This window comes from Priestia megaterium, assembly GCF_046599315.1.
Lineage (GTDB): Bacteria > Bacillota > Bacilli > Bacillales > Bacillaceae_H > Priestia > Priestia megaterium_F.
Window position 1 is genome coordinate 1 of the sequence record NZ_JBKIKC010000004.1, and the last position, 57,671, is coordinate 57,671.

Sequence of the window (57,671 nt, forward strand, 5' to 3'; positions counted from 1 at the left end):
AGTTAATAAGTGGTCTAAAGACGTCAGTCGTTTCAGTCTTCTCCAAACTGCTATTTATGTATTTTGGTTATCTGTTCTGTTGCTGATCTATTCTTTTCCCATGGACTGGATTAGCTATAAGCTTTCAACAGCTTACCATATTACAACGCAACCTTTCCAAGGCTGGATGAAGGATCTCTTTACGGATTTTTGGGTAAACTATGCGACTATGTTTTTAGTGATTGCTGTATTATATGCTTTAATTCGTAAGTTTTCAAAAAGATGGTGGCTGTATGCATGGCTAGTATCTATTCCATTTACACTATTTTTGACGTTTATTCAACCAGTGGTTATTGATCCGTTATATAACGATTTTTATCCATTAAAGAATAAAGAGTTAGAGACGAAAATTTTACATTTAGCAGATGAGGCTCATATACCTGCTAAGCATGTGTATGAAGTAAACATGTCTGAAAAAACCAACTCTCTCAATGCATATGTGACGGGAATAGGTTCTAATTCAAGAATTGTGTTATGGGATACCACCCTTAATAAATTAACGGAACGTGAAATTTTGTTTATCATGGCGCACGAAATGGGTCATTATGTAAAGAAACATATTTATGTGGGAATTGCTTCAGCTTTAGTATTATCAATCGTAGGCTTATGGTTAACGAAGCACTTAGCTCGCTTTGTTATTAAGCGATGGGGAAAAGCATTAAAAATTACTTCTCTTAGTGATTTAAATTCATTGCCGCTTATTCTACTTCTTTTTTCTGTTCTTACATTTGCCGTAAGTCCTTTAACAAATATGCAGTCGCGTCATCATGAACTTCAATCTGACACGTACGCGATGGACCTAACGGGAGATAAACAAGCTGCTATTAAAACGTTTCAGGACTTAACAAAATCAGGATTATCTCAGGTGAATCCGCCGTATTTAGTGAAGATTTTCCGATACGGCCACCCAACAATACTAGAAAGAATTTCATTTGTTGAGAAGTATGAAAGAAATGAATAAGTGATATAAGAAAAAGTAAAGGATATATGAAGCCTTTTGTACGTAGGTATTAGTAGAAAAGCCTCCTTGCGAGTAGGAAAAAAATTCTAAAAGGAGGTTTCATTTCCGAAAGTACTGTTATATAATAATGTATGTAAAATAAAAACTGTTTTATAACAATAGGGAGGAATAGTTAGTTTTGATTGAAAAGATAGCAGTCAAAACTCTCAACGTATATTCACCTCAGTGAAGTCTTACTACATGTCCTTCAACAATTTATTTATTTCATCTGCGTTCTTACTAATATTATGATCAACTGCTAATTTATTTCATCATGAAACAGGCATATTCTAACTGCTGCGTTTTATATTTTTATGAATATAGAATTTAAAATTCATTAGGGGGTATAAGAAATGAAAGACATTCGTGTAAAAAACCTTGAAGAGAATTGGAAAAGCGATGAGCGTTGGAAAGGAATTGAACGTCCATATTCTGCAGAAAAAGTTATTGGGCTGAGAGGGTCCATTGATATTGAACATACGCTTGCTAGAAGAGGGGCCGAAAAGTTCTGGAACTTATTAAAAACAGAGCCATACGTCCATGCACTAGGAGCTTTAACGGGAAATCAAGCAGTACAACAGGTAAAAGCAGGGTTAAAAGCAATTTATCTCAGCGGATGGCAAGTAGCTGCAGATGCAAACCTTTCAGGAAATATGTATCCTGATCAAAGTCTATACCCAGCAAACAGCGTGCCGCATGTCGTAAAACGAATCAATCAAGCACTGCAGCGTGCTGATCAAATTCAGCACTTAGAAGGAGAAGGAGATATCGATTACTTTGCTCCAATTGTAGCAGATGCAGAAGCAGGCTTTGGAGGACAGTTAAATGTATTTGAATTAATGAAAGGAATGATCGAGTCAGGAGCATCTGCGGTACACTTTGAAGACCAATTATCATCTGAGAAAAAGTGTGGTCATCTGGGCGGCAAGGTCCTGCTGCCAACTCAGACGGCTGTAAAAAATTTAATTGCTGCTCGTTTAGCTGCCGATGTAATGGGGGTTCCGACGCTTCTGATTGCTCGTACGGATGCTGACGCCGCGGATTTAATTACAAGTGATGTTGATCCTGTAGATCGTCAGTTTATTACGGGTGAACGCACGGCTGAAGGATTTTATCGTACGAGAGCTGGAATCGATCAAGCTATTGCTCGAGGCTTAGCATATGCGCCATATGCTGACCTAGTATGGTGCGAGACATCTGAACCAAACCTAGAACAAGCACAAAGATTTGCAGATGCTATTCATGAAAAATTCCCAGGTAAAATGCTTGCTTATAACTGTTCACCATCTTTCAACTGGAAGAAAAAGTTAGATAAGAAAACGATTGAAAAATTCCAAAGAGAAATTGCAAAAATGGGCTACAAATTCCAGTTCGTTACGCTTGCTGGATTCCACGCTTTAAATCACAGCATGTTTGAGCTGGCACGAGGATATAAAGCAAGAGGAATGGCGGCTTATTCAGAGTTACAAGAAAGAGAGTTTGCTAGTGAGGTAAATGGATATACAGCTACGAGACATCAGCGTGAAGTAGGAACTGGTTATTTTGATGAAGTAGCACAAGTAGTTTCTGGTGGAACTTCATCTACAACAGCTTTAAAAGGTTCGACAGAAGAAGAGCAGTTTCAGGCGCATAAATAAAAAAATCTATGAGTGGAACGTTTGATTAATTCCGCTCATAGGAAAAATCCTAACAAAAAAGATTCTTACAGATGTAAGAATCTTTTTTATGTAGTAAATACGATTTAACAGACAGCTGTTCTTCCTGAGAAGAAAGTATCTGCCTGTTAAACGTACATATAAATTAAGTTCTTGAAATATTAAGTAGATGTTTGAAGCAGGGATTGGTACTGTGCTGATAACTCATAAAAAGCAATTTCATCACGTTGATCTAATGCCGTGTTAATGTTTGTTTCTAACAGTTCTTTTTGACGCTTAAAAAGCGATTCATCAATTACCATTTCGATATAAACATCCAACATACTCACAGTATCAATTACTTTTTTCTTGCGAGCGAGGGACTTCATCATTTCCGTGTACGATTTTTCATTGTTCATACCTCATCACCTCTGCACCCTTTTTATTATTATATAGATTAAAAGAAGAAAAAACAACTAATTTTCTAAATTTTTAGATTTTTATTTTTAGAAATGATAAAGTAAAAGGGAAACGCTACTTTCGTTTTTATCGATTGACTATTTGGTTTAAAAATGAATGCTTGGGGGCGAAGAAATTGGATCATTTAAAAAAACGTACGGTAACGATAGAGGATTTATATGAATTGAAGTCTGTGTATAATCCTCAGATTTCGCCAGATGGAAAAAGTGTAGTTTATACGATTCGAGAAACGAAAAAAATAGAAAATGCATATGAGACGCAGCTGTTTATGTTAGATCTTGAAACGAAAAAAACAAAGCAATTAACGTACTATAAAGGAAATAATCACTCTCCCGCCTGGTCCCCTGACGGCAAGTGGATTGCTTTTTTATCAGATCGCAGTCAAACTACTCAGCTCTATCTATTAGCAGTGACAGGTGGAGAAGCAGAAGCACTCACAAATCTTGAAAAAGGCGTTAATAACCTAGTATGGTCGCCTTATAGTGACGAAATTATGTTTTCTACAAAAGTAGTAGAAAAAGCTGTAAGAGTCGAACAAAATCATGAACATCCTCAGCCGTACGAAGTGGAGCGTCTGTTGTACAAATCCGATTCTAGCGGTTATTTGAAAGGTGAATATACTCAAGTTGCCGCAGTTAAACTTAAAAGTAAAGAAGTGACGTTTTTAACGGATGGTCCTTATCATCACTCTGTAGGATGCTGGGCCCCTGATGCAAACTCAATTGTATTTTGTAGCAGCCGAGGAGAGAATCCGGATTTATCCTTAACCATGGACGTGTTTATTTTGCATCGTGATAGCGGGAAATTAACATCTATTACAGCGGAAACAGGATATTTTCATCAAGTTTCGTGGTCACCAGATGGGTCATACATAGCCTACATTGGAAATGAACGTACATATGGATCGGCTTCAATGAATGACATATACATTTATCAGATCTCCAATCAAAAAACAGCTTGTATCACTGCTGATATAGACTTAGAAGTAGGAGATATGGTAGCAGGAGATTTTCACTTTGGAAGAAACACAGCGGGAATTATGTGGAGCAGCAATCAAGAATTTTATTTTATCGTAAGTGAAAAGGGTTCTGTAGGCATGTATAAAGGGAATGTGAATGGAAAGTTAGCCCCCGTGCTTATGGATAATGCTCACGTATATGGGATATCTGTTCTTCCCAATTGCGAGGAAGCGATCGTAGCAATCAGTACATTTACGCATCCCGGAGATCTTTATTCTCTAAATTTGAAAACTGAGGAATTAATAAAGCTTACAAACGTTAATGACTCATTTTTAAAGCATATGCAGCTAGCAGAAGCGGAATCTTTTTATGCGACTTCTACGGACGGTTTACACATCCACAGTTGGGCAGTAAAGGCTGTTGCCACCAACCATGTTTCTCCCACAATTTTAGAAATTCACGGAGGTCCGCATCTTATGTATGGTCATACATTTATGTTTGAATTTCAAGTACTTGCATCAAAGGGGTTCAATATCCTTTTTTCTAATCCAAGAGGCGGAAGAGGATATGGTCAATTATTTACAGATGCCGTTCGAGGAGATTACGGAGGAATGGATTATACAGACTTGATGGCAGTGACCGATGAAGCAATTAAGCGCTACTCTTATATTAATAAAGATAAACTTGGTGTAACAGGAGGAAGCTACGGAGGGTTTATGACAAACTGGATTGTAGGAAGTACGAATCGGTTTAAAGCAGCAGTGACGCAACGATCTATTTCAAATTGGACGAGTTTTTACGGTGTTAGTGATATTGGTTATTATTTTACCGAATGGGAATTAAAAGCTGATATTTATGAAAATCCGGAAAAACTTTGGAATCACTCACCGCTTCGTTTAGCAGAGAACGTTAACACACCGTTGTTAATCTTACATAGCGAACAGGATTATAGATGTCCAATTGAACAAGCTGAACAGCTTTATGTAGCACTGAAAAGAAAAAATAAAGAAGTAGAATTTATTCGTTTTCCTCAGTCTAACCATGAACTTTCTAGGAGCGGTAAGCCTAATTTACGAACAGCGAGATTAAAATATTTAACAAGCTGGTTTAAACGTCATTTAAAACAGTCTAAGTAAAAAGCGCACTCTGTTCAACCGAATATGTGCGTGTAAATAAATGCTATATGATAAACGCAAAAGGGCGGGAAAGGTAAAACGTTGTAAAACTTTTGTTTGGAAAAGGAAAGTAGTACAATAAGTGAAAAGCAGCACAGTTGTTTAAATAAGGAGAACATTCGATGGATTTTGAAACATTAAAGCATTATTTGACATTAGACGGCATACTCGAGTTATTAAAACAATATCAATCATTTGGAATCATTCCGGGACTGCTGTTGCCTATCTTAGAAGCGTTTATTCCCATCTTGCCGCTTTTTGCGTTTGTAATGGCTAATGCTGCCGCTTTTGGCTTATGGTTAGGCTTTTTAATTTCATGGGTTGGCAGCTGCGTTGGATCACTGCTGGTCTTTTGGATTTTTAGAAAATATGGACAGGCGAGATTTTTACACTTTATCAGTCGGCATGCACAAATTCGAAAGATTATGATTTGGGTAGAAAGGCACGGTTTCGGACCGTTGTTTATTATGCTTTGCTTTCCTTTTACCCCATCTTCGGCGATTAATGTAGTAGCAGGACTATCACGTGTCAGTATGGCTCAATTTATGCTTGCTGTATTAGCTGGTAAAATGGTGATGATATTTATGATGAGTTTTATTGGGGCCGACTTTGTTTCATTTGTGAAACAGCCTTTAAAAGCTGTACTTGTTTTAGTCATTATTTTTGTCTTATGGCTTGTTGGAAAACAAATTGAACGAAGATTAAATGAAAAATCTAAAGTGAAACAGTATGACAAATAGTTTGTTTATATATAACAAATAGTGATGAAAGACTGCCTTTTAATAGGCGGTCTTTTGTTATACATGCAGCCAAAGAGGGTATTGTAAACCATAGAAAGCTTTTTCTTATAGGAATACAGCAGCATTTTTGAAAGAGTTTTTAACTTTGCCTGGCCAAAGTTATTTGTCTGTTTATTCGGTTGGTAGAAAAATGCACATATGAAGGATATGTTCAGTCATCATCAATTTTTTTGTTTATCAATTATGAAAAATATGCTAAAGTAAAAGAAAAAACTGGGAATAAATTAGACGTCTATTCCTAGTTGCACCTAAGTAATGAACCCTTTGTTTTCTAGAGATATTCATGTTTTTTCTCAACATGTATTATCACCTCATGTATTTCAAAACGTTTTCTTAAAAATTGTATGAATGATTTTTGAGCTTGACTACTAAGATGTAAGTAGAGGGATCATTACTAGAAAAGCACCGAATGATCATTAAGACGTGCTTGGCGTCGTTTTGAGGAGGGGAATGCGCTACTAAGATTCAAGCGACTTGCTGATTAATCGTTGTTAGTAAGCGTCTTATAGCGCGGGTGACATGAGATTAAAAGATAAAGTGGCAATTATTACGGGTGCAGCAAATGGATTAGGGTTCGAAGCTTCTCGAATTTTCGCACAAGAGGGTGCAAAGGTCGCTATGGTTGACTACGATGTAAAAGTAGGAGAAGAACGAGCAGCTCAGCTAAAAGAAGAAGGCGGGGATGTAGCATTCTTTCAAGTAAACGTAGCGGATCGAGACAGTGTAGATGCAATGGTGGAAGAGGTAGTGAAACGCTTCTCTAAAATAGATATTTTAATTAACAACGCTGGTATTACAAGGGATGGAATGTTAACCAAATTATCAGTTGAAAATTTTCAAGCGGTAATTAACGTAAACCTTACAGGCGTTTTTCACTGTACGCAAGCAGTTGTACCGCATATGATTGCTCAGGGTAAAGGGAAAATTATTAGCACATCTTCGGTATCCGGCGTATATGGAAATGTTGGTCAAACAAACTATGCGGCGACAAAAGCTGGCGTAGTGGGAATGACAAAAACGTGGGCCAAAGAGCTGGGGCGAAAAGGAATTAATGTAAACGCTGTAGCTCCTGGATTCATTGAGACGGATATGGTAAAGGCGATGCCAGACAAAATCATTGATCAAATGAAATCCACTATTCCTTTACAAAGATTAGGTCAGCCTTCTGATATTGGTTATGCTTATCTTTATTTAGCATCTGACGAATCCAATTATATTAACGGTACAACACTCCATGTAGATGGTGGAATCATGATGTAAGAGTAGAAAATAATTTACTTTTCTAAAACTTTTCAGGGGTCATCTGACTACTGAAAAGTTTTTTTGTTTCATCCAGCATTTCACATATGTACAAAGTGGAATTTTATCTACAAGTTCAGTAAAATAATAAGGAGAGAGATAGAGAGATTTAGATAATCATTACTATAAAATTTTGATGACTGCGTCACGTGTTTGCGTGACGTTTATCCATTTTGTACTTATAACGAATCAAATCATAGAGAAGAAAAATGAAGGGGTGAGAACGTGGGGCTACAGTTTTTATTAGGACGTTCAGGAAGCGGAAAAACGGAATATCTTTTAAATAGCATGCGCCAAGAGCTGTTAGATGCTCCGCTTGGACATCCACTTATTTATATTGTACCTGAACAGATGACGTTTCAGTCGGAGTATGCGCTTGTTCAAACGCCTGGTTTAGAAGGCATGATGCGTGCTCAAGTTTATAGCTTTACACGTCTTGCATGGCGTATTCTGCAGGAAGTCGGAGGTATCAGTCGCTATCATGTGGATCAAACAGGGATTCATATGATGCTTAAGAAAATTATCGAACATCAAAAAGAAGAGCTTCGATTGTTTGCGAATTCTTCAGAGCAAGCAGGGTTTATTGAAGAATTAGAAAAAATGGTTAAAGAGTTTAAACAGTACACGGTGGATGTACCGTCTCTTGAAGCGATGAAGCAAAAGCTTCAGGCGGAAGACGAGAAGGTCCTTGCCGATAAATTACATGATTTACACCTCATTTACGGAGAATTAGAAAAACAGCTGATGACGAAATATGTAGATGGGGAGGATTATTTGAAGCTACTGAGTGAAAAAGTAGCGTCTTCTGCCTATCTTGCTCAAGCAACGATTTATGTAGATGGATTCCATCACTATACTCCTCAAGAGTTAACGGTATTAGTAGAGCTTATGAAAGTTTGTAGAGAAGTAAAAATAGCGGTTACTTCTGATTATTCATATCAAGATTTTATTCCAAATGACTTGCACTTGTTTCGATTAACGAGCGAAACGTATCAAGAAATAATGGGCCTGGCGGCTGAAAACGGAATAGAGATTCAAGAACCGAACGTATTTAACGAACAAAAGAGGCATCAAAACAGTCCAGAGCTTGCCTATTTAGAACGATTTTATGATGAACGGCCAACACCAGAATTTCAGTCAGAGCCCCAGCACATTCAGCTGCTGCCGGCTGTTAGCCGAAGAGCAGAAGTTGAAGGAATTGCAAGAGAAGTGCTGTCGCTCGTACGTGAGCATGGCTATCGCTATCGTGATATTGCTTTGATTGTTAGAAATTCAGAAGACTATCATGACTTGCTTCAAACCATTTTTCGAGATTACGAAATTCCTTACTTTATTGACCAGAAGCGCGCAATGTTTCACCATCCACTCGTTGAATTTATCCGCTCAGTCTTAGAGGTGGTAGGCGGGTCATGGCGATATGAAACGATCTTCCGAGCAGTGAAAACAGATCTTTTATTTCCTTTATCATCTGATGTGCACCAGCTCCGCGAAGAGATGGATGAATTAGAGAATTACGTACTTGCTTACGGTATTCAAGGATCTAAGTGGACGAGTAAAGAGCCATTTACCTACAGAAAATATCGTTCGCTTGAAGACATGAATCTTGGGAAAACGGACGAAGAACTTGCTTTTGAACAAAAAATAAATGAATTAAAAAATATGATTGTTCCTCCTATTTATTCGCTTCAGCAAAAATTAAAACAAGCGAAAATAGGAAAAGAAAAAGCAGAAGCGCTCTATCGTTTTTTAACCAATCTAGATATTCCACACAAAATAGAAGCGCTGCGTAATCGATGTGAAGAAGAAGGAAAGCTTCAAGAAGCAAGAGAACATGAGCAGGTATGGAAAGCAATTCTTCACTTATTTGATCAGTTTGTTGAAATGATGGGAGAAGAGAAAGTATCGATTTCTTTGTTCGCAAATTTATTTGAGACAGGGCTTGATAGCATGCAGTTTGCACTTGTTCCGCCTGCACTCGATCAAGTGGTTGTTGCAAGCTTCGAGCGTTCGCGTTTATCCCACATCAAAGCAAGCTTTGTGTTAGGTGTAAATGACGGTGTGATTCCAGCTAAACCAAAGAGCGATGGACTGTTATCTGAGAAGGAGAGAGAGCAGCTGCTTGAATCAGGTTTGTTACTGGGTCCAACTGGAAGACAAAAGCTGTTTGACGAACAATTTCTAATTTATTTAGCTCTTTCCAGCTCTTCTGAAAAACTTTATGTTTCGTATCCTCTTGCCAATGAGGAAGGGAAGACACTGCTGCCTTCGCTCGTTATTAATCGAGTAAAAGAGCTATTTCCGTTGCTGCAGGAAAAGCTGTTAATGACGGAACCTACGGATTTAGAAGAAGAAAAGCAAGTTGATTATATAACAAATCCGTTAACAAGCATCGCGCATTTAGCCAGCCAGCTGCAAGGATGGAAACGTCATTATCCGATGAGTTCCGCTTGGTGGGATGTATATAACTTTTATGTAGAAAATCCAAATTGGAAATCATACAGCGAGAGGGTACTAAGCAGCTTATTTTATAAAAATGAAGCAAAAAGGTTAACAAAGAACACGAGTCAGCGTCTGTATGGAAAACATATTCAAGCAAGCGTGTCTAGAATGGAAAAATTTGAAGCCTGTCCATATGCTCATTTTGCTTCTCACGGGCTCAAGCTTAAAGAACGAAAAGTTTTCAAATTAGCGGCTCCTGACATAGGTGAGTTATTTCACGCGGCGTTGAAGATGATTTCAGACGAACTTCGCAGCGGCCAAAAAGAATGGAAGAACTTAACGAGAAAAGACTGTCAGCAGCTTTCTACGGCTGCGGTGCATGAACTTGCTCCGCGCTTACAAAACGAAATTTTGCTGAGCTCTAATCGCCATCACTATTTAACGCATAAGCTGCAGCAAATTATTGAACGAGCATCGCTTGTGTTAAGTGAGCATGCTAAAGTCAGCGGCTTTGTTCCTGTTGGATTGGAATTAGGATTTGGACCTGGTGCGGAGCTGCCTTCTATGCAGTTTACACTGCCAAATGGCCATACGATGGAGCTTATTGGCCGAATTGACAGAGTGGACAAAGCGGAAAGCTCCAAGGGACTTTTACTGCGTATTGTAGACTACAAATCAAGCGATAAAGCATTAAACTTGGTGGAAGTGTATTATGGTTTATCTCTTCAAATTTTAGCTTATTTAGATATAGTCGTGACGTACGCTGAACAGCTTCTTCATGATAATAGAGGAGCATTGCCTGCTGGCGTTCTGTATTTCCACGTTCATAATCCAATGATCAACAGTACTAAAGCATTACAGTCCGATCAAATCGAAGCTGAAATCTTCAAGAAGTTTAAAATGAAAGGACTGCTTTTAGGAGATGAAGAAGCGGTACGGTTAATGGACGAGACGTTAGAATCAGGGCACTCACAAGTTGTATCTGCTGGCATTAAAAAGACAGGGGGCTTTTATTCCAATTCTTCGGTTGCGAGCGAAGAAGACTTTACACATCTCCGTCAATATGTGCGAAGTAAGTTTGTAGAGGCAGGCACAGAGATTACAAATGGAAAAATTGACATTTCGTGATTTGCATGAGGAAATGCAGAATTTGAATTTTACTCGTTTAAAGCCATGTAAAGGAGAAGCGTACGACTCGCAGCTTTTAGATGATTTCGGAGAGCTTCGCAAAAAAGCTAAGACAAGCCTTGAAAAACTTCATGCTGATTTGTTTTCTAGGCCTTTGCATGGCTATATGGCTGATTTTGAAAAAATGAAGCCTGTTATTGAAACGCTAATCTTTTTAGTTCAACGCTTCGGTGAACGATATGAACACATAAAAAAAGAGAAAGGGTTAGTGGACTTTTCTGATTTAGAACATTATTGCTTACAAATCTTGAGTGTAAAAGAAGACGGTGTGCTTAAGCCTTCGTCCATTGCACAAAAATATCGCACTCAGTTTGAAGAGGTGCTTGTTGATGAGTATCAAGATACAAATATGGTTCAAGAAACCCTGATTAAATTAGTGACGAGAGACAATGAAGAACAAGGAAATCTATTTATGGTGGGAGACGTAAAACAATCCATTTATCGCTTTCGTTTAGCGGAGCCATTTTTGTTTTTAACGAAGTATAAGCGATTTACGCAAGATGGACGGCAGTTTGGAAAACGTATTGACTTGAATAAAAACTTCCGCAGTCGTTCCCAAGTGCTTGATGCTACAAACTTTATTTTTAACCAGCTGATGGATGAAGAAGTAGGGGAAATTGTATATGACGATGATGCTTCTTTAAAATTAGGAGCATCGTATCCAAAAGTGGAAGGAATGGAAACGGAGCTTCTGCTAATTGCAAAAGAAAATGCAGAAGAAGGAGTGGAGGAAGAATCAGATTCTTCTCTTGTCGCTTTTTCAGAAGCAGAGCTTGAAACGGCTCAATTAGAGGCAAGAGCAATGGCACGTAAAATCAAAGAGCTCGTTCAAAATCGTTTTCAAATATATGATCGCAAGCTCGATATCATGCGAAACGTGACCTATCGTGACTTTGTTATTTTGCTTCGTTCTATGCCTTGGGCTGCGCAGATCATGGATGAATTTAAGCAAGAAGGCGTTCCAATTTATGCCGATTTATCAACAGGCTATTTTGATGCTACTGAAGTGATGATTATGATGTCTTTATTAAAAGTAGTAGATAACCCGCATCAAGACATTCCATTAGCTTCTGTCCTTCGCTCACCGGTAGTAGGGCTTTCAGACGAAGAGTTAGCTACACTGAGAGCAGAGCAAAAGAAAGGAACGTATTACGATGCGTTAAAAGCGTACTTAGCGGTTTCAAATCATGAAGAACTTCGCGACAAAGTAAAATATTTCTATGAGCAGTTAAAAGCATGGAGAACACAAGCTAGACAAAGCTCTTTGTCAGAGCTAGTATGGCAAATTTATCGCGATACAGGTTTCTATGAATTTGTTGGTGGACTTCCTGGTGGGAAACAGCGTCAAGCCAATTTACGTGCTCTTTACGATCGTGCTCGCCAGTATGAGGCGACTTCATTTAGAGGTCTGTTTCGATTTTTACGTTTTATTGAACGCATGCAGGATCGAGGGAACGATTTAGGAGCTGCTAGAGCGCTAGGAGAACAAGAAGATGTGGTGCGTCTGATGACTATTCACAGCAGTAAAGGTCTTGAATATCCTGTTGTTTTCGTAGCTGGTCTTGCTCGTCAGTTTAACTTGATGGATTTGAATAAAGCGTATTTACTCGATAAAGAACTAGGTTTTGGATCTAAATATATTGATCCGAAACTACGTATTACGTACCCAACTCTTCTTCAACAGACCATGAAGAAAAAAATAAAAAAAGAAAGCATGGCAGAAGAAATGCGGGTATTGTACGTAGCTTTGACACGTGCGAAAGAAAAGCTTATTTTAGTCGGAACAGTAAAAGACGCACCAGAAAAGCTCAGACAGTGGAGCTCCGTTATGGCACACGAAGATTGGACGCTTCCAGCTCACGTGAGAAGAGATGCAAAATGTTATTTAGACTGGATTGGACCTTCTTTAATTCGCCATCGACATGTTAGTCATATGGTTGAAGGAGAAGTCCAGCCGACTGAGATGATTCACCAGCATGCTTCAAGCTGGAAACTTTCAATGTTATTAGCAGGTGATTTAGCTGAACAGCCGCTTGAAGAGCAGCAGCACCATGAGGAGCTTTTGACCGCTCTTCAAAAACATGAGCCAGTTTCAGAGTCGAGCGATTATAAAGACGAAGTGTACAGACGCTTAAACTGGTCGTATGATTATCGTGTAGCTTCCGTTCATCGTTCGAAGCAATCTGTTTCTGAACTAAAAAGGCAGCAGCAGCTGACAGATGCAGGGGGAAGCGATGATCTCGTTCGCGGATCTAAAGTACCTCTTGAAGATCGTCCGCTGTTTCTTCAAGAGAAATCTCTCACAGGAGCTGAAAAAGGAACAGCCACACATGCCGTTATGCAGCAGCTTCCATTAAATAAAGCTTATACGCTTGAAATGGTTCAAGACTTTATTCAATCAATGGTTACCAAAGAATTATTGACCCAAGAACAAGCGGATGCCGTTGATGCAAATGATGTAGCAGAATTTTTAGACAGTGACATTGCACAAGGTATTCGAACGGCTCGCACTGTTTATAGAGAGATGCCTTTTAGTTTAGGTGTCTCTGCTAAAGAAATCTATAGTCATTGGGAGCAGGAAGACGAAACAATTTTAGTGCAAGGTATTATTGATTGTTTGTATGAAACGGAAGAAGGGCTCGTTTTACTTGATTTTAAAACTGATAATATTTCGGAACGTTTTCAAGGGGATTTCGAACGAGCAAAACCGTTTCTAATCGAAAGATACCGCATTCAGTTAGAACTTTATGCAAAGGCCATTGAGCGGATTGTAAAACAACCTGTGCAGCATTGCTATCTGTACTTTTTAGATGGCGGACATGCTGTTGAAATATAAAAAGAGAAGAAGGCCCTGGTCTTCTTCTTTTTCACCAATAAGGAGAGAGTAACATGCGTTTATTACATACAGCGGATTGGCATTTGGGGCGAACGCTAGAAGGTCGAAGCCGTCTAGCTGAGCAAGCACAGTTTTTAGATGAATTGGCAGACATTGTGGAAGAGGAAAAGATAGATGCTATTCTCATGGCGGGAGATGCCTTTGATACGGTCAATCCTCCAGCAGCAGCAGAGCAGCTTTTTTACGAAAGTATGTCTAGATTGAGCAGCAATGGAAAACGTCCGATTATTGTTATTGCAGGCAACCATGATAACCCAGATCGGCTGTCGGCAGCTTCTCCATTAGCTGTTCATCAAAATATTACGCTTCTTGGTTTGCCTACTACCGATGTAGAAAGCATTCACATTCCTACCTCGGATGAGATATTAAAGATTGCGGCTCTTCCTTATCCATCTGAGTCAAGATTAAAGGAACTACTAGCAGAAGAAAATGATGAGCTGGCTCTTCGAAATTCGTATGATGCCAGAGTAAAAGGTATTTTTGATAAAATGAGTGAGCAGTTCACCAAGAATACCGTTAATATTGCCATGAGTCATATTTACGTAGCAGGTGGAAGTTCAACCGATTCAGAACGTCCAATTGAAGTAGGCGGAGCATATACAGTAGCAGCAACTAGTTTACCAGCTAATGCTCAATATGTAGCATTAGGACATTTGCATCGCCCGCAAATGATTAATCGCGCCCACACCCTTGCGAGATATTCTGGTTCACCTCTTGCTTATAGCTTTTCAGAGTCAGGATACACAAAGTCTGTTACTATTTTAGACGCTGGGCTAGGAAAAGAGGTTAAGGTGACTGAAATTCCATTATCTAGCGGAAAGCCTTTGACACGTTGGAAAGCTAAAAATGGATTGGCAGAAGTATATACATGGCTTGATGAGCAAAAAGATACGCAGGCATGGGTCGATTTAGAAGTTCACGTAGAAGATGCGCTTTCTCTAGAAGAAATTCATCGCCTTCGCAAGCTTCATCCAGGATTTATTCATATTCGTCCGGTATTCAAAGCAGAAGAACTAGCACACGAAACACGTTCACAGCGCGAAGTGCCGATCGAAGAACTTTTTACAAAGTTCTATAGCAGGCAAACCGGCGGAGGGGCACCTGATGCTGAATTAGTAAAATTGTTTTTAACCTTGATTAACGACGAAGAAGTATCGGGAAAGGAGGATGAAAAATGAAACCTATTAACTTGACAGTTTCGGGACTTCACAGTTTTAGAGAAAAACAAACTGTCGATTTTGAAGCGCTGTGTTCAGGCGGTGTATTCGGAATATTCGGTCCTACGGGAAGTGGAAAGTCCTCCATTTTAGATGCCATTACATTAGCTTTATACGGGAAAGTAGAGCGTGCAGCAAATAATACACAGGGAATTTTAAATCACGGAGAAAATGAACTCAAAGTAGCCTTTACGTTCGAACTGGAAAATGCTAGTCATAAAAAACGCTATACTGTTGAACGAAGCTTTAAACGGACGGATGAACTGCGTGTGAAATCAGCTTCGAGTCGATTGATTGAAGTAGAAGACGAAACATACGTATTAGCGGATAAAACGAATGATGTAAACCAGCAGGTACAGGAGCTTCTCGGTTTAACAATTGATGATTTTACAAGAGCTGTTGTACTACCACAAGGAAAGTTTGCAGAGTTTTTATCACTAAAAGGGACGGAACGTCGTCAAATGCTTCAGCGTCTTTTTAATCTCGAGCAGTATGGAGATCAGCTTAGTAAGAAGATACGCTATCAAGTTCAACAGCTAAAAACAGATCTAGATAAAATCACGGCAGAACAAACGGGATTAGGTGAAGCTTCTACGGAAAAAGTAAAGGAAGCTGAGCAGCTTGTAAGTGATAGCATTGTCCTTTTGGAAAAACGAGAAAAAGAAGCGGCTGATTTGCAAGAGCGATACGATCAGCAGGCGTCTCTTTGGAAAGCGCAACAGGAAAAAGCACAGCTAGAAGAAAAGCTAGCCTATGCTTCTAAGCAGGAAGAGGAGATTAGACAAAAGCAAAATTTGTTGACGAAAGCCCAGCAGGCCGAGCGTCTTTTTCCTTATTTAGAAACATTTGAACAAGCCGAAAAACAGCAGAAGCTTTATGAAGATAAAGTAGAAAATTTAAAAGTACAAATTGTTCAAAAAAGTGAGGAATATAAGCGTTCGAATAGCTTATATGAGCAGGCCCGCTTGCACAAGAATGAACAGCAGCCCAAGTTAGTTGTTCAAAAAGAACAGCTTCAACAGGCTTCGGATCTTCAAAAACAAATTAAAGAGGGACAGCAAGAAGTAAAAGAAGCGGAAGTCTCTCTTCAGCAAAAGCAACAGGTACTTCAAGCAAAAAACGATGAATTGATGGAAGCGGACAAACGGTATCAGCAAGGTTTGATTCTTCAAAAAGAGTTAAAAGAAGCATTAACAAAAGTAGAGATTCAACCTGATTATCGGCAGGCTGTTCAGCAAGCATTCTACCGTTACCAAGTATGGAATAATGATAAAAAAAACCTAGATGAAAGCCAAAAAACGTATAAAGAAAAAGCTGAACAGCTTCAGCATTTGCGTACGCAAAAGCAAGCACAGCAAGAGAGATATCAGCAAACAATAGAAAGGAGTAAAGGGTTATTTTCAGATATTCAAGGCTTGTATCACACTGTATGTGAGCGGGAAAAAGAGTTTCAGCAGCTTTTTCAACAAGCGGATTGTTTAATGAGTGATCTAAAAAGACGTAAAGAAAAAGAATGGTCACATCGTCTGGCTCATCAATTAGCTGAGCAGCTGACCCAAGGAGATCCTTGTCCAGTTTGTGGCTCTGAGCACCATCCTAACCCCGTGTTAAACCAAAAAGAAGATGTTACAGCAGAATCAACAGATCATTTCGAAAATCAAATCAATCACTTGCGTGAACAGAGATTTAGCTACTCGTCTCTTAAAATGCAGCTTGAACAGCTAGCTAAACCTCTTGTTGAAAAAATACCTGATTTAGCTGGATTTATAAACGAAGTTGTCGAAGTTCCTGCTTTAGGAGAAATGAATACAGATGCCTTTGGCCAGTATGCTAAGAAAATAGAAGTTGAAATTAAATCTCTTGAGCAAGATTATTTACAGGTAAGTGAAAAACAACAAGCAATTCTTAGCCATGTACAAAAGGTACAGCAAAGTCTTGAAAAGGTTGAATTGGAGCTTACTCATTATCAAAAAGAACAAGCTGAATTAGAACGGAAAGTCAATCAGCAAAAACAAGCGTTACAAACAGGAAAAGAAGCGTTTCATCAAGACTATCCTTCCTTTGTATTTGAAGAGATGAAAAAAATTAATGAACAGTTGACTGAAAGGGAAACAGAAGAGCAGACAATAAAGGCTCGAATTGAGAAAAGTAGCGTATTTTTTGAAAATCAACAAAAGAAAATCGAACGCCTAAAAGAAGAAAAATATACGGGCGAAAAAGAATTTACAGAGTTAAAAGCGATGCTGTCTCATAAACAATCCTTTGTTCACTCACAAATTGAACGCTTGCGTACACTTACAGATGAAGAAGATATTGAACAAGCGCTCCAAAAAACAGTTCTTTTACTTGCGGAGTTAGAAACAAACGAACAGCAGGCGTATCAACAGTGGCAGACTGTTCAAAAAGCGTATCAAACGCTGCAAATGGATGAAAAAGCAGCGGGAGAATCTCTAGAAACGGCTCATATTCAGTATAAAAAAGCAGCTGAAAAATGGGAAGAAGCTATAGGGAATTCTTTATTCAGCGGAGGAGAAGAAGTTCAGCAAGCTTTGTTATCCCGTGATGAGATGCAATTGTTGGATGAAACTGTACAGGCTTATTGGGACAATATAAAACAGATAAAGTCATCAATTGAACAGTTAAATATTCAGCTTAATCACCGTTTTATAGAAGAGCATCAATTTGAAGAAACTCAGCAGTTGCTTCATGATATAAAAGCGGCTGTGAAAGAAGCCGTTCAGCTCAAGGGAGCAGCTGAGCAAACGTTAAAAAGTGTGAAAGAACGACATGAGCGATTTTTAGTGCTTGAACGGGACCGTGAAGAAAAACAAGCGTTATTTGAACAGTATCAAAAGCTTCAAACAGTATTTAAAGGAAATGCTTTCGTGGAGTATATTGCTGAAGAACAGCTGATGTCTGTTAGCCGAGATGCTTCGGAGCGTCTAGGTATATTGACACGTCAGCGTTATGCAATTGAAGTTGATTCCCAAGGCGGCTTTATCATGAGAGATGATGCAAATGGAGGCGTAAAACGTCCGGTTTCAACTTTATCTGGAGGAGAAACATTTTTAACTTCCCTGGCGCTGGCCCTTTCATTATCTGCACAAATTCAGCTAAGAGGAGAATATCCACTGCAGTTTTTCTTTTTAGATGAAGGGTTTGGAACGCTTGATGGAGAGCTTCTTGATACTGTTGTTACAGCGCTTGAAAAACTTCAATCAAATAATTTATCAATTGGGGTCATCAGTCACGTGCAAGAACTTCGGGCTCGGCTGCCAAAACGTTTGATTGTGGAGCCGTCCGAGCCTTCTGGCAAGGGAACTAGTGTCAGAGTAGAAACTTTATAGGGAAGGAAATCTATATGAAGAAAAAAGACAGGCGGATAGGAACATGCGAATTATGCGGAAGGCAGGATGTCTTAACAACCGTACATCATTTAACGCCAAAGGAAATGGGTGGAGCGTTTGAACCAACTGCAAACTTATGTATTCCGTGTCATAAACAAATTCATGCGTTATACACAAATGATGAATTAGCCATTCGTCTTAATACGATTTCTTTATTACAAGCTGATTCTAAAATTAGCTCTTTTATTAAATGGATTCGTAAACAGCCGTCTTCTAAATTACCTAAAACCAAAAAATCAAATAGCCGAAAATCGAAGTGAATGAAAAACCCCTTATCTGCTTTATTAGCAAAGATAAGGGGTTTTTTTAAGCATTTGCCGCTATATTTTGATCGAATAAATCTGGATCTAACGTATTTGTTCCTGAAATGCCGTTATTTGTGTTAACAAAGTTACCTGTATTTAAGGAACCGGAGCCTGCCGCCGTTTTAGCAGAACTTTTTGGAGAAACGTAGAACGTATCTCCAAATGTTACGACACCGCCTCCGACGCTCGTGATACTAACGGGTCCAATTAATGCTGGCATGAGGTTCACACCCTTTTTTCGTGATATTAGTTTAGTATATGAGCAGCTTCTTAAAAGGTTCACTCACTGTTGCTAGCTTCTGAAGCAACTCTCTTTGATGTTTCTGTTTCAGCTTCCTTTGAAGGTTCATCGTTGATCAGTTCACGAATATGCTTGATTCGGGCCTCTGCATAAACATTGCACGTTGATCCAACATGAATAACTGATGAGAATGAACATCCTTTTATATCAATTCTATTAACGCGGATTAAAGGTATTTCATTCCATGTTTGAACAGGAATAGGTTCATAGTCACCATGGGGAATAGACTCATTAAAGACAGCATAATCATCAAAATTTCCTTCTCTGCCGTAGAAAAATGGATATTGTCTCCGGTCAGCTAAAGCTTTATTAAGTAGGTGAATTTCTGTTGAATCTCCAATTTGGCAAAAGGAGCTCGCCGACAAGGAGTTAATTTCTATATAATTAACGGAAGACATGCGTGAAAGCATACGTAATCTCCTTTATGACAATGATAATGGAACATAAGGGCCGATAATCAAAGATTCCGCTGGCGTATCAAATGTTGAGGATAGAGAGATGTAATTTGCATCACCAATTAAAAAAAGAGAGGAAGAAGATACACCTGTAATACTAACGTCTCCAACAAGCAATTCGCGGTTTACAACGTTAAAGTTCATGAAGGGGGGCCGCCTTTCTTTAAAGATTCAGGTAAATACGTTAAAAATGCGTCAATTCCTTTTTTCATATCTTCATAAAGTTTACCGATAATTTGAGGTTTGATTTGTTCAAAATTTCGTTCCATTTCTTCCGGTTGAACTTGCTGTATATAAAAAGTAATCCGCTGCTGCAGCTGCTTTTTAATATCCTCTAAAATAAACTCGTAGTACGATTCATCAATCATCATCGAGCGCTCATCAAGCACATGTTGAACCATCGAAAATCCATATTGACTAAGTTCACCTAAAATCGTTTCGTGAATATCAGAGACCCACTGTTTTTCTAGGTGGCGGTCCAATGGTTTTAAGCTAGGGTTTTGCGGACCAGGACCTCCGGGTTGTCCCGGCTGCTCACCTTGAGGCGACTGCCCTTGTGGCTGAGCTCCTTGCGAAAATGTTACTTCTGGTTTCTCATTAATAATGATATCTTCTAAATTATCAGGTGTAAGAGGATTTAATCCAATATTTAGTGTTCCATCTAAAGAATCAATTTTTAACTGTTCGAATTTATACTCAATTTTATCAATTTTAATAGGTGGCTGTTCACCTAACTCTTTTATTTTCTGCTGAAGTTCTTGTACGTTTTTTTCAAGCTGAGCAATGCGTCCTTCTTGCTGCTGAATATACGAAGTCATTTGCTGAACATACTGATGTACTTGCTGAATATAGTCCATGTTATCCACCTTCAATCACCTCGATTCCTTTACCCTCTGATAAAGAAAATAGTTATATATATACATATGGTGTTGAAGGTTGTAACATGTCAGTCGTTGTCTCGAGCTGGAGGAGTTAACGACTGTGAAAAAGGAGCTGGGGCAGTTCCTGCGCCGGTTCCGGGAGTAAAGGTAGAAGGAGAAACAGATCCAAGAATGCCTTTTTTTGTTTCTGTAGGTGCAGCGCCTGTAAATCCTCCTGTATTAAAGAGATTTGAGTTCGGTTTAATGACACCTACGCTTCCAATTTGAAGTACCGAAGAGTTACTTACAGCACTGATTTTCATACTTTGAATACAGATACTTTGATTCACATAAAAGTTCATAAGCATCCTCCTGTATGAGATTCATTTCTATTATAAATTTCCAGCGACATTTTGATCATTTACGTCATTGTCTGACGTATTAGTTGAGCTCTGCTGATTCACAACATATAATCCGTCGCCTGTATTAAACGAACCTGCGCCAGCAAATGTTTTAGCAGTGGAAATAGGGGCTATTGTATAAACATCTCCAATATGAAAGACGCTGGCTGAACCAATACTGTTAAGATTAACAACACCAACAATGGCAGGCATAGGCAAACACCCTTTTAATTTAGTCTAGTAACAGCATATGAAGTCTAGACAAAAAGGTGATTAATGCTTTTTCTTATCTATATGCAGAGGGTAAGTAAAACATTAAAGAGAGGAATGGAAATAGTAAACATTGAAGAAAAACTTTTGCGTTCGATATAATGTGAAAGCAATAATGAAATAATGTAAGGTGTGAAAGAATGAAACGTTTCAAAATGAATGCAGCTGATAAAGAACAACGTATTGAAGCAGCGGATGTATTAAAAGGAATCGCGCTTATTAGTATTTTGCTCATGAACATGCCGAATTTTTATTCGCCTGCTTCATATTACGACAATAATTTATTGGACAGTTCAAGAATGAATGATGTTGCTAATAGATTAGTTGATGGAGTTGTAGGAAAGACAGGCTATGCGCTGCTCGCTATTTTGTTTGGATTTGGTTTTATGAAAATGTTCCAGCGTACATATGAAAGACAAATAAGTTTTACTCCTTTGTATGTAAGAAAAATGACGGCTTTGCTTGTCGTTGGGGCTATTCATGCTTTATTTATTTGGCACGGTGATATGATTGTGATATACAGCTTCTTTGCTTTGATCATGCTATTCTTTCAAGAAGCCAAAAAAGAAGTATTATTGGCATGGGGAACCGGAATATTTAGTATTTACGCTGTAATTATGATTGTTATTTTAACAGTAGCTGCTTTTGCTAATGAAGGAGATACAGCAGCGGGAATTCACCAGCCAATTATTGACCAAGCCCTTCAAGTATATGGACACGGAAGTTTTGCATCAATCTTTCATCAGCGCTTGCTTGATTGGTACTACGCGTATAATTTAAATACGGTACCTTTTATGTTTTTATCGCTATTTCCACTGTTTTTATTAGGTGGTTTTATGGCAAAAAGCGAATGGTTTGAAGAAATAGAAGAATATATAGTTGAGACCAAGTGGCTTTGTCTTATTTCATTCATCGTGTATGCAGCAGCATCCGTACTGCCGTATGCTTTAAATCACAACGTAGCCACATCCTATATTCACGATACAATCGGAGGGACGGCAGGCGCTATTTTTATTGTAACACTAGTCACACTAGTGATGCGAAGTGTATCTATTCAAAAAATCATGCGGCCTTTTGCCTTTTTTGGAAGAATGATTTTAACTAATTATATTGTCCAGTCTATTGTATGTACATTTCTTTTTTACTCATATGGGTTAGGATACTACGGACATATTTCAATTGTAGAAGGTTTGTCTATCGGGGTAAGTATCATTTTTATTCAACTGCTGGCAAGCTGGATATGGATTAGTATGTTTTCAGATGGGCCGCTTGAAAAACTTATTCGGTTTGCTACTTATGGACGCAGCCGCTAAAAATCCTTTTACTTCCTTTTATTGTTGGTGAAGGAAAGGTTTTCATGATATGATATTTTCAGAAAGGACGTGAGATGAATGGCTCCACTACATATTCATGTAACGCTTTGGACATTATTGATTATCTCGTTTGTGGTTTCGTTGATTTTACATCGAGCAGGTAGAGCTAAAGGTCAGAAAATTCTACATATGGTGGCGAGACTTTTATACTTATTAGTATTAGTATCAGGTCTGCATATGTTAGCAGCTTGGTACCATTTTCAAGGTGCAGCGCTCATTAAAGGAATTGCCGGAGTGTTAGTGCTTGTGGGAATGGAAATGGTACTTGTTCGTACGGAGAAAGGAAAGCGCACAGGCGTTGCTTGGGCAGTTCTTGCAATTGCGCTTATCTTAGTATTCTATTATGGCTATGTCGTACTAGGATAAGAAAACAGCTATCTTGGACAGGATAGCTGTTTTCTTTTGCTTTAATCTAAAAAAATATTCATCGAACGCTCTCCATCGTTAACGGTATATTCAAATCGATCTAGGTGATGTGTACCTCGTTCGAATAAATGCTGAACGGCACAAATGTTTTCCTCATTGTCATAAATGATAAAATTAGCACCTTTTGTATTACCGTCTGTCGGTAAAAAACATAATGTGTTGTGACAGTAAATACAATCATAAAGAGAGAATTTTAATGAATTTAAGTGCTGAGTAAATGATAAAAAGGTCTCTTTTGGTAGTGATTGAAGCAGCTGTTCGTATGCATAAGGTAGCTTTTTGGTCAGTCTTAGCTTATCTCCATTTCGCAATAAATACGTTCCATCGTGAAGCTTTATTTGACGGTCATCAACCATAATGGCTTTTTCCCAGCGTGTATCAATAAGAAGTTCTAATGTATCGTCCATTACTTCATGAAGCATGGAAGCTTCGTCACTTTCATCTTCAAAGAAAATCCACTGTGAATCAATACATTCAACCGTACCAATCACGAAGGAACGCGGCTGATTGTTCATAGCTTGTTGTTTAGAATAATGTTTCATAATCAAACCTCCGTGTTAAATTTATCCATATTTTTTTATTGCCTAAAAAAGCTCTCTTTATAACTCGAAAGTAAAAATAAAATATAAGGACAATTCAACTGTAACTATTGCGTGCATACAATGGCATTATTTCATTCATAAACAAGAGCGTGAAAGAAAGGATGATAAACGATGTGTGGTATAACGGGTTGGGTCGACTTAAAGCGATCGCTTTTAAATGAAACAGCAACAATAACAAAGATGGCTGACACTTTATCGAAAAGAGGTCCTGATGACACCAACGTATGGACACAACAGCATGTTGCCTTTGGACACAAGCGCTTAGTTGTAGTAGATCCTCAAGGCGGAAGACAGCCGATGACGAGAGAAAAAAACGAACAGCTCTACACGCTTTGCTATAACGGAGAGCTTTACAACACCGAAGATATTCGGAAAGAATTAATAAAAAGAGGCTATCAATTTCAAGGGCATTCAGATACGGAAGTACTCCTAACATCTTATATAGAATGGAAAGAAGCGTGCGTAGATCACTTTAACGGTATCTTTGCTTTTTCAATTTGGGATGAAGCCAACGAAAAGCTATTTGTAGCACGTGACAGAATGGGAGTGAAGCCTCTATTCTACCGATCTTATAAAGGTGGAATTCAGTTTGCATCAGAATTAAAGGCGATATTAGCTCATCCTGAGGTGAAAGCAGAAGTAGGGTTAGATGGATTAGCAGAGGTATTTGGTTTAGGCCCTTCCCGTTCTCCCGGCCACGGTGTATTTAAAGAAATAAATGAATTACGCCCGGCTCACGCACTCACGCTCACACGTAACGGGCTAAAAATTTGGCGATACTGGAACGTGAAAAGTGAACAGCATACAGATGATTTAGGTGAAACTACAGAAAAGGTTAAATTTTTAGTGCAAGACGCGATTGTAAGGCAGCTAGTGTCCGATGTTCCGGTTTGTACATTTTTATCAGGTGGAGTAGATTCAAGCGCCATTACAGCAATCGCTGCAAATGCGTTTAAAGAAAGAGGTAAGGGATCTCTTCATACGTATTCTATCGATTATGAGGACAATGATAAATTTTTCAAAGCAAATGAATTTCAGCCAAATTCTGATGGAACTTATATCAAGCTCATGTCGGATACGTTTCAAACAAATCATCATCGCTGCATTATTTCAACGGAGGACCTTGTGCAGCATTTAACAGAGGCTGTAGAGGTGAGAGACCTTCCTGGAATGGCTGATGTAGATTCATCACTCCTTTGGTTTTGTCGCGAAATCAAAAAAGATTTTGTCGTCAGCTTATCAGGAGAATGTGCAGATGAAATTTTTGGGGGATATCCGTGGTTTCATCGAAAACATGATTTGTCTTCAGATACCTTCCCGTGGATGCGTTCATTAGATGCTCGAATTGATTTGCTGCAAAGCTCATGGAGAAAGAAATTACAGTTAGAAGATTATGTGCGTGCAAGATATGAAGAAACATTAAAAGAAGTTCCTGAATTAGAGGGTGAATCGTTAGAAGATGCGCAGCGGAGAAAGCTGTTTTATTTAAATCAAATTTGGTTTATGACAACTTTATTAGATCGTAAAGATCGCATGAGCATGGGAGCGAGTTTAGAAGTACGCGTACCTTTTGCAGATCATCGCCTTGTGGAATATGCATGGAATATTCCGTGGGAGATGAAAATGACGGGCAATAAAGAGAAAGGAATTTTACGCAAAGCGCTTGAAGGAATTTTGCCTTATGACGTCCTTTATCGCAAGAAAAGCCCTTACCCTAAAACGCATAACCCAGCTTATACAAAAGCTGTAACTGTATGGCTTCAATCTCTTTTACAAGATAAACAGTCACCTCTTCATGAATTTTTTGATAAGCAGCAGTTAAAGCATATTATTGATACAGGCGGAGAAGGGTTTAAAGCACCTTGGTTTGGTCAATTAATGACCGGACCGCAGCTGTTAGCTCATCTAGCTCAAATTCACGTCTGGTTCACTCACAACAATATTCAAATTGTAGAATGACAGGACCCTCTCATTACAGAGGGTTTTTCTTATGGCATAAGTTATCTATGTCTCTTTTTTGTGCGTTTAAGCAGAGAAGAAGACCACAGTCTATTTTTGTATGAATTTACATAGATATAAAATAAAAGCTTGAAAGCACCGAATAAAGGGAAAGTGTATTGAAACTCTGGAAAAATGGTAAGAACGTCATATTTTAATAGTTTAGTTATTGGTAATTTTATGATTCGAATAAAGACAAGCAGTTTATCGTTATGTTTAATAATAAAGTTTTGTGTGATATTTGTATAACTATTGTATAAATATAGGGGTGTATATATGCAAAAAAACGTTATCGTGATTGGAGCAACCAACAAGATTTTGTTGATAGAGTCATTCGAACTTTAGAAGAAAAAGGGTTTGAAGAGCTTCGTAAAGAAATAGAGTGGGTAAAAGTACGCACGCCAAATGATGCTCAAGCATTTGGACTTTACGAAGGCGGGAGCTTTGGTATTGCTCCTGAGCTGTTTCAGTCAGGCGTATTCAGACCCCAGTATCAGCCGTATGAATATAAAAATGTTTTTGCGGTCGGAGCATCTATTCATCCAGGCGGAGGCGTGCCGATTGTTATGCAAGGAGCAAAAATGCTGGCTGATCATCTCATTGAACAATCGTCTATGCGAACGGTTGCAAAGCTTTCTTAAGGACTTGAGAAGCGATAGTTTATCCTTTAATAGAGAAAGGGGTCAGGGATCCTGTATGATGAACATTTCGTTAGACAAAGCGTATAATCAATGTGAAGAAATTATTAAAGAAAACTCAAAAACGTTTTACAAAGCTTTTTCCATACTGCCATCCAAACAAAGAAAGGCAGTATGGGCGGTATATGCATTTTGCCGTCAAGTTGATGATATTGTGGATGAAGGAAGCAACCCTGAAGTAGAGTTGCAGCAATTTGAAGCGGAGTTTGCCCGGTTTAAAAATGGAGAACTATTAAACGAAAGCGCCATGTGGGTAGTCCTGCGCAACGTATTTGAACAATATGAAATGAACGTTCAAGCGTTTGATGATATGATTAGCGGGCAGCGGATGGATTTAGTGAAAAAAGAATACGATACGCTTGATGAAGTGAAAACATACTCCTCTCATGTAGCGAGTACGGTAGGGTTAATGCTTTTACCGATTTTAGCTCCAACCACTCATAAAGAATTAGAAAAAGAAGCAATTGCATTAGGCATTGCGATGCAGCTGACTAACATCTTACGAGATGTTGGGGAAGACTTGGAACGAGGGCGCATTTATTTACCGAAAGCCCTCATGGATTCTTATGGATATACGCGCACCCTATTAGAGAACCGGTGGGTCACTTCTGAATTTATAGAAATGTGGGAGCATCTGGCCAAAGAAGCCGAAAGATAGGGCTTCAGTCGATTCATAAATATCCCGCCACTTCTCGTTTACCTCTTACAGGAGCCGCACATTTATACCGAGCGATTCTTGATAAAATTCGAAAAGAACGTTATGAAGTATTTACAGAAAAGCACTTTGTCACAAGTCAAGTGAAAAAACAAATTATGACATCTATTTCTACGGGGTAACGCAAAGAGATTACTTTTCCTTTGCGTTACTTTTTTTGAAAAATATGAAAGTGTTAACTACTATGTAAATAAGAAAATTATCCAGTTGTAGGTCACATATTATGAGAAGGAGGATGGTTGTCTAAACTAGGGTTCGTAGATTTTGCAGGATCGATGATTGTTCACTTGACTGGAGCTCTTGGTGCGGCTGTAGCGGTTACTTTTCTAGAAGTACGACTTGTAAAGTATGGAAGCAGTGGAAAAGTCAACGCTATTAGAGTATCGAGCGAAGAAGAAATTGCTGGTTTAGATTTTGCTGAACACGGTTCATCTGCATACGAATTTCATGAAAGTTTTGTAGCGACAGGAGACGGTGATCTTCATCCTGAATTTGGTGTTGGACTGATTGACCGATTAAATAACGTTGGTAAAATATCGGATCAACCTCATATAACAAACGTAAATGAGACGATATAGTAGTATATAGATAGGGAAAAAGTGATTAAATGCAAAAACATTTAATCACTTTTTTGTTTTTATCAACTTATTTAACAATAATGTAAGCGTTAACGTTATAATGGAAACAAAAGTGAGTTTGAAACAGTTCGTCTATAGGAGGGGAATAGATGAAATGGAAGAGGATAAGTATGCTGCTTGTACTATTATTGCTTTTTGGAAGCAGCGCCTCAGCGCAAGAACATAAAGATATACATGATGAGGTGATATACTCGTTAATGATCAACCGTTTTTATAATGGAAGCGAACGAAATGATCGAAATGTTAACTATGAACGTTTAGATGCCTATTATGGAGGCGATTTACAAGGAGTAGCACAAAAGTTAGACTATATTCAAGAGATGGGATTTACCGCTGTTTTATTAACGCCTTTTATGGAAAACGATGATGCAGGCTATCATGGATATGCGGTAACCAACCATTATAAAATAGACAATCATTTTGGAACGTTAAAAGACTTACAAAATCTTGTAAAAAAAGCACATGAGCGTAATATAAAAATTATCGTCGAATTTCCTTTAACAATTAGTAACCATCATAACTGGGTAGCAGATAAAGAAAAACAAGCATGGATAAGTAATGAATCCGGTGCAGATAACGAAGTAATTAAAGCGCTGCCTCATCTTAATCTCAAAGAAAGCAGTGTGGAAAAATACCTTATTAAAAACGCTGCTTGGTGGAGCAAACAGTCAGATATTGATGGATATTACGTCAAAGATATTGATCTAGCTCCTTCTAAATTTATTTCATCCTTTTCTCAGACGCTAAAAAACATGAACTCTTCTTTTTTATTAATAGGAGAAATAAACGGGCATTCATTAAAAAAAAGTGAACAGGCCGAGTCGATGGGAATTGATTTGGTTGTAGACAGGACTTTAGCCGAAGCTACTGCTGATACATTTAGCGATACTAATCGTTCGCAGAAAATGTTGTATGACAAGTGGGACAAAGGAAGCAATCTGCCTTTAGCCAATTTTTTAGATGATGTTCATAGCACACGTTTTACAGCAAAAGCATTAGAGAGTGAAAATCATCCTGGCGCACGAACGAAGCAGGGACTTTCTTACCTTTATACTTCACCGAGTGTACCGATCGTTTTTTATGGAACGGAAATTGCGCTAAACGGGGGAAAGGGAGCAGAAAATTATGGCATGATGAATTTTTTAGCTAATCCGGATATTATAGATCATATAAAAAAACTGGCTGAACTTAGAGCAAAGTCACCTTCTCTTCGAAAAGGAAGCTTTACCCTTGTTTCTGACCAAAAAGGTGTGGCTGTATACAAGAGAAGGTATGAGGATGAAACAACGTTTGTGGTGATTAATAATACAAAGGAAACGTCGTCCGTTAATGTCCCGCTTGAAAAAGTTGGAAAAGAAAATGAACTAAGAGGATTAATAACGGAAGGAATTATACGGCCAGTTGACGATGTATACAACGTTTCATTGGAGCCTGAGACCACAAATGTATATAAAGTAGTGAAAAAGTCAGGGTTTAATATTGGATATATCGCAGCGGTTGCCGCTGTTTATACGGGATTTGGCATCTTTTTGTACAAAGCATCGTCAAAAAGAAGAAAAGAAAAGAAAATTTCTCAATCTCGTAGAAAGGACAGCGCGTCGTAGTTGTCAAATTATATTGGATAAGTATTGAAGAAAACATAATTAAGAGGTGGAATTATGGGTGTAACAATAAAAGATGTGGCAATTTTAGCAAATGTAGCCCCTTCGACGGTATCTCGCGTCATTGCAGACAGCTCAAGAATTAGTGAAAAAACAAAACAGCGCGTGCGATTGGCTATGAAAGAACTTGGTTATCACCCAAATATTATTGCACGAAGTCTAGCAAATCAAACGACAGAGGCAGTCGGCCTAGTGATGCCGAGCTCAGCGGACAAGGTGTTTCAAAATCCATTTTTCCCGGAAGTGCTAAGAGGAATCAGTACCGGAGCTCACGAAAACAAAAGAGCGATTTATATGTCCACTGGGGAAACGGAAGAAGAGATTTTTGCAGAAGTTGTTCAAATGGTACAGGGGAGACGAGTGGATGGATTAATTTTGCTGTACTCTAAAGTTGATGATCAAGTGCTCTCTTATTTGCAAGAGCAGAGCGTACCGTTTGTAGTTATTGGAAAACCGTTTAAGCATAGTGAAAGCATCACGTTTGTTGATAATGATAACTTTAAAGCTGGAAAAGAAGCGACGGAATATTTAATTGAGTCCGGTCATGAACGTATTGCATTTATTGGAGGAAGCCTTGAATTAGTCGTTACTATTGACCGTTTAACCGGCTATGATAAAGCGATTCAAAAAGCAAACATCCCTTATCGAGATGAGTATGTGATTCATGAAGAATTTCTACAGAAAGGAGGAAAAGAAGCGGTTTGTGAACTTTTATCTCTAAAAGAACGCCCAACGGCCCTGGTAGTAGCAGATGATCTAATGGCATTAGGCGTTTTAAATACATTGGATGAAATGGGCATTTCGGTTCCTGAAGACATTTCTATTGTTAGTTTTAATAATGTCTTAATCGCCGAAATGGCTAGACCTGCTCTCACATCTATTGATATCAATATTTTTGAACTTGGTTATCAGGCTGTCCGCTGCTTAATTAAGCAAATCGAAACGCCATATGCTGTTGCAGAACAAGTGCGCGTTCCTCACAAAATGATTAAAAGACAGTCCTGTAAAACCATTCAAATGACTAAAAGATAACTTTATACACAAATAGAAAGAGGCTGGAACAAAAGTATTTTAGTTGAAGAAAAATCCGAACGATTCATCGTTCGGATTTTTTCATGGTAATGGTGAACGTAGTTTTCATGTGTTTAGTTGCTTCTAGCTGTTGATTGAAGTGATTTAGTTATGTCTCATTCTCTTTCTTTGTGCTAAAAATATTGGCGGCTAAAGTGCAAAAAAAATATACATATGCCAATTATTTTTTCTTTTATAAAAAAGAAAGAATAGCATAAGTGGTCAAAGTTTTGATAAATAAAGAGGTTGTGAATTTTATTAAAAGTTGGCACGCTATTTGCATAACTATAAAGTAAACAAAGATTTGCATACTAGGAGGTATATATCATGGTAGTTTCTTATTCTCATGAACCATTTACAAATTTTAAGGATGAAAACAATAAGAAGGCATTTCAAGAAGCATTAACATATGTGAATACACAGCTTGGCAAGACGTACCCGCTTGTGATTAACGGTGAAAAAGTGGAAACTGAAGAGAAAATTTCGTCTGTTAACCCAGCAAATATAAAAGAAGTGATTGGATATGTATCGACGGTAAATAAAGATCTAGCAGAGCAAGCGATGCAGTCAGCCCTAAAAGCTTTTGAAACGTGGAAAAAATGGAAAGTAGAACATCGCGCCGATATTCTTTTCCGCGCAGCGGCCATCATCCGTCGAAGAAAGCATGAATTTTCTAGTTATCTTGTAAAAGAAGCAGGAAAGCCTTGGAACGAAGCAGATGCTGATACAGCAGAAGCAATTGATTTTTTAGAGTATTATGCACGTCAAGTCCTGACCTTAAAAGACGGTTCCCCAGTACAGAGCCGAGACGGTGAGTATAATCAGTACAATTATATTCCGCTTGGCGTAGGTATTATTATTTCACCGTTTAACTTCCCGTTAGCTATTATGGCTGGAACAGCAGTAGCAGCCATTGTAACGGGAAACACGATTTTATTAAAACCAGCTGATGCCACTCCTGTAGTAGCAGCGAAATTTGTAGAAGTAATGGAAGAAGCAGGATTACCAAAAGGCGTATTAAACTTTATTCCTGGTGCTACACCTGAAATTGGTGACTACTTAGTGGAACATCCAAAAACACGCTTTGTTTCATTTACCGGTTCGCGCGCAGTAGGTTGCCGTATTTATGAAAGAGCAGCAAAAGTACAGCCAGGACAAAAATGGCTAAAACGTGTTATTGCTGAAATGGGTGGAAAAGATACGGTGGCTGTAGATAAAGATGCGGATCTTGATTTAGCAGCTTCTTCAATCGTATACTCTGCATTTGGTTTTGCAGGGCAAAAGTGTTCCGCAGGTTCTCGTGCTGTTGTGCATCAAGATGTGTATGATGAAGTGCTTGAAAAAGCAGCTGCACTAACAAAAACATTAACTGTCGGCAACCCAGAAGAAGCTTCAACTTATATGGGACCTGTTATTCACGAGGCTTCGTACAATAAAGTATTATCATATATTGAAATTGGAAAAGAAGAAGGGCGTCTCGTTGCGGGAGGAGAAGCAGACAATTCAACTGGATACTTCATTCAGCCAACTATTTTTGCGGATGTAGATGAAAAAGCCCGTCTTATGCAAGAAGAAATTTTTGGTCCGGTATTAGCATTCTCTAAAGCACGAGATTTTGATCATATGATGGAGATTGCTAACAATACAGAATATGCATTAACAGGAGCTTTATTATCAAATAACCGTGAGCATATTGAACGCGCTCGTGAAGAGTTCCATGTTGGAAATCTGTATTTTAACAGAGGTTGTACAGGAGCGATTGTAGGGTATCAGCCTTTTGGCGGGTTTAATATGTCAGGAACGGATTCAAAAGCAGGTGGACCAGATTATCTTGTTCTTCATATGCAAGCAAAAACAACATCTGAAACATTCTAATGGGGAAATAAGGAGGAATAAATATGACAACTGAAACAAAAAAAACGGTGAAAATTATTGAGCAAACAGAAAAATTTGGTGCAAACAACTACCATCCGCTCCCGATTGTAATCGAAAAGGCAGAAGGCGTATGGGTATACGACCCAGAAAATAATAAATATATGGATATGCTAAGTGCTTATTCCGCTGTTAACCAAGGACACCGTCACCCAAAAATTATCGAAGCATTAAAACGTCAAGCTGATAAAGTAACGTTAACTTCACGAGCGTTTCACAATGATAAGCTTGGACCATGGTACGAAAAAATTTGTAAGTTAACAAACAAAAATATGGCTCTTCCAATGAACACAGGAGCAGAAGCAGTGGAAACAGCCATTAAAGCTGCACGCCGCTGGGCTTACGATGTGAAAGGTGTTGCTGAAAATCAAGCACAAATCATCGCGTGTGTAGGCAATTTCCACGGTCGTACAATGACAGCTGTTTCATTATCATCTGAAGCGGAATATCAACGTGGTTTTGGACCAATGCTTCCAGGGCTTCAAACGATTCCTTACGGTGATTTAGAAGCGTTAAAAGCTGCGATTACACCAAATACAGCCGCATTTTTAATTGAGCCAATTCAAGGTGAAGCAGGTATCGTTTTACCTCCAGAAGGGTTTTTAAAGGCTGCAGCTGACTTATGTAAAGAACATAATGTGCTATTTATTGCTGATGAAATCCAAGTGGGCTTAGCGCGTACAGGCAAGATGTTCGCTTGTGATTGGGAAGGCGTAGAACCAGATATGCTGATTTTAGGTAAAGCGCTTGGAGGCGGAGTTTTCCCTATTTCTTGCGTAGTAGCTAACGAAGACATTTTAAGCGTCTTTAACCCTGGCTCTCATGGTTCAACATTTGGAGGTAACCCGCTTGCTTGTGCCGTATCATTAGCTGCTTTGGAAGTAATTGAAGACGAAGAACTTCCAGCACGTTCATTAGAATTAGGCTCTTACTTCAAGCAAAAGCTCCAAAGCTTAAGCAATCCAGTTGTGAAAGAAGTGCGCGGCCGCGGTCTATTTATTGGAGTAGAATTGCATGAAGAGGCTCGTCCTTATTGCGAAAAATTAAAAGAACAAGGTTTACTTTGTAAAGAAACGCACAGTACGGTTATTCGTTTTGCTCCTCCTTTAACGATTTCAAAAGAAGAGTTAGATTGGGCAATCGAACGAATTGAAAAAGTATTTGCTGAGTAATCTGTTTAAATTAAATAAAAATAGTACGATATGTATATATCGTACTATTTTTATTCATACGCAGCTAAATGAGGTTTTTATTTGATAGACAGGAGGAATAGAAGTGTATACCCAACTCTCACAGCTAAGGATGGAAGAGCAAGTTGAATGTTTAACAAAAGCGCTAGTGAAAATCAAAAGTATCAATGGGACAAGCGGCGAAGTGGAGGTTGCTGATTTTATTAAAAACTCGCTCCAAAGTTTCCCTTACTTTAAGGAAAATCCGTTTTACGTCTGGGAACAGAAAATTGAGGGTGATGCGCTAGGCAGAAAAAATGTATTTGCTTTTATCCAAGGCAGCAGAAAGAATCCTCAAACAATTATTTATCATGCTCACTTAGATACGGTCGGTATTGAAGACTTTGGTTCATTAAAAGATATAGCGTTAGATTCAGAAGAACTTGAGCGCTATTTCTCTATGCATAATATCAATGAAGATGTACAGCGAGATGCTCGCTCAGGTGAATGGATGTTCGGAAGAGGAGCCGTTGATATGCAAAGTGGAATTGCTGTACATTTGGCTAATGTGTTATATTTTACCAATAACCGAGATCAATTGGCAGGAAACGTTCTTTTTATGGTCAATCCAGATGAGGAAAGTCAGCATGCTGGAATTATTTCCGCTGTTTCTGAACTGAACCGCTTGAAAAAAGATAAAAATCTTTCATATGTAGCCGCTATTAATACAGACTTTATTACACCTCTGTACGATGGAGACTCCACGCGCTATATTTATACTGGGGCTGCCGGGAAACTGCTTCCTTGTTTTTATATTTACGGAAGAGAAGTACATGTAGGAGATACGCTTGCTGGCATAGATCCTAATTTGATTGCATCGGAGATTACGAGAAGTATTCATAACAATATTAATCTAGCTGAAAATATTGAAGGAGAGTTGATACTACCGCCTTCTTGCCTGTATCAACGAGATAATAAAGAGGCTTATAATGTGCAAACCGCTGTAAGCAGTCACTTATATTTTAACTATTTCATCTATGAACGAACGGCAAAAGAAGTCATGAACCAATTAATTGGATTATCAATTGAAGCATGTGAAAAAGTGGAGAGAGAACTTTCTGATTATTACGAATCTTTTGTCTGGAGAACAAATTTACCAAAGCGAAACTTGTCTTGGAAAGTGGATGTTGTGAGCTTGGAAGATTATCTGGAGGAATTAGATCAAAAAGGGATAAATGCTCAGGATTGTATTGAACGAGCTTTCGAACAATATATACATTTAGAACTTAGAACAAGGTGCTTTAAAGTAATTGAAGAACTTCAAAAGTTAGATCCGCATCAAAGGCCGCGCGTAATTATCTTTTTTGCACCGCCTTACTTGCCTCATAATCACTTGAAGAAAGATCAAAGCAGAGATCAGCAGCTTCTTTATACCTTAAAAGCGGCAGTGGAGAAGGTTGGAAAACAGACGGGAGAGACGTTTCAGTTTAAAAAATTCTTCCCATACCTAGCGGATGGCAGCTTTTTATCTCTTCATGAGACAGATGAGGAAATCGATGCTTTTACACGTAACTTTCCAGGGTGGGGTATTGCAGGGACGATTCCTTTCCATGAAATTCGAAAATTAAATATTCCGTCCATCAATATGGGGGTATATGGGAAAGACGGACATAAGTGGACAGAGCGAGTGTATAAACCTTATTCGTTCGGCGTCCTTCCTAAGTTGATTCAAGAAACAACTGTTCATATGTTAAAGAGTTGTCATGCTTATACAAACAACATGTAAGAAAATGAAGAATGGAGGTACCGATGAATAGACATACAGAACAAAATCAATTACAGAGAACAATGAAAAGCAGACATTTATTTATGATTGCGTTAGGAGGCGTTATTGGGACAGGACTATTCTTAGGTTCGGGTTTTACTATTAGCCAGGCAGGACCAGGAGGAGCCATTCTTGCTTATATAATAGGTGGCTTCCTCATGTACTTAGTTATGCTTTGTTTAGGAGAGCTAGCGGTAGCGATGCCGGTTTCAGGTTCCTTTCAAGAATACGCTACAAAGTTTTTAGGACCCTCCACAGGTTTTATGATTGGATGGCTGTACTGGTTCAGCTGGGCAAATACGACAGGGCTTGAATTTACGTCAGCAGGAATTTTAATGCAAAGGTGGTTTCCGGACGTACCTGTATGGTCATGGTGTTTAATTTTTGGCGTCATTACGTTTTTAATTAATGCTCTTTCTGCTCGGAGCTATGCTGAGACTGAGTTTTGGTTTTCGAGCATCAAAGTTACGGCTATTATTCTATTTATTTTAATTGGAGGAGCTGCTGTTTTTGGTTTTATCGACTTTAAAGGAGGAGAACCAGCACCGTTTCTTTCGCATTTCACCCAAGGCGCAGGTCTTTTTCCAAATGGAATACTGGCAGTTCTATTGACTTTAGTAACAGTTAACTTTTCGTTTCAAGGAACGGAGCTTGTCGGTATTGCAGCAGGAGAAAGTGAACGTCCTGAGAAAACTTTGCCGCGATCCATCCGAAACGTCATTTGGAGAACGCTGTTTTTCTTTGTGTTAGCTATGTTTGTGTTAGTCTCTATTCTCCCATACAAAACAGCAGGAGTCATTGAAAGTCCATTTGTTGCTGTGTTAGATCAAATTGGCATTCCGTATGCAGCGGATATTATGAACTTTGTAATTTTAACAGCTGTTTTATCAGTGGCGAACTCCGGGGTTTACGCTGCTTCTCGTATGCTTTGGTCACTTTCAAACAGTGACATGGGACCAAAACCTTTGAAGGAATTATCTTCAAAAGGTGTTCCAATTAACGCGTTAATTGTGACAATGATTATTTCAGGGTGCTCATTGATTACAAGTGTCGTGGCTGCTGAGACCGTATATCTTTGGTTTATTTCGATTTCAGGAATGGTTACCATTATTGTTTGGATGTCGATTTGTGCATCTCAATTTATGTTCCGCCGTCGTTTTTTAGCGGAAGGAGGAGACATAAAGGAGCTGAAATTTAAAACGCCTCTTTATCCGTTTGTGCCTATTATAGGTTTTGGTTTGTACGGACTTGTATTAATCAGCTTAATTTTTATCCCGGATCAACGAATTGGTCTTTACTGCGGGGTCCCTTTAATTATTGTACTCTACGTGTATTATCACATAGGGATCAAGAGAAATATTACTCAAAAACAATCGAATTCACCGGTTTATAAAGCAAAGTAAAAAAAGACGTGCATACTAGTATGCACGTCTTTTTTATTTAGAGCGGATGTTTAATCGTTTCATACGATACTGCAAGCTTTGCCGGGTCAGCCCTAATATCTTAGCGCTTTTTGAGATGTTGTGGTTATGTTGTTCAAGCGTTTGTTTAATACATTCTGCCTCGAACGCTAACAGCTGTTCCTTTAAAGGAAGAGAAGAATGAAAAGTACTTGGATAAGAAGGTGCTTCACTGCTTGCTTTATTTTCAAAATGTTCATGCTGTTTTAGCTGAAACTTTGTTCTGTATTGGAAAGGAAGATGAGAATATTGAATAACATCTTCATCCATCACCAAGTTCATCGCGCCTTCAATAATGTGTTCTAGTTCCCGTACGTTCCCTGGCCAGTCATAAGAGAGAAATGAAGACATGACTTGGTGATCTACGGTTTTGACATTCATCTGAAACAAATCATTGTATTTTTTGATAAAAAACTTTGTTAATTCAATAATATCTTCTTTTCGTTCCCGAAGAGGAGGAATAAAAAGCGTCACGACGCCAAGTCGGTAATACAAGTCTTTGCGTAATCGATTTTCTGCAATCGCATCGATTGGGTCTTCATTCATGTTCGCGATGACTCGAACGTTCACCGGTTTATCCACTGTATCGCCAATTCTGCGTACGGTTTTTTCTTGCAGCACTCGAAGAAGCTTAGCCTGCAGGTTTGGATTTAACGAGTTGATTTCATCTAGCAGTAATGTGCCTCCTTGAGCTTGTTCAAAAAGGCCTGGATTATCCATTGCACCTGTAAAAGCTCCGCGTTTCGTACCGAACAAAAGGCTTTCAATTAAATTATCCGGTAGCGCAGCACAGTTTTGTGAAATAAAAGGAGCAGAAGAGCGGCTGCTGCCATTATGTATGCTTTGAGCAAACAGTTCTTTCCCTGTACCTGTTTCTCCAATAATTAAGACGTAAGAAGGAGTTCTAGTTGCGCGCTTAGCGTCTTCAATAACATCGTGAACGGCTTGACTGCTTCCGATAATGCTATCAAACGTAAACCGTGTGTTTCCTTTTTGCCTAATGTTTTGTCGGATTAGACGCTCTAGCTTTGTCACGTCCTGAGCAATTTCAACCGCTCCTTGAATGACCCCGTCTTTTAGAATTGGGAATGTATTATTAATCGTCGTGATTTCTTGTCCTTGATTGTTGAAATACGTTTGCTTAACGTTAACCGTTTCTTTTCCTTTTTGCAGCGCTTGTACAAGCGTGCTTTGCTGATTTTCTTTAAACATAAACACATCTAGCAAGTTTTTATGTAAAACGTCTTGTTCATCCATCAGCTCCATCTTTGTCATCTTTTCATTATAAATAATGGTTCTTCCTGTTTCATCGACCGCATGGATACCAGCGTCGACTTTATTTAAAATGGTTTCATATATATGTTTAAGAGTGCTTAATGTATTGGTCATTCAAATACTCTCCTTTAGCGGTGTTCATATCTCTATTTAAACAAAAATAGCTGAGTTCTGATAGTGTTTCTACATAAAAATAAATGAATGACCGAAGAGAAATGTTATCCGTTTACAATAGACCCCCCATTAATGTGCAGAACTTGACCAGACATATAAGAAGAATCAGAACTTGCCAAATATACATAGGCTGGTCCGAGCTCAGAAGGCTGTCCTGCTCGTTTCATAGGTGTATTAGACCCAAATGTTGCAACTTGCTGTTCGTCGAACGTAGATGGAATAAGAGGTGTCCAAATGGGTCCTGGAGCTACGCCGTTTACGCGAATGCCTTTTGTTGCAAGCGAAGCTGATAAAGAACGCGTAAACGCGACGATAGCGCCTTTGGTTGAAGAATAATCAATCAGCTGGTCATGCCCATGATAGGCTGTCACAGATGATGTATTAATAATAGCGCTTCCTTGTTTTAAATGAGGCAATGCAGCTTTGGTTAAATGAAAGATTGAAAAAATATTCGTTTGAAACGTACGGGTAAGCTGTTCAGTCGTGATATCCGTAATGCTTTTTTGAGGATGCTGTTCAGCTGCGTTATTGACTAAGATGTCTATTTTCCCGAAGGTTTGAATGGCCTTTGAGATGACTTCTTGACAAAAATGCTCATCTCCTATGTCACCAGCAAGTAACAAACAGGAAGCCCCCATTCGTTCAACTTGTTTCTTTGTTTCATTTGCATCATCGTGTTCATTAAGATAGGTTACGACAATATTTGCGCCTTCTTTAGCATAATGATAAGCGACAGAACGTCCAATTCCGCTGTCTCCGCCTGTGATAATGGCTACTTTGTTTTGTAATTTTCCGCTTGCCTTATAGTCTGGAGCGATAGAGGTAGGGATTGGATGCATATCTTTCTCAATACCTGGCTGAGTTTGCTGATGTTGAGGAGGGAAGTTTTGTTTTTGATTTTGATTCATTAGTATACACTCCTTAATTAATTTGAGTATGTAAGCGTATACTAGTATTTGTTAAGAATGTGTATCTATGCATAAGGGGAGGCTTGAATGAATAAAAAAAGGCGTTGAAAGAAAAAATGAATGCCGAGGCATTCATTTTTTAGCGGTAATTAATAAATTGTACGTCAATAGGTAAGTCAGCACTGCGAATAGCTGAAATAATTTGCTGCAGGTCATCACGATTTTTACCGCTTACGCGAAGCTGATCATCTTGAATTTGGCTTTTTACTTTTAAACCAGTATTTTTAATAATTGTATTTAGCTTTTTAGCGTTATCTTTGTCGATACCTTGAATTAACTTGGCGCGTTGTCTAACCGTTCCTCCAGAAGCATTCTCAATTTTTCCGTATGAGATATTGCGTGTAGGTACGCCGCGTTTAATAAGCTTAGAGATCAGTACGTCTTTTAACTGTTCAAGCTTAAATTCATCATCAGAAATAAGAACAAGCTCTTCGTTTTCAAGCGAGATTTCGCTTTTACTGCCTTTAAAATCATAGCGGGTTTTAATTTCTTTTGTTGCCATGGTAATGCCGTTTGTTACCTCTGATAAATCGACTTGTGACACAATGTCAAATGAACTATCTTTAGCCATAATAACCTCCATATGTAAAGAGTTTGTTCTTTTATTATAAATAAAACACAAACCGTATACAACTGATATTGAATAGAGAGCCGGTAATTGATACAATACAAGTTATGCTTTTTGTTGTAAGCTATAGAAGCAGCTTTTTAAACAATGCATGCATTTAAGTTAATTTAAAATTTAACATGCTGTTCGATGCAAAGTGAGAAGGTATGTGGTGAAGGAATAGTCACTACTAATTTATATAAAGGATGGATAGAACGATGAATGTAGAAGCTGGGATGAAAGCGTATTTAACAGTAAACCGGGAAACGCCAATTGGTTATATGTTAGCAGAAGGTGAAGAAGAAATTTTGCTACATAAAAATGAAACAACAAGAGAACTTGCTGAAGGAGAAGAAGTAGAAGTTTTTCTATACCTTGATCAGCATGATCGCTTAACGGCAACGATGCACTTGCCACTTGTTGAAGAAGGGGTCTATGAGTGGGTTGAAGTCGTAGATGTTAATCCAGGTTTAGGTGTGTTTGTAAATATCGGCATGAATAAAGATATGTTAATTGGTTCAACAGACTTACCTTCGTTAGAAGATCTGTGGCCTGAAGTCGGAAGCAAAGTTTACTGCACGATGAAAATTTCAAAGCGCGGTAAGATGTATGGGAAAATTGCTACAGATGATGTAATGAAAGCAATGGCATTAGATGCTCCGCCCGAACTTTTTAATCGTGAAGTGAGCGGATATATCTACCGTGTCCTGCGCGTAGGTTCATTTATTATGACAGATGAAGGATACGTTGGATTTATTCATGAAAGCGAAAGACGTAAAGAACCAAAGCTTGGTACGTATGTAACCGGCCGCGTAATTAATGTAAAAGAAGACGGAACGTTAAACGTATCGCTTCTTCCGCGTAAACAAGAAAGCATGGATGAAGATGCACAAGTACTATACGATTATATGGAAAGTCGCGGTGGCGTTATGCCATTTTGGGATAAAAGCTACCCAGAAGATATTCGTGAACGCTTTAATATGAGTAAAGCTGCATTCAAACGTGCGCTTGGTAAACTGATGAAAGAAGGCAAAGTTTATCAAGAAGAAGGATGGACATATTTTAAAAAAGAAGAAAACTAAAAGGAGAAGCCGCTGAAAATTCAGCGGCTTCTTTTTATAAGTGATCAGTTTTTTTAGAAAATGAATGTTTTCCAAGCTCACGGTTATGCTTAGCTTGAAGATTCTTTTCGTGAAGCTTTGCGTTATTATCTTTTGCTTTTTTATCGTTATCGCTTGTTTTTGGCATTCAGATACACCCCTTTTTTATCGTATCTTTAGAATGCCCTCATCTTTTTAAATTATTCGATGGTTTCATTCAAAAAGAAGACTGCAATCGTTCCTGGGCCAGAGTGAGAACCTATGGCTGCACCAATAATATTAATGATAAAATGTTTAGTTCCAAAACGTTCTTGAATCATTTCTTTCAGCTGAAGAGCTGTTTCTAAATCATCTCCATGGCTAATTCCAATGGTTTGAGAAGAGAGGTTTTTTCCTCGCTCTTCCATCACATCAAGCATGCGTTTGAATACTTTTTTGCGGCCGCGGATTTTTTCGATTGGAATTAATTTTCCATCTTCCACATGAAGTAGTGGCTTAATATTAAGCAAGCCCCCTACAAAAGCAGAAGCTTTGCTCACACGTCCTCCTTGAGCAAGAAAATCTAAGTCATCGACCGTAAAAATATGTTCCATATGCAGAGCATATTGCTTTATTTTTTCTGTCATCTCTACTAGTGAGAGGTCTCGTTCTAATAATTGTACTGCATAATAAGTAACTACTCCCTGACCAAGAGATGCACATTTTGTATCGATTATTTCTAATTGAAAATCGGGATATTTTTCTAAAAGTTCTTCACGAATCATCATTGCTGTTTGATATGTACCGGACAATTCAGAAGAAAAAGCTAAATAAATGCACGAATTACCTGATTTCGCTATGTTCTCAAAGACTTCATACATAGTAGTTGGAGCCGCCTGAGATGTTTTTGGCATTTTGCCTTTACGGATGGCTTCGTAGACAGAAGCTGGTTCAATCGTTTGTAGATCCAAATATTCTTGGGTATCCAAGCTTACGCGAAGCGGTAAAAAGCCAACGTCATTTTCTTGAAAAAAGGGTAAAGGCAAATCGCTTGCACTATCGGTTAAAAGTTTAATTGACATAAATGTCACCTTCCTAATTGCATTTATAAAACATTAAAAGAGTTTGATATATATACATTGAAAAGAGTTATATACGACATAGTATTAGTGTATAAGCACTTTGAGGAAAATACAATTTTTGAATAAGTTTTTTTAATTCTGTCAAATCGTACATACTATATGTACTAACTATTTTAAAGATGCTGACTTTATTCATTTTAAAATGGGTATAAGAGAGTATGAAGTTTTAAAAAAGCGGAGGTCGGTGATTTGAATATTTGGCTTGAAACAAAAAAAGCGATAGTCGTCTTGGTAGGAGCATTATTGAATGCGCTTGCGCTCAACTTGTTTTTGATACCTGCTAATGTATATTCAAGCGGCTTTACGGGAGTAGCACAGCTTGTTTCGAGTATCGTGACAGACTACACTCCTTTTACTATTTCCACTGGCGTACTGCTGTTGCTATTAAATATTCCTGTAACTATTTTAGGGTGGAAAAAAGTTGGAAAGTCATTTACTGTGTACAGCTTTATCAGCGTTGCTGCAACAACTTTATTTCTTGGAATTGTTCCTGTTCAAGCACTTTCGAAAGACATCATTCTTAACGCAGTTTTTGGCGGCGTTATTTTAGCGGTAGGAGTAGGGATTACACTGAAATTTGGAGCTTCAACTGGTGGGCTCGATATTATTGCCCTGATTTTGTCTCGAGTAAAAGATCGACCAATTGGCACTTATATGTTCATATTAAATGCAATTATTATCGTGCTAGCAGGTCTTTTATATGGTGCTGAAAAATCCCTTTATACGCTAGTGACGCTTTATACAACAACTCGCGTCATTGATGTTATTCATACGCGTCATGTCAAACTAACAGCAATGATCGTAACAAAAAAAGGAGTGGAGCTAAGAAAGGCAATTCACGCCAAACTCGTGCGAGGGATTACGGCGGTACCGGCTAAAGGCAGCTTCACAAACGAAGATAAAGAAATGCTAATGATTGTTTTGACTAGATATGAATTATTTGACTTGGAACGAGTGATTAAAGAGGTAGACCCTAAAGCATTTACCAATATTGTTCAGACAACAGGAATCTTTGGTTTATTTCGCAAGGATTAAAAAGAGTCCAGGTATTAATTACCTGGACTCTTATATTAATGTGTACCTTTTAACTCATTAGAAAGTTCTTGAAGCTGAGCTTGTTCTTCAGGTGAAGCGTTTTGCTGTGCATGAGACAGCATGTCAGCTGCAATATTTTCGTCAGAAGCTGCCGACGTATAAGTCTGGGACGGTTGCTGATTTTGACCAGCTGCTCCCAATGTATTCTGAAGCTGTTGAAGCTGAGCTTGTTCTTCAGGTGAAGCATTTTGCTGTGCATGGGACAGCATGTCAGCTGCAATATTTTCGTCAGAAGCTGCCGATGTATGAGACTGGGACGGTTGCTGATTTTGACCAGCTGCTCCCAATGCATTCTGAAGCTGCTGAAGCTGAGCTTGTTCTTCAGGTGAAGCATTTTGCTGTGCATGGGACAATATATCAGCTGCCACGCACTCACTAGACGTGTGAGCTTCACTGTGAGCGTGAGAACGACCGCCTTCTAAAGTGTTTTGAAGCTGTTCAAGCTGAGCCTTCTCTTCTGGAGAAGCATTCTGAACGATATGAGACAGCGTATCTGACGTGATATCTGCGCTTTTCTCTTGTGAATGTGATTCTCCATCTGTATGATACGCTTGATGTAATGAATTTTGAAATTGCTTCAACTGCTCTTGTTCCTGTGGAGACGCGTTAGAAGCAATACTATTTAATACGCTTTCTGAAATATCAAGCTCACCGTTGCCGTGCTTTTGACGGTGAAGATGATCTTCTGAATGACCGGATACTGCATTTCGAATAGCATCTTTTACTTGACCAAAAAGTGAATTTTTCATAAATTACTGTCCTCCATGAGGAGTTTGGCGCTGCTGAGCTTGAAATGCTTCTGCCTCCGCCATAGTCATATGATAAGGAATTCGTTCATCATGTTTTTGAACTGCATCTGCACCTTGTTTCACAAAACGTTTTGATCGATTGCTTCTGCCCATCATAAATTCCTCCTCGTAATATAAATAAAACCGACACCTTAAGAAGTGTCGGTTATAGTGTGTGCTAAATAAAAAAAATGATAGCGATAAAAATTTACCTTGCTTTTCAAAAAAAGCTAAGTTATAAATTTAACGTTTTTTCCAAATAATAAGCAATACCATCATTTTCATTTGATTTTGTTACTTCACGCGCTAGCTGTTTTAATTCGCTAATACCATTTTCCATGGCAATTCCATGCCCTGCAAATTTAATCATTTCAAAATCATTGTCTTCATCTCCAAACGCAATAATTCGTTCGCGAGGAATTTGATAATGATTAGCTACGCGCTCAAGACCTACAGCTTTATTAAGTCCTTTTTTTACAATCTCAACCACATGCCAAGGTGCTCCCCAGCGTCTATGCTCTAATACTTCTGCATGGACATCTGAAAGATGAGAGCGTATATCTTGTACATGTTCTTCATCTGCATGAATTAAAATAGAGGTTGGATCATGCTGCAACGTATGACGCAAATCACCCGTTTGTAATTTAGGATCTCCTAGGCTAAGTACATCCATTAATTTTCGATCTTCAAAATGAAGGTACACATCATCTTGCACTTCCGCCATGATGTTAGTGATGCGATAGTCTTGCATAGCTGTCACAATGTCGTGAACAGTGCTTCGGTTTAAAGGTTCGTGATGCGTGCCAAAATTAGGCTGAAGGGGATGATGGACAAGCGCTCCATTAAAGTTTACGATAGGCGTGGATAAATCTAATTCGCTGTAGTACATAGCACTAGAACGATAAGGTCTTCCAGTTGCAATCATCACAATATGGCCTTCTTGCTTGGCTTTTTCTAATACTCGTTTTGTTTTAGGTGAAATGGTTTTTTCGTTCGTTAATAATGTTCCATCAAGATCTAATGCGATTAAGTGTTGATCGTTTCTCATATAGGCTCCTTTTAAATTGAAGTAGTTATACGATTATATTGAATTCTACCAATATTCATGCTTCTATTCCCATATTTTACACAACTTTTCCTTATGAGAAAAGCAGAACGATTGACATGTAAAAACTGTCTTGTTACGGTGTAAGTCATAGTTCTTGATTGCTTATGAAAAATTGTTTCAGGGTATATTTAATACGTGAAGATAATTACGGAAGCAAAAGAAAGGAGAATGAATGTGGATAAACAGTTAGAAGATAAAATCATGGAATCACTAGAAGAAGTAATTGATCCAGAGCTTGGCGTTGATATCGTAAATTTAGGTTTAGTGTACGGGGTAGAAATGGAAGAGAACAACACGGTCATCGTTACGATGACGCTAACTTCCATCGGATGCCCACTAGCTGGTGTGATTGGAGAACAAGTGAAGAAGCAGTTAATTTCGCTTGAAGAAGTAGAAAATGTAGAAGTGAATATCACATTTAATCCGCCCTGGGATAAAGATCGCATGACGCGCTACGCTAAAATTGCATTAGGTGTTCAATAAAAAGAGGCTGGGACAAACGTATTTTAGTTGAAGGAAGATCCGAACGATGAATTGAGATTCATCGTTCGGATCTTTTCATTGTCATAGTGAACATAGGTTTCATGTATGCAGTGGCTTCTAGCTGTTGATTGGAGGCAAGGCGAAGACTCCTGCGGGAAAAGCGTAAGCGGCGAGAAGACTCACCGGCCCCCGCGAAAAGCGAAGTCTTGCACGGAAACCAACAGCGGTGTAACAAGTAATCCATACTAACTCATTTATCCCATTTGTTCATCTTTAGATTGGATTGATGTAGCTATCTCTCAATCTCTTTTCTTATTCAATTCTGCACAATTCTACAGGGCAGTCCTCGCAGTCTATTTCTTTCTTCAAGAAAGAAAGCTTATGAATGATAATCCTTCCATCCGTCATTGAAATCACGTCGTTCTTTCGCAATTCAGCGAGCATGCGATTGACCACTTCTCGAGATGTCCCGCATAGGTTGGCAATTTCTTGATTTGTCAAAGTTACGTTTAATAAAATCCCATTCGGTTTCATTACTCCAAAACTATTGGACATGCGAATCAGAGTAGAGTATAGAGCTCCTTTCTTTCCATTTAGAATTAAGTCTCTAAACTTTGTCTGCATTCGCTTAATTTGTAATCCCATCCACTTCATATACTCCATAGAAAGAGAAGGGTATTGTGCTAGTTCGTTTTCTAATACCCGTTTTTGAATACTAATCGCTGTACAAGACTCAATAGCTTTTGCTTGAAGCATATGGGGAGTAGATCCGCAAAACAGCATGACTTCCCCCACTAGGTCTCCTGAACTCGCCAGCTGAAGCGTCAACTCACGTCCTTCTGGTGTAACTTTACTTACTTGAACGGCCCCCGAAGTAATAAAAAATAAATGAGTTGAAGTCGAACCCTCTTGAAAGAGGAAGTCACCTTTTTTAAACGAAATCTTATGATCAAAGTTCATAAAAAATTGCTGGAGCTCATTTGAAAAAGAATCCGTTGTGATGTTCATCATGTTATCACCTTTTAAATAAAATTTTTGCGACTGTTACTTCTAATCTATTAAGTTAGAACAGTCTGTATATGCTGTACGTCCACTAGCCGTATGAAAAAATGCCATACGGGTGATTTTTATCGATATTCTCATTATACACAAAAACAACCAGTGTTTTCCAAAACTATCTGTGAACAATAAAAAAAAAATAGAAAAGTAGTTATAAAAATAAAAACTTATGAATAAATAAAAATGTTTAAAAATATAGAATAAAGTGTTGGATTTTTTAAATATTCATTTGATTTTATTTTTATACGGTATTATAATGATAAATAATTCAAATAGTTACGTGGAAAAAGGAGTTTTAAAATGAAACAATACAAGGTAGGAATTGTTGGAGCAACAGGGTATGGAGGAGTAGAATTGATTCGTTTATTAGCGAATCACCCGCATTTTCATGTTTATGCAGTTTATTCATCTTCTCAGGATGGGATGGAACTAGCAGAAGTTTATCCCCATCTTTCTAATACTGTATATACGCTGCAAGATATAAAACCTAAGAACATGGCTAAAGAATTGGATTTAGTGTTTACAGCAACTCCGTCCGGTGTTTCTAGCAAACTTGTACCTCAATTGATAGAAGAAGGAATAAAAGTGGTAGATCTATCTGGAGATTTTAGATTGAAAACAGAAGCGCTTTATGAAAAATGGTACAAAAAGCCTGCCGCAGCCGAAGCGTTTTTACAACAGTCTGTGTATGGGTTATCAGAATGGTTTGCAGAAGAAGTCGAAAGCAGTACGTTTGTTGCGAACCCGGGATGTTATCCAACTGCTACACTGCTTGGGCTAGCTCCTCTCGTTAGTAAAAAAATGGTGAAGTCAAACTCTATTATCGTTGATGCAAAGTCCGGGATTTCAGGAGCAGGACGCGGTCTTTCGCAAATGGCTCATTATGCTGAAATCAATGAAAATATGAAAATATACAAAGTAAATCAGCATCAGCATATCCCAGAAATCGAATCTATTTTAGAAAAGTGGGATGAGGAAATTGGTCATGTTACGTTCAATACACACTTAGTGCCAATGACGCGAGGAATTATGAGTACTATATACGCTGAACTTTCTGAAGAGAGCACAGTACAAGAGCTTCATCAGCTATATGTAGATACATATCAAGACTCCCCGTTCGTTCGCGTTCGAAAAGCTGGTGAATTTCCATCTACTAAAGAAGTAAGTGCATCAAATTATTGCGATATTGGTATTGCATTTGACGAACGAACAAAGCGTGTCACGGTTGTTTCTGTCATTGATAACTTAGTTAAAGGAGCAGCCGGTCAGGCCATTCAAAATGCCAATATCATGATGGGGTTTGAACAGCAAGCGGGTATTGAGTTACTGCCGGTCTTCCCATAAAAGCACAGCATCACTAATCACGATAAAAGCAGGAGGGAACATATAGTGATTACGGTTAAACAAACTAAAGAAAAGATAAAGAAAATAGAGAACGGTACAATTGTAACGCCGCTAGGTTTTTCAGCAGATGGCGTTCACGCTGGTTTACGCTATGCGAAAAAAGATTTAGGGGTTATTGTAAGTGATGTGCCAGCTAATTGCGCAGCTGTTTACACGCTTAATGCCTTTCAAGCAGCGCCTTTAGCCGTTACAAAAGAAAGTGTAGCAGTGGAGCAGAAGCTGCAAGCGATTATTGTAAACAGCGCATGTGCAAATGCATGTACTGGAGAACAAGGGTTAAAAGATGCATACCAAATGCGAAATACATGTGCAGAAAAGCTTAATATTCTACCTCATCATGTAGCGGTAGCTTCTACAGGGGTAATTGGAGAGCTTCTAGATATGAAAAAAATTGTCAAAGGTATTGAGTTATTAAGCCCTTCTTCAAACAAAGAAAAAGCAGAAGAATTTCAAACGGCTATTTTAACAACAGACACAGTGATGAAGTCAGCCTGCTATGAAACAAAAATTGACGGCAACACGGTTATAATTGGCGGCACAGCGAAAGGATCAGGCATGATTCACCCAAATATGGCTACGATGCTTAGCTTTATAACAACGGATGCTAAGATTGAAGCGTCAGTGTTACAAGATGCGCTGCGTTCTATTACAAATAAAAGCTTTAATCAAATTACAGTGGATGGTGATACGTCAACCAATGATATGGTTGTTGTTTTAGCAAATGGAAAGGCCGATCACCAATCGCTTACACCAGATCATCCTGAATGGACTTCGTTTTATGAAGCACTGCGTTTGACGTGTGAAGATTTAGCCAAGCAAATTGCACGTGACGGTGAAGGGGCAACAAAACTAATTGAAGTTAACGTATCTGGCGCTCACACAAACGAAGAAGCAAATGTGATTGCTAAACAAATCGTGGGCTCGAACTTAGTGAAAACGGCAATGTATGGAGCCGATGCCAATTGGGGACGAATTATTTGTTCAGTTGGTTATAGCGGAGTAGCGCTTAATCCAGAAACAGTGAACGTTTCGTTAGGTAATATCCAGATGTTAGAAAACAGCCAGCCTGTTTCATTTAGTGAAGAAGAAGCAAAAGCTTATTTAGAAAATGATACGGTTGAAGTCTATGTTGACTTACAGCAAGGAAGTGGAATTGGCAAAGCGTGGGGCTGCGATTTGACTTACGATTATGTCAAAATCAACGCCAGTTATCGAACGTAAGGAGAGAGTGAAATGAGCAATGAAAAAATCGTTGTTGTAAAATGCGGAGGCAGCATTGTCAATCAGTTAACAAGCGCTTTTTTTGAAAGTATACAGCAGTTAAAAGCGAGTGGATATCAGATCATCGTCGTGCACGGAGGTGGTCCTGATATTCAAGATACTCTTACCAAACTTCACATTGAAACAGAATTTGTAGATGGACTTCGAAAAACGTCCAAAGAAGCATTAGAAGTTGTGACTATGGTATTAGCAGGCAAGGTTAATAAGCAGCTTGTAAAAGATCTACAAAAAGCGAATCTAAAAGCGGTAGGATTATCAGGAATTGATGGATTATTGCTTAAAGCAGAGTCTATTGATATTGAACGTCTAGGGTACGTTGGAGAAGTAAAAGGTGTAAATGATGGATTATTAAAACAATTAACTGACAGTCAGTATATCCCAGTTATTTCTTCCATTGGAGCAGACGAAAAAGGTAATAGCTATAATATTAATGCTGACGTGGCGGCTGGAGCAGTTGCACAAGCAGTAAATGCTGAAAAGCTGATGTTTGTAACGGATGTAAAAGGTGTACTAAAGGATGGAACATTGCTTCCTGAACTTACAAAGTCAGAGATTGATGCACTTATTGAAGAAAAAATAATTTACGGCGGAATGATTCCGAAAGTGACATCAGCGGTAAGTGCTTTATCTCCTTTACTTGAAGAAGTTCATATTATTAGCGGAATTGAAGGATTTTTAGATAAGGAAGGAAAGATGATTGGTACAGCAATTAAATATAATGGAAAAGGTGGAGAAGATAGCGATGAGTTCATTGTTTCCAACATATCAACGGTTTGATATTCATGTGGAAGAGGCGCAAGGAACAAAATTAATCGATAACAAAGGAAATGAGTATTTAGATTTTATTTCAGGTATCGCTGTTTGTAATGTAGGTCATCGTCATCCTGATGTTCAAAAAGCGGTCGAAGAGCAGTTAAATAAAGTCTGGCACGTGTCAAATTTATTTCATCAATCTATTCAAGAAGACGTAGCAGGTAAGCTTGTGGAACATTCAAACGGTGATGCAGTATTTTTCTGTAACAGCGGTGCAGAAGCCAACGAAGCTGCGATTAAATTAGCACGCAAACACACAAAAAAACACAAAATTATTACGTTTACAAAATCATTTCATGGACGTACATTTGCTACAATGACAGCTACAGGGCAGGCAAAAATTCATGATGGCTTCGGTCCTCTTGTTAATGAGTTTGTTTACGTCCCATACAATGATGAAGAAGCATTAAAAGGGGAAATGGACCATAGCGTAGCAGCAATTATGGTAGAAATCATTCAAGGAGAAGGCGGAGTGGTTCCAGGAACCGAAGCATTTTTGTTAACCATTCAAGAGCTGTGTAAAAAGCACGAAGCACTGTTTATAGTTGATGAAGTGCAAACTGGAATCGGCAGAACAGGAAAACCATTTGCCTATCAGCATTTTAACGTATCACCCGATATTATTACAGCGGCTAAAGGTTTAGGAAGCGGAATGCCAGTTGGTGCGATGATTGGAAAAGGCTATCTCAAAGAAGCGTTTGGTCCTGGTACTCACGGAACAACCTTTGGAGGAAACCCTATTGCCTTAGCTTCAGCCAAAGCAACTTTAAACATTATTTTTAATGAAGCATTTTTGGCGGAAGTTACTGAAAAAAGTCTTTATTTTACCAACGCTTTGAAAAATAGCGTAGCAGATTATTCATTTGTAACGGATGTTCGCGGAAAAGGTTTTATGATTGGGATTGAATGCGGAGAACATCAGCCGGCATTGCTTGCAGCTATGCGTGAAAAAGGATTGCTAGCATTGGGAGCAGGACCGCGTGTAGTACGATTGTTGCCGCCTTTAACTGTAACAAAAGAAGAGTTGGACCAAGCGATTCATATCATTGAAGAAGCGTTTAGCCAAACAAAAATTACATCATAATACAAATTTTTTTGAATATATTTGTATAAAAATTCTGTTTTATAAATAATTATTCGAAGAGGGATGCACAATGAACGGATATTTACACTTAGCAAACGGCGATTCGTTTGCCGGACACATTGAACATACAGCAACACACCAGGCAGAGGGAGAAATTGTTTTCTTTACTGGAATGACTGGTTATCAAGAAGTTGTGACTGATCCATCTTACAAAGATCAAATTATCGTCTTTACGTACCCTTTGATTGGGAACTATGGCATCAATGAAAAAGACTATGAAAGTAAAAAGCCTCACGTAGCAGGCGTTGTCGTATACGAATGTTCAGATGAAGGGTTCCATTACGAAGCGATGTACAGCTTTAAACAATATTTAAAGAAATGGAACATTCCGCTTATTACACATGTGGATACGAGAGCGGTCGTAAAACGAATTCGAAAAGAAGGTACGATGCAATCCGCCTTTTCGACATCTGCTGAGCCGCCGGCATTTACTGCTGAATGCGATGGATATGTGGTAAAAGAAGTATCAACAAAAGAGCCTGTTACTTACGGGAACGGTGAGAAACACGTTGTATTAATGGACTTTGGATATAAAAAATCAATTTTACAAGAGCTGTTAAATCGAGAGTGCAAAGTAACGGTTGTTCCGTATTCTACAAACCCTTCAAAAGTAAAAGAGCTGCAGCCGGATGGAATTGTTTTATCAAACGGACCTGGAGATCCAACTCAAGTGAGCAGTCAGCTGGATGAATTAAAAGAAATTATTTCAGCTTATCCAACTTTGGGAATTTGCTTTGGCCATCAGTTAATTGGGCTAGCTTTTGGAGCACAAACCAAAAAGCTGGCGTTCGGTCACCGAGGGGCTAATCAGCCTGTGATTGATTTAACGACTAACAAAGTGTGTATGACGTCTCAAAACCATAGTTATGTAGTAGATGAACAGACGATTGCGTCTACGCCATTAAGCGTTCGATTCAAAAATGTGAATGATGGATCGGTTGAAGGTTTAATGCATAAAGACCTTCCTGTTATTTCGGTTCAATATCATCCAGAAGCACATCCTGGACCAAGTGATAGTACGTATATCTTTGATGAATTCATGACGAAAGTACAGCAAGTAGGGAGCGGAAAAGTATATGCCTAAAGACCAAACGTTAAAAAAGATTTTAGTAATCGGATCAGGACCAATCGTAATTGGGCAAGCAGCAGAATTTGATTATTCAGGAACACAGGCATGTTTGTCATTAAAAGAAGAAGGTTATGAAGTTATCTTAATTAATAATAATCCAGCTACAATTATGACAGACACTCACGTAGCAGATCGAATATATTTTGAACCGTTAACAGTAGACTGCGTAGAGAAAATTATTGCAAAAGAAAAGCCGGATGGTTTGTTAGCTACATTAGGCGGACAGACGGGTTTAAACTTAGCCCTTGAGCTTCATGAACAAAATATTTTGCCAAAATACGATGTGAAACTTCTAGGAACGCCGATTGAATCAATTAAAAAAGGTGAAAGCCGTGAGGAATTCCGCGCATTGATGAACGAACTGAATGAACCGGTGCCGGAAAGTGAAGTTGTGACAAAAGTAGAAGAAGCGTTAGCTTTTGCCGAGAAAATTGGTTTTCCTGTTATTGTACGTCCTGCTTATACGTTAGGCGGAACGGGCGGAGGAATTGCTCATTCTATGGAAGAGCTTGAAAAACTTTCAGCATCAGGTTTGCGCGAAAGTGCTATTACTCAATGCTTAATTGAAAAAAGCATCGCTGGATTTAAAGAAGTTGAGTACGAGGTTATGCGTGATGTGAACAATACGTGCATTACAATTTGTAATATGGAAAACATTGATCCCGTAGGCGTTCATACTGGAGACTCGGTAGTCGTTGCTCCTTCTCAAACGTTAACAGACGTGGAATATCAAATGCTTCGTTCCGCTTCAGTTAAAATTATTTCATCGCTTGGCATTATTGGAGGTTGCAACATTCAGTTTGCGCTTGATCCAAAAAGCAAGCAGTATTATCTAATTGAAGTAAATCCGCGTGTGAGCCGTTCGTCTGCTCTTGCATCAAAAGCAACTGGCTATCCAATTGCTAAAATTGCTGCAAAACTATCGGTAGGCTACACGCTTCATGAGTTATTAAATCCTGTGACAGGAGACACGTATGCAAGCTTCGAACCAGCTCTTGACTATGTAGTAGTAAAATTTCCAAGATGGCCGTTTGACAAGTTTTTCTACGCTGAGAGAACGCTTGGTACGCAAATGAAAGCAACTGGAGAAGTAATGGCTATTGACCGTAACTTTACACGTAGCTTTCAAAAGGCTTTGTCTTCTTTAGAAATTGACTTACAAGGATTAGAAGTAGAAGAATTGCAAGAACTTTCAACGGATGAATTAAAAAGCAAGCTTGGCGAACAAAGCGATGAGCGTATTTTTGTTATCCTTGAGCTTTTACGCCGCGGCACAACGCCTGAGTATATTCACGAAATAACGCAAATTGATTATTTCTATTTAACGCACTTTACACAGCTGATTAAAATGGAAGCCTCTTTGAAGGAAGTACGTTTTGATTCCATTACAGCTGAACACTTCAAACATGTGAAGGAGCATGGGTTTACAGATGCTTATCTAGCAAACGTATGGAATGTGCGAGAGCTTGACGTAAGAGCGAAACGTAAAGCACTACATATTACGCCAAGCTATAAAATGGTGGATACATGTGCAGCGGAGTTTGAATCTTCTACGGCCTATTTCTACTCCAGTTATTACGGTGAGAGTGAGATTGAACCATCAACGAATAGAAAAGTTGCGATTATCGGTTCTGGACCAATTCGTATCGGGCAAGGAGTAGAATTCGACTACAGCTCTGTACACGGTGTGTTAGCTCTTGAAAAAGAAGGGTACGAAACGATTTTAATTAACAACAATCCCGAAACGGTAAGTACAGACTTTGAAGTAGCAGACCGCTTATATTTTGAACCTGTAACAGTAGAAGATGTACTTAATGTCCTGGATGCTGAAAATGTGACGGATGTAATTGTTCAATACGGAGGTCAAACGGCTATTTCGCTTGTTAAAGGTCTAGAAGAAGCCGGCGTTAATTTATTAGGTATTACAAACGATGTTATTGATGCACTTGAAGATCGTGATCTGTTTTATAAGCTCTTAGATGACTGTGATATTCCGCATATCCCAGGTGAAATGGCGAAAGATGAGCAAGAGCTTGTACAAAAAGCAAAAGATATGGGATTCCCATTGCTGATTCGCCCTTCTTACGTGATTGGCGGAAAAGGAATGCTGACAATTCAAAACGAAACGGAGCTGCAGGCTTGTTTACCGGCTATTAAAGCGTCTCATTTCCCAATGCTTATTGATGCTTACTTCCCTGGAAAAGAAGCAGAAATTGATGTTGTAGCAGATGGGAAAGATGTGTTGATTCCGACAATCGTTGAACATATTGAAAAAGCCGGCGTTCACTCAGGAGATAGTTATGCGCTTTTACCAGCAAAAACAGTAGAAGCAGCACATAAAGAAAAAATGGTGAGCTACGCTCAAAAAATCGTAAACAAACTTCAATATAAAGGGATTATGAATATCCAATATGTTATTTACAAAGATGAAGTCTATATGCTGGAAGTTAATCCGCGGGCTAGCCGTACAGTGCCTGTAGTAAGCAAAGTGTGCAATACACCGCTTGTTTCGCTATCAACTCAAATATTGCTTGGGAAATCATTGTCGGAAATTAGTGGAAAACTAGGTTTATTGCCGGATCCAGCTTACACAACTATTAAGTTTCCGGTATTTTCGACAAGTAAATTATCAGGAGTCGATCCACTTGTTGGACCGGAAATGAAGTCAACCGGTGAAGGAATTGCGATTTCTTCAACCATTGAAGAAGCAGCAAAAAAAGTGTTCCATCAGTATGTGTTAAGTAAAAAAGGTGCTACGGAAGTGTATATCAACGGAGAAGTGCAGGGCCTTGAAACACTTGTGCAAAGCGCGGGCTTAACTCTTGTTAAAGATAAAGAAGTTAGTGAATGGGTGAAAACGAAAGAAGCTTTATTATACGTAAGTTTACAGCCTGAAGATAAAGAAAGCCGCATGTCAGCATTAAAACACGGTTTAATGGTAATAACAGAGGCAGAAACGGCTTCGCTATTTTTCCAATCGTTCCAAGTGGATGAATATCACGTTTCATCACTACAAGAATGGTTTCAAACAACTAAAAAGGAAGTGACAGTATCATGAGTACAGTATCGGTAAATACCAATTTAAAAGGAAAAGATTTGCTTACGCTTAAAGATTTATCACCAGACGATATTATGTCACTTTTGGAAAGCGCCATTGAGCTGAAAGAAAAGCATAAAAATGGCGAAATCGTAACATCGTTAAAAGGAAAAACGCTGGGACTTATTTTTGAAAAATCTTCAACAAGAACAAGAGTCTCATTTGAAGCGGGAATGATGCAGCTTGGAGGAAACGCGCTCTTTTTAAGCAGCCAAGATTTACAGATTGGACGCGGAGAAACTATTGCTGATACAGCTCGCGTACTATCTGAATTTATCGATGCCATAATGATTCGTACGTTTGAACATACCAAGATTGAAGAGCTTGCAGACTACGCATCCATTCCTGTTATTAATGGTTTGACAGATGATTATCATCCTTGTCAGGCTCTAGCGGATTTATTAACGATTTACGAGCACAAGAAATCATTCGAAGGGCTAAAAGTAGCTTATGTTGGAGACGGAAATAATGTAGCACATTCTCTAATGATTGGATGTGCAAAAATGGGTATAGATATTTCAATTGGCTGCCCTGATGGATATGAGCCAAAAGACTTTGTAACAGATTATGTTAATGAACTAGCTGCTAAAACGGGTGCGAAGGTTACGATTACGAAAGATCCTGTAGAAGCTGTAAAAAATGCCGATGCTATTTATGCAGACGTATGGACAAGTATGGGACAGGAGGAAGAAGCACAGCAGCGCTTGAAAATATTTGCTCCTTATCAAGTAAATGAAGAACTAGCTGCCTATGCTAAGTCAGATTATTTATTTTTACACTGCTTGCCTGCGCATCGTGAAGAAGAAGTGACAGCAAGCATTATTGACGGACCAAATTCTGTTGTCTTCCAGCAGGCTGGAAATCGTATGCATGTACAAAAGGCTTTGCTGCAAGCCATTTTAGCTTAAGAGAAAAAACCTTTCTGACATTCTCAGAAAGGTTTTTTTGTTTAAAGGGAATTAATTGAGGGAACAGCAATTGTATACTAAACAGAACGAAAGGTGATTTATGATAAAAGTATTAGTTGTTGGAGCAAATGGAACAACGGGGAAGCAAGTAGTAGAAAAAGTCGCAAACAGCAAGCAGCATGAAGCTTATGCGATGATTCGTGACGAAAAGCAAGCAGACGCGTTAAAGAAGCTAGGTGCTAACGTTGTGCTTGCCGACCTGGAGCAAGATGTTTCAGATGCCTTAAGAGGAATGGATGCTGTCATATTTGCAGCAGGTTCTGGAGGACATACGGGAGACGAAAAGACAATTGCTGTAGATCAAAACGGTGCTAAGAATATCATTGATGAAGCAAAAAATCAAGGTGTGAAGCGCTTTGTTATGCTAAGTTCAATGGGAACGGACGCACCTGAACAGGGACCAGAAGGCTTACAGCTTTACTTACGTGCTAAAGCGATAGCGGATGAATACTTAAAGCAGTCTAATCTACAGTATACAATTGTACGACCAGGAACTTTATCTAATGGTCAAGCTACTGGAAAAATTGATATCAATAATGATATTCAAGATAAATCTCAGACGATTCCTCGAGCGGATGTAGCAACCGTGCTTGTAGAATGTCTAAACGAAGAAGCTACGATAGGAAAAACGTTTGAAATGTTAGCTGGAGAAACCGAAATCGAGCAAGCTATTAAATTTACTCATTGATACAAAGGGCGGATCTAAAGGTCCGCTCTTTTCTCTTCCTAATATGAAAACATCTCCATTATGAAACAGAAACCTTAAGGGAATAGTATAGGAGAACATTTCATTTCAGGAATGAGGAGGCAGGGCAATGGGACAAAATCGTCATTTCACACCGGGGCAAAAAGCTCCTAATAACGGAGTATATATTGAAATCGGTGAAACAGGAAGCAACGTAAATAATCCTCAAAAGGTTAAGTTAAAAGCAGGAGAGCGCTTTCCAGAGACGGCAAACGATGATCGCCACTGGACATACATGCGCAAGCCATAAATAGTAAAAAATAAAGAAGCCATTCTAAATTGAATGGCTTTACTTGTTTTCTCGTTGCTGGGTATAATGAAACAAAGGTCAATAAAGGTCAAATGTATTGAAGGAGGATATTTAATGGATATAAATAAAATGACTCAAAAATTGCAAGAAGCCGTTATGGAAGCGCAGTCCGAAGCTATTAAACGAAATCAGCAGGAAGTCGATATTGCTCATTTGCTTTATACGCTCATTCATCAGCAAGATGGTATTGCTCCTCGCATATTAGATCATTTACATATAGATCATCAATCTTTTCAGCAGCAGCTAAATCAATTGCTTGCGAAAAAACCAGCCGTTACTGGAAGTGGTGCAGAAGCAGGGAAAGTTTAT

The 57,671-nt window shown here is 38.7% G+C and carries 50 protein-coding genes and 3 pseudogenes (1 of these 53 running past the window's edge); 36 read left to right on the forward strand and 17 right to left on the reverse strand.

What is annotated here, in order from left to right; all coding sequences use genetic code 11:
* Both ACLHDF_RS14390 and aceA read left to right on the forward strand, forming a co-directional pair.
* Positions 1 to 1,000 (forward strand): M48 family metallopeptidase (locus tag ACLHDF_RS14390; protein ID WP_413919438.1); only part of this gene is annotated, 1,000 nt, incomplete at its 5' end.
* 392 nt (positions 1,001 to 1,392) lie between these two features.
* Positions 1,393 to 2,676, forward strand: a complete 1,284-nt coding sequence (aceA, locus tag ACLHDF_RS14395; protein ID WP_413919439.1) for an isocitrate lyase — start codon at positions 1,393 to 1,395, stop codon at positions 2,674 to 2,676.
* Positions 2,677 to 2,855: 179 nt separating this feature from the next.
* Here aceA and ACLHDF_RS14400 read toward each other — a convergent pair whose 3' ends face one another.
* On the reverse strand, positions 2,856 to 3,092 hold the full coding sequence (locus tag ACLHDF_RS14400; protein ID WP_013055344.1) for an IDEAL domain-containing protein: 237 nt from the start codon (positions 3,090 to 3,092) through the stop codon (positions 2,856 to 2,858).
* Positions 3,093 to 3,268: 176 nt separating this feature from the next.
* On the opposite strand from ACLHDF_RS14400, the gene ACLHDF_RS14405 reads away from it, so the two are divergent.
* The 8 genes from ACLHDF_RS14405 to ACLHDF_RS14440 all read left to right on the forward strand — a co-directional run bounded on the left by ACLHDF_RS14405 (position 3,269) and on the right by ACLHDF_RS14440 (position 18,793).
* Positions 3,269 to 5,248, forward strand: a complete 1,980-nt coding sequence (locus ACLHDF_RS14405; protein WP_413919440.1) for a S9 family peptidase — start codon at positions 3,269 to 3,271, stop codon at positions 5,246 to 5,248.
* A gap of 161 nt (positions 5,249 to 5,409) precedes the next feature.
* The gene (locus ACLHDF_RS14410; protein WP_413919441.1) at positions 5,410 to 6,027 is read left to right on the forward strand and encodes a TVP38/TMEM64 family protein; all 618 of its coding nucleotides are present in this window, start codon (positions 5,410 to 5,412) and stop codon (positions 6,025 to 6,027) included.
* A gap of 579 nt (positions 6,028 to 6,606) precedes the next feature.
* Positions 6,607 to 7,347, forward strand: a complete 741-nt coding sequence (fabG, locus tag ACLHDF_RS14415; RefSeq protein ID WP_413919442.1) for a 3-oxoacyl-ACP reductase FabG — start codon at positions 6,607 to 6,609, stop codon at positions 7,345 to 7,347.
* A gap of 264 nt (positions 7,348 to 7,611) precedes the next feature.
* Positions 7,612 to 10,953 (forward strand): helicase-exonuclease AddAB subunit AddB, encoded by a 3,342-nt coding sequence (gene addB / locus ACLHDF_RS14420; RefSeq protein ID WP_413919443.1) that lies wholly within the window; start codon positions 7,612 to 7,614, stop codon positions 10,951 to 10,953.
* The gene (gene addA, locus ACLHDF_RS14425; protein ID WP_413919444.1) at positions 10,931 to 13,849 is read left to right on the forward strand and encodes a helicase-exonuclease AddAB subunit AddA; all 2,919 of its coding nucleotides are present in this window, start codon (positions 10,931 to 10,933) and stop codon (positions 13,847 to 13,849) included. The genes addB and addA overlap by 23 nt, the downstream gene beginning before the upstream one ends.
* Positions 13,850 to 13,902: 53 nt before the next feature.
* A complete protein-coding gene (locus ACLHDF_RS14430) occupies positions 13,903 to 15,087 on the forward strand; it encodes an exonuclease SbcCD subunit D (RefSeq protein ID WP_413919445.1) in 1,185 nt (394 codons plus the stop codon).
* Complete coding sequence (locus ACLHDF_RS14435) at positions 15,084 to 18,473, forward strand: SbcC/MukB-like Walker B domain-containing protein (protein WP_413919446.1); 3,390 nt, start codon at positions 15,084 to 15,086, stop codon at positions 18,471 to 18,473. Before ACLHDF_RS14430 ends, ACLHDF_RS14435 begins: the two co-directional genes overlap by 4 nt.
* Positions 18,474 to 18,487: 14 nt before the next feature.
* Positions 18,488 to 18,793, forward strand: coding sequence for an HNH endonuclease (locus ACLHDF_RS14440; protein ID WP_013081707.1), 306 nt, complete (start codon positions 18,488 to 18,490; stop codon positions 18,791 to 18,793).
* A gap of 46 nt (positions 18,794 to 18,839) precedes the next feature.
* Here ACLHDF_RS14440 and ACLHDF_RS14445 read toward each other — a convergent pair whose 3' ends face one another.
* From ACLHDF_RS14445 to ACLHDF_RS14470, 6 genes are all read right to left on the reverse strand, one after another.
* The gene (locus ACLHDF_RS14445) at positions 18,840 to 19,058 is read right to left on the reverse strand and encodes a spore germination protein (protein ID WP_413919447.1); all 219 of its coding nucleotides are present in this window, start codon (positions 19,056 to 19,058) and stop codon (positions 18,840 to 18,842) included.
* A gap of 59 nt (positions 19,059 to 19,117) precedes the next feature.
* Positions 19,118 to 19,549 (reverse strand): spore germination protein GerPE, encoded by a 432-nt coding sequence (locus tag ACLHDF_RS14450; RefSeq protein WP_413919448.1) that lies wholly within the window; start codon positions 19,547 to 19,549, stop codon positions 19,118 to 19,120.
* Positions 19,550 to 19,561: 12 nt separating this feature from the next.
* On the reverse strand, positions 19,562 to 19,738 hold the full coding sequence (locus tag ACLHDF_RS14455) for a hypothetical protein (protein ID WP_013055355.1): 177 nt from the start codon (positions 19,736 to 19,738) through the stop codon (positions 19,562 to 19,564).
* Entirely contained in the window at positions 19,735 to 20,451 is a 717-nt protein-coding gene (gerPC, locus tag ACLHDF_RS14460) for a spore germination protein GerPC (protein ID WP_413919449.1), read from the reverse strand. The genes ACLHDF_RS14455 and gerPC overlap by 4 nt, the downstream gene beginning before the upstream one ends.
* 89 nt (positions 20,452 to 20,540) lie before the next feature.
* Entirely contained in the window at positions 20,541 to 20,816 is a 276-nt protein-coding gene (locus ACLHDF_RS14465) for a spore germination protein GerPB (RefSeq protein ID WP_029324687.1), read from the reverse strand.
* A gap of 30 nt (positions 20,817 to 20,846) precedes the next feature.
* Positions 20,847 to 21,068 (reverse strand): spore germination protein, encoded by a 222-nt coding sequence (locus tag ACLHDF_RS14470; RefSeq protein WP_413919450.1) that lies wholly within the window; start codon positions 21,066 to 21,068, stop codon positions 20,847 to 20,849.
* Positions 21,069 to 21,265: 197 nt separating this feature from the next.
* Here ACLHDF_RS14470 and ACLHDF_RS14475 point away from each other — a divergent pair, with 197 nt between their 5' ends.
* Positions 21,266 to 22,438 carry a DUF418 domain-containing protein gene (locus tag ACLHDF_RS14475; protein WP_413919451.1) on the forward strand — a complete coding sequence of 391 codons (1,173 nt, stop codon included), beginning with the start codon at positions 21,266 to 21,268 and terminating at the stop codon, positions 22,436 to 22,438.
* A gap of 78 nt (positions 22,439 to 22,516) precedes the next feature.
* Positions 22,517 to 22,864 carry a DUF1516 family protein gene (locus ACLHDF_RS14480; RefSeq protein WP_413919452.1) on the forward strand — a complete coding sequence of 116 codons (348 nt, stop codon included), beginning with the start codon at positions 22,517 to 22,519 and terminating at the stop codon, positions 22,862 to 22,864.
* A 41-nt stretch (positions 22,865 to 22,905) separates the two neighbouring features.
* Here ACLHDF_RS14480 and ACLHDF_RS14485 read toward each other — a convergent pair whose 3' ends face one another.
* Entirely contained in the window at positions 22,906 to 23,466 is a 561-nt protein-coding gene (locus tag ACLHDF_RS14485) for a DUF2777 domain-containing protein (RefSeq protein WP_413919453.1), read from the reverse strand.
* 171 nt (positions 23,467 to 23,637) lie between these two features.
* Here ACLHDF_RS14485 and asnB point away from each other — a divergent pair, with 171 nt between their 5' ends.
* The 10 genes and pseudogenes from asnB to ACLHDF_RS14535 all read left to right on the forward strand — a co-directional run bounded on the left by asnB (position 23,638) and on the right by ACLHDF_RS14535 (position 36,636).
* Positions 23,638 to 25,485: an asparagine synthase (glutamine-hydrolyzing) gene (gene asnB, locus ACLHDF_RS14490; protein ID WP_413919454.1), complete on the forward strand. Its 1,848-nt coding sequence runs from the start codon at positions 23,638 to 23,640 to the stop codon at positions 25,483 to 25,485.
* Between the two features lie 335 nt (positions 25,486 to 25,820).
* Positions 25,821 to 26,165: pseudogene (locus ACLHDF_RS14495) on the forward strand (phytoene desaturase); the annotation flags it as partial.
* A gap of 55 nt (positions 26,166 to 26,220) precedes the next feature.
* Positions 26,221 to 27,059, forward strand: a pseudogene (locus ACLHDF_RS14500) (phytoene/squalene synthase family protein).
* 78 nt (positions 27,060 to 27,137) lie between these two features.
* Positions 27,138 to 27,515, forward strand: a pseudogene (locus ACLHDF_RS14505) (hypothetical protein); the annotation flags it as partial.
* A 149-nt stretch (positions 27,516 to 27,664) separates the two neighbouring features.
* Positions 27,665 to 29,179: an alpha-amylase family glycosyl hydrolase gene (locus ACLHDF_RS14510; protein ID WP_413919455.1), complete on the forward strand. Its 1,515-nt coding sequence runs from the start codon at positions 27,665 to 27,667 to the stop codon at positions 29,177 to 29,179.
* 54 nt (positions 29,180 to 29,233) lie between these two features.
* Positions 29,234 to 30,268, forward strand: coding sequence for a LacI family DNA-binding transcriptional regulator (locus tag ACLHDF_RS14515; RefSeq protein WP_413919456.1), 1,035 nt, complete (start codon positions 29,234 to 29,236; stop codon positions 30,266 to 30,268).
* A gap of 366 nt (positions 30,269 to 30,634) precedes the next feature.
* Positions 30,635 to 32,182 carry an L-glutamate gamma-semialdehyde dehydrogenase gene (gene pruA / locus ACLHDF_RS14520; protein WP_413919457.1) on the forward strand — a complete coding sequence of 516 codons (1,548 nt, stop codon included), beginning with the start codon at positions 30,635 to 30,637 and terminating at the stop codon, positions 32,180 to 32,182.
* A gap of 23 nt (positions 32,183 to 32,205) precedes the next feature.
* Entirely contained in the window at positions 32,206 to 33,411 is a 1,206-nt protein-coding gene (locus ACLHDF_RS14525) for an ornithine--oxo-acid transaminase (protein ID WP_413919458.1), read from the forward strand.
* Between the two features lie 103 nt (positions 33,412 to 33,514).
* The gene (locus ACLHDF_RS14530) at positions 33,515 to 35,194 is read left to right on the forward strand and encodes a M20/M25/M40 family metallo-hydrolase (protein WP_413919459.1); all 1,680 of its coding nucleotides are present in this window, start codon (positions 33,515 to 33,517) and stop codon (positions 35,192 to 35,194) included.
* Between the two features lie 23 nt (positions 35,195 to 35,217).
* Positions 35,218 to 36,636: an amino acid permease gene (locus ACLHDF_RS14535; protein WP_413919460.1), complete on the forward strand. Its 1,419-nt coding sequence runs from the start codon at positions 35,218 to 35,220 to the stop codon at positions 36,634 to 36,636.
* A gap of 33 nt (positions 36,637 to 36,669) precedes the next feature.
* Here ACLHDF_RS14535 and ACLHDF_RS14540 read toward each other — a convergent pair whose 3' ends face one another.
* The 3 genes from ACLHDF_RS14540 to ACLHDF_RS14550 all read right to left on the reverse strand — a co-directional run bounded on the left by ACLHDF_RS14540 (position 36,670) and on the right by ACLHDF_RS14550 (position 39,681).
* Complete coding sequence (locus ACLHDF_RS14540; RefSeq protein ID WP_413919461.1) at positions 36,670 to 38,082, reverse strand: sigma-54 interaction domain-containing protein; 1,413 nt, start codon at positions 38,080 to 38,082, stop codon at positions 36,670 to 36,672.
* A gap of 104 nt (positions 38,083 to 38,186) precedes the next feature.
* On the reverse strand, positions 38,187 to 39,050 hold the full coding sequence (locus ACLHDF_RS14545; RefSeq protein WP_413919462.1) for an SDR family oxidoreductase: 864 nt from the start codon (positions 39,048 to 39,050) through the stop codon (positions 38,187 to 38,189).
* 139 nt (positions 39,051 to 39,189) lie between these two features.
* Positions 39,190 to 39,681 (reverse strand): YajQ family cyclic di-GMP-binding protein, encoded by a 492-nt coding sequence (locus ACLHDF_RS14550; RefSeq protein ID WP_013055376.1) that lies wholly within the window; start codon positions 39,679 to 39,681, stop codon positions 39,190 to 39,192.
* A gap of 254 nt (positions 39,682 to 39,935) precedes the next feature.
* Between ACLHDF_RS14550 and ACLHDF_RS14555 the strand changes: the two genes are divergently transcribed.
* Positions 39,936 to 40,799, forward strand: a complete 864-nt coding sequence (locus ACLHDF_RS14555; RefSeq protein WP_413919463.1) for a S1 RNA-binding domain-containing protein — start codon at positions 39,936 to 39,938, stop codon at positions 40,797 to 40,799.
* Between the two features lie 34 nt (positions 40,800 to 40,833).
* Here ACLHDF_RS14555 and ACLHDF_RS14560 read toward each other — a convergent pair whose 3' ends face one another.
* Together ACLHDF_RS14560 and ACLHDF_RS14565 are read right to left on the reverse strand one after the other, a co-directional pair.
* On the reverse strand, positions 40,834 to 40,965 hold the full coding sequence (locus tag ACLHDF_RS14560) for a DUF3941 domain-containing protein (RefSeq protein ID WP_013055378.1): 132 nt from the start codon (positions 40,963 to 40,965) through the stop codon (positions 40,834 to 40,836).
* Positions 40,966 to 41,017: 52 nt separating this feature from the next.
* Positions 41,018 to 41,878: a DegV family protein gene (locus ACLHDF_RS14565; RefSeq protein ID WP_413919464.1), complete on the reverse strand. Its 861-nt coding sequence runs from the start codon at positions 41,876 to 41,878 to the stop codon at positions 41,018 to 41,020.
* Positions 41,879 to 42,127: 249 nt separating this feature from the next.
* On the opposite strand from ACLHDF_RS14565, the gene ACLHDF_RS14570 reads away from it, so the two are divergent.
* Entirely contained in the window at positions 42,128 to 42,973 is an 846-nt protein-coding gene (locus ACLHDF_RS14570) for a YitT family protein (RefSeq protein ID WP_413919465.1), read from the forward strand.
* 35 nt (positions 42,974 to 43,008) lie between these two features.
* Here ACLHDF_RS14570 and ACLHDF_RS14575 read toward each other — a convergent pair whose 3' ends face one another.
* The 3 genes from ACLHDF_RS14575 to ACLHDF_RS14585 all read right to left on the reverse strand — a co-directional run bounded on the left by ACLHDF_RS14575 (position 43,009) and on the right by ACLHDF_RS14585 (position 44,869).
* A complete protein-coding gene (locus tag ACLHDF_RS14575) occupies positions 43,009 to 43,782 on the reverse strand; it encodes a DUF3813 family protein (RefSeq protein WP_413919466.1) in 774 nt (257 codons plus the stop codon).
* Between the two features lie 3 nt (positions 43,783 to 43,785).
* Positions 43,786 to 43,935 carry a hypothetical protein gene (locus tag ACLHDF_RS14580; RefSeq protein WP_413919467.1) on the reverse strand — a complete coding sequence of 50 codons (150 nt, stop codon included), beginning with the start codon at positions 43,933 to 43,935 and terminating at the stop codon, positions 43,786 to 43,788.
* A gap of 121 nt (positions 43,936 to 44,056) precedes the next feature.
* A complete protein-coding gene (locus tag ACLHDF_RS14585; RefSeq protein ID WP_413919468.1) occupies positions 44,057 to 44,869 on the reverse strand; it encodes a Cof-type HAD-IIB family hydrolase in 813 nt (270 codons plus the stop codon).
* A gap of 234 nt (positions 44,870 to 45,103) precedes the next feature.
* Here ACLHDF_RS14585 and ACLHDF_RS14590 point away from each other — a divergent pair, with 234 nt between their 5' ends.
* Both ACLHDF_RS14590 and ACLHDF_RS14595 read left to right on the forward strand, forming a co-directional pair.
* The gene (locus tag ACLHDF_RS14590; protein WP_013055384.1) at positions 45,104 to 45,412 is read left to right on the forward strand and encodes a metal-sulfur cluster assembly factor; all 309 of its coding nucleotides are present in this window, start codon (positions 45,104 to 45,106) and stop codon (positions 45,410 to 45,412) included.
* A gap of 105 nt (positions 45,413 to 45,517) precedes the next feature.
* Positions 45,518 to 45,661 carry a hypothetical protein gene (locus ACLHDF_RS14595; protein ID WP_413919469.1) on the forward strand — a complete coding sequence of 48 codons (144 nt, stop codon included), beginning with the start codon at positions 45,518 to 45,520 and terminating at the stop codon, positions 45,659 to 45,661.
* Positions 45,662 to 45,724: 63 nt separating this feature from the next.
* Here ACLHDF_RS14595 and ACLHDF_RS14600 read toward each other — a convergent pair whose 3' ends face one another.
* Entirely contained in the window at positions 45,725 to 46,423 is a 699-nt protein-coding gene (locus tag ACLHDF_RS14600; protein WP_413919470.1) for a Crp/Fnr family transcriptional regulator, read from the reverse strand.
* 348 nt (positions 46,424 to 46,771) lie between these two features.
* Here ACLHDF_RS14600 and argC point away from each other — a divergent pair, with 348 nt between their 5' ends.
* The 10 genes from argC to clpB all read left to right on the forward strand — a co-directional run.
* Entirely contained in the window at positions 46,772 to 47,815 is a 1,044-nt protein-coding gene (argC, locus tag ACLHDF_RS14605; RefSeq protein ID WP_413919471.1) for an N-acetyl-gamma-glutamyl-phosphate reductase, read from the forward strand.
* Positions 47,816 to 47,860: 45 nt separating this feature from the next.
* Positions 47,861 to 49,096, forward strand: coding sequence for a bifunctional ornithine acetyltransferase/N-acetylglutamate synthase (gene argJ, locus ACLHDF_RS14610; RefSeq protein WP_413919472.1), 1,236 nt, complete (start codon positions 47,861 to 47,863; stop codon positions 49,094 to 49,096).
* A 12-nt stretch (positions 49,097 to 49,108) separates the two neighbouring features.
* Positions 49,109 to 49,933: an acetylglutamate kinase gene (gene argB / locus ACLHDF_RS14615; RefSeq protein ID WP_413919473.1), complete on the forward strand. Its 825-nt coding sequence runs from the start codon at positions 49,109 to 49,111 to the stop codon at positions 49,931 to 49,933.
* The gene (locus ACLHDF_RS14620) at positions 49,899 to 51,053 is read left to right on the forward strand and encodes an acetylornithine transaminase (protein WP_413919474.1); all 1,155 of its coding nucleotides are present in this window, start codon (positions 49,899 to 49,901) and stop codon (positions 51,051 to 51,053) included. Before argB ends, ACLHDF_RS14620 begins: the two co-directional genes overlap by 35 nt.
* A gap of 70 nt (positions 51,054 to 51,123) precedes the next feature.
* Positions 51,124 to 52,197: a carbamoyl phosphate synthase small subunit gene (locus tag ACLHDF_RS14625; protein WP_413919475.1), complete on the forward strand. Its 1,074-nt coding sequence runs from the start codon at positions 51,124 to 51,126 to the stop codon at positions 52,195 to 52,197.
* The gene (locus tag ACLHDF_RS14630) at positions 52,190 to 55,300 is read left to right on the forward strand and encodes a carbamoyl phosphate synthase large subunit (protein WP_413919476.1); all 3,111 of its coding nucleotides are present in this window, start codon (positions 52,190 to 52,192) and stop codon (positions 55,298 to 55,300) included. The genes ACLHDF_RS14625 and ACLHDF_RS14630 overlap by 8 nt, the downstream gene beginning before the upstream one ends.
* Complete coding sequence (argF, locus tag ACLHDF_RS14635) at positions 55,297 to 56,247, forward strand: ornithine carbamoyltransferase (RefSeq protein WP_413919477.1); 951 nt, start codon at positions 55,297 to 55,299, stop codon at positions 56,245 to 56,247. Before ACLHDF_RS14630 ends, argF begins: the two co-directional genes overlap by 4 nt.
* Before the next feature lie 103 nt (positions 56,248 to 56,350).
* A complete protein-coding gene (locus tag ACLHDF_RS14640; RefSeq protein WP_413919800.1) occupies positions 56,351 to 56,995 on the forward strand; it encodes an SDR family oxidoreductase in 645 nt (214 codons plus the stop codon).
* 127 nt (positions 56,996 to 57,122) lie between these two features.
* Positions 57,123 to 57,302: a YjzC family protein gene (locus ACLHDF_RS14645; RefSeq protein WP_013055394.1), complete on the forward strand. Its 180-nt coding sequence runs from the start codon at positions 57,123 to 57,125 to the stop codon at positions 57,300 to 57,302.
* A 114-nt stretch (positions 57,303 to 57,416) separates the two neighbouring features.
* On the forward strand, positions 57,417 to 57,671 hold the start of the coding sequence (clpB, locus tag ACLHDF_RS14650; protein WP_413919478.1) for an ATP-dependent chaperone ClpB. It continues 2,349 nt past the right edge of the window; the window shows 255 of its 2,604 coding nt (coding positions 1-255); it begins with the start codon at positions 57,417 to 57,419; the stop codon falls past the right edge of the window.

Bases quoted from the DNA above. Each gene is read 5' to 3' on its own strand.
- ACLHDF_RS14455 (WP_013055355.1), bottom strand. From the start codon at position 19,738: ATGAACTTTAACGTTGTAAACCGCGAATTGCTTGTTGGAGACGTTAGT.
- ACLHDF_RS14515 (WP_413919456.1), top strand. From the start codon at position 29,234: ATGGGTGTAACAATAAAAGATGTGGCAATTTTAGCAAATGTAGCCCCT.
- ACLHDF_RS14600 (WP_413919470.1), bottom strand. From the start codon at position 46,423: ATGATGAACATCACAACGGATTCTTTTTCAAATGAGCTCCAGCAATTT.
- ACLHDF_RS14645 (WP_013055394.1), top strand. From the start codon at position 57,123: ATGGGACAAAATCGTCATTTCACACCGGGGCAAAAAGCTCCTAATAAC.
- ACLHDF_RS14595 (WP_413919469.1), top strand. From the start codon at position 45,518: ATGCAGTGGCTTCTAGCTGTTGATTGGAGGCAAGGCGAAGACTCCTGC.
- ACLHDF_RS14485 (WP_413919453.1), bottom strand. From the start codon at position 23,466: ATGAAACATTATTCTAAACAACAAGCTATGAACAATCAGCCGCGTTCC.
- argB (WP_413919473.1), top strand. From the start codon at position 49,109: ATGAGCAATGAAAAAATCGTTGTTGTAAAATGCGGAGGCAGCATTGTC.
- ACLHDF_RS14440 (WP_013081707.1), top strand. From the start codon at position 18,488: ATGAAGAAAAAAGACAGGCGGATAGGAACATGCGAATTATGCGGAAGG.
- ACLHDF_RS14535 (WP_413919460.1), top strand. From the start codon at position 35,218: ATGAATAGACATACAGAACAAAATCAATTACAGAGAACAATGAAAAGC.
- ACLHDF_RS14475 (WP_413919451.1), top strand. From the start codon at position 21,266: ATGAAACGTTTCAAAATGAATGCAGCTGATAAAGAACAACGTATTGAA.
- ACLHDF_RS14480 (WP_413919452.1), top strand. From the start codon at position 22,517: ATGGCTCCACTACATATTCATGTAACGCTTTGGACATTATTGATTATC.
- asnB (WP_413919454.1), top strand. From the start codon at position 23,638: ATGTGTGGTATAACGGGTTGGGTCGACTTAAAGCGATCGCTTTTAAAT.
- fabG (WP_413919442.1), top strand. From the start codon at position 6,607: ATGAGATTAAAAGATAAAGTGGCAATTATTACGGGTGCAGCAAATGGA.
- ACLHDF_RS14465 (WP_029324687.1), bottom strand. From the start codon at position 20,816: ATGAACTTTTATGTGAATCAAAGTATCTGTATTCAAAGTATGAAAATC.
- ACLHDF_RS14540 (WP_413919461.1), bottom strand. From the start codon at position 38,082: ATGACCAATACATTAAGCACTCTTAAACATATATATGAAACCATTTTA.
- ACLHDF_RS14620 (WP_413919474.1), top strand. From the start codon at position 49,899: ATGAGTTCATTGTTTCCAACATATCAACGGTTTGATATTCATGTGGAA.
- argC (WP_413919471.1), top strand. From the start codon at position 46,772: ATGAAACAATACAAGGTAGGAATTGTTGGAGCAACAGGGTATGGAGGA.
- ACLHDF_RS14445 (WP_413919447.1), bottom strand. From the start codon at position 19,058: ATGCCAGCATTAATTGGACCCGTTAGTATCACGAGCGTCGGAGGCGGT.
- ACLHDF_RS14560 (WP_013055378.1), bottom strand. From the start codon at position 40,965: ATGCCAAAAACAAGCGATAACGATAAAAAAGCAAAAGATAATAACGCA.
- ACLHDF_RS14450 (WP_413919448.1), bottom strand. From the start codon at position 19,549: ATGCTTTCACGCATGTCTTCCGTTAATTATATAGAAATTAACTCCTTG.
- ACLHDF_RS14435 (WP_413919446.1), top strand. From the start codon at position 15,084: ATGAAACCTATTAACTTGACAGTTTCGGGACTTCACAGTTTTAGAGAA.
- ACLHDF_RS14400 (WP_013055344.1), bottom strand. From the start codon at position 3,092: ATGAACAATGAAAAATCGTACACGGAAATGATGAAGTCCCTCGCTCGC.
- ACLHDF_RS14565 (WP_413919464.1), bottom strand. From the start codon at position 41,878: ATGTCAATTAAACTTTTAACCGATAGTGCAAGCGATTTGCCTTTACCC.
- ACLHDF_RS14585 (WP_413919468.1), bottom strand. From the start codon at position 44,869: ATGAGAAACGATCAACACTTAATCGCATTAGATCTTGATGGAACATTA.
- aceA (WP_413919439.1), top strand. From the start codon at position 1,393: ATGAAAGACATTCGTGTAAAAAACCTTGAAGAGAATTGGAAAAGCGAT.
- gerPC (WP_413919449.1), bottom strand. From the start codon at position 20,451: ATGGACTATATTCAGCAAGTACATCAGTATGTTCAGCAAATGACTTCG.
- ACLHDF_RS14430 (WP_413919445.1), top strand. From the start codon at position 13,903: ATGCGTTTATTACATACAGCGGATTGGCATTTGGGGCGAACGCTAGAA.
- addA (WP_413919444.1), top strand. From the start codon at position 10,931: ATGGAAAAATTGACATTTCGTGATTTGCATGAGGAAATGCAGAATTTG.
- ACLHDF_RS14630 (WP_413919476.1), top strand. From the start codon at position 52,190: ATGCCTAAAGACCAAACGTTAAAAAAGATTTTAGTAATCGGATCAGGA.
- ACLHDF_RS14470 (WP_413919450.1), bottom strand. From the start codon at position 21,068: ATGCCTGCCATTGTTGGTGTTGTTAATCTTAACAGTATTGGTTCAGCC.
- pruA (WP_413919457.1), top strand. From the start codon at position 30,635: ATGGTAGTTTCTTATTCTCATGAACCATTTACAAATTTTAAGGATGAA.
- ACLHDF_RS14550 (WP_013055376.1), bottom strand. From the start codon at position 39,681: ATGGCTAAAGATAGTTCATTTGACATTGTGTCACAAGTCGATTTATCA.
- ACLHDF_RS14580 (WP_413919467.1), bottom strand. From the start codon at position 43,935: ATGGGCAGAAGCAATCGATCAAAACGTTTTGTGAAACAAGGTGCAGAT.
- argF (WP_413919477.1), top strand. From the start codon at position 55,297: ATGAGTACAGTATCGGTAAATACCAATTTAAAAGGAAAAGATTTGCTT.
- ACLHDF_RS14525 (WP_413919458.1), top strand. From the start codon at position 32,206: ATGACAACTGAAACAAAAAAAACGGTGAAAATTATTGAGCAAACAGAA.
- ACLHDF_RS14555 (WP_413919463.1), top strand. From the start codon at position 39,936: ATGAATGTAGAAGCTGGGATGAAAGCGTATTTAACAGTAAACCGGGAA.
- ACLHDF_RS14410 (WP_413919441.1), top strand. From the start codon at position 5,410: ATGGATTTTGAAACATTAAAGCATTATTTGACATTAGACGGCATACTC.
- ACLHDF_RS14625 (WP_413919475.1), top strand. From the start codon at position 51,124: ATGAACGGATATTTACACTTAGCAAACGGCGATTCGTTTGCCGGACAC.
- ACLHDF_RS14510 (WP_413919455.1), top strand. From the start codon at position 27,665: ATGAAATGGAAGAGGATAAGTATGCTGCTTGTACTATTATTGCTTTTT.
- ACLHDF_RS14575 (WP_413919466.1), bottom strand. From the start codon at position 43,782: ATGAAAAATTCACTTTTTGGTCAAGTAAAAGATGCTATTCGAAATGCA.
- ACLHDF_RS14545 (WP_413919462.1), bottom strand. From the start codon at position 39,050: ATGAATCAAAATCAAAAACAAAACTTCCCTCCTCAACATCAGCAAACT.